General features: G+C 58.1%; 49 protein-coding genes. 19 read left to right on the top strand and 30 right to left on the bottom strand.

Going from position 1 to position 57,671, the window contains the following annotated elements; translation table 11 throughout:
- Positions 1 to 3: 3 nt before the first annotated feature.
- Both EXQ56_04265 and EXQ56_04260 read right to left on the bottom strand, forming a co-directional pair.
- Entirely contained in the window at positions 4 to 1,038 is a 1,035-nt protein-coding gene (locus tag EXQ56_04265; protein MSO19666.1) for a hypothetical protein, read from the bottom strand.
- 150 nt (positions 1,039 to 1,188) lie between these two features.
- Positions 1,189 to 2,697, bottom strand: coding sequence for a hypothetical protein (locus tag EXQ56_04260; protein ID MSO19665.1), 1,509 nt, complete (start codon positions 2,695 to 2,697; stop codon positions 1,189 to 1,191).
- A 321-nt stretch (positions 2,698 to 3,018) separates the two neighbouring features.
- On the opposite strand from EXQ56_04260, the gene EXQ56_04255 reads away from it, so the two are divergent.
- Entirely contained in the window at positions 3,019 to 4,989 is a 1,971-nt protein-coding gene (locus EXQ56_04255; protein MSO19664.1) for a hypothetical protein, read from the top strand.
- A gap of 260 nt (positions 4,990 to 5,249) precedes the next feature.
- On the top strand, positions 5,250 to 6,452 hold the full coding sequence (locus EXQ56_04250; GenBank protein ID MSO19663.1) for an MFS transporter: 1,203 nt from the start codon (positions 5,250 to 5,252) through the stop codon (positions 6,450 to 6,452).
- Between the two features lie 37 nt (positions 6,453 to 6,489).
- On the opposite strand, the gene glgP is transcribed toward EXQ56_04250, so the two are convergent.
- From glgP to EXQ56_04230, 4 genes are all read right to left on the bottom strand, one after another.
- Positions 6,490 to 8,250, bottom strand: a complete 1,761-nt coding sequence (gene glgP, locus EXQ56_04245; GenBank protein MSO19662.1) for an alpha-glucan family phosphorylase — start codon at positions 8,248 to 8,250, stop codon at positions 6,490 to 6,492.
- 216 nt (positions 8,251 to 8,466) lie between these two features.
- Positions 8,467 to 9,297 (bottom strand): hypothetical protein, encoded by an 831-nt coding sequence (locus tag EXQ56_04240; protein MSO19661.1) that lies wholly within the window; start codon positions 9,295 to 9,297, stop codon positions 8,467 to 8,469.
- Positions 9,298 to 10,713 carry a hypothetical protein gene (locus EXQ56_04235; protein ID MSO19660.1) on the bottom strand — a complete coding sequence of 472 codons (1,416 nt, stop codon included), beginning with the start codon at positions 10,711 to 10,713 and terminating at the stop codon, positions 9,298 to 9,300.
- Between the two features lie 127 nt (positions 10,714 to 10,840).
- Entirely contained in the window at positions 10,841 to 14,095 is a 3,255-nt protein-coding gene (locus EXQ56_04230) for a hypothetical protein (protein ID MSO19659.1), read from the bottom strand.
- Positions 14,096 to 14,376: 281 nt separating this feature from the next.
- On the opposite strand from EXQ56_04230, the gene EXQ56_04225 reads away from it, so the two are divergent.
- The 3 genes from EXQ56_04225 to EXQ56_04215 all read left to right on the top strand — a co-directional run bounded on the left by EXQ56_04225 (position 14,377) and on the right by EXQ56_04215 (position 16,659).
- Entirely contained in the window at positions 14,377 to 15,342 is a 966-nt protein-coding gene (locus tag EXQ56_04225; GenBank protein ID MSO19658.1) for a phosphoesterase, read from the top strand.
- 154 nt (positions 15,343 to 15,496) lie between these two features.
- Positions 15,497 to 15,766 carry an integration host factor subunit beta gene (locus tag EXQ56_04220; GenBank protein MSO19657.1) on the top strand — a complete coding sequence of 90 codons (270 nt, stop codon included), beginning with the start codon at positions 15,497 to 15,499 and terminating at the stop codon, positions 15,764 to 15,766.
- A 152-nt stretch (positions 15,767 to 15,918) separates the two neighbouring features.
- Positions 15,919 to 16,659, top strand: coding sequence for an alpha/beta hydrolase (locus EXQ56_04215; protein ID MSO19656.1), 741 nt, complete (start codon positions 15,919 to 15,921; stop codon positions 16,657 to 16,659).
- Here the strand turns inward: EXQ56_04215 and priA are convergent.
- The 9 genes from priA to EXQ56_04170 all read right to left on the bottom strand — a co-directional run bounded on the left by priA (position 16,656) and on the right by EXQ56_04170 (position 27,348).
- A complete protein-coding gene (priA, locus tag EXQ56_04210) occupies positions 16,656 to 18,983 on the bottom strand; it encodes a primosomal protein N' (protein MSO19655.1) in 2,328 nt (775 codons plus the stop codon). The two genes, EXQ56_04215 and priA, sit on opposite strands and share 4 nt — an antisense overlap.
- 100 nt (positions 18,984 to 19,083) lie before the next feature.
- Positions 19,084 to 19,962: a uracil-DNA glycosylase gene (locus EXQ56_04205; protein ID MSO19654.1), complete on the bottom strand. Its 879-nt coding sequence runs from the start codon at positions 19,960 to 19,962 to the stop codon at positions 19,084 to 19,086.
- 146 nt (positions 19,963 to 20,108) lie between these two features.
- On the bottom strand, positions 20,109 to 21,353 hold the full coding sequence (gene coaBC, locus EXQ56_04200; protein ID MSO19653.1) for a bifunctional phosphopantothenoylcysteine decarboxylase/phosphopantothenate--cysteine ligase CoaBC: 1,245 nt from the start codon (positions 21,351 to 21,353) through the stop codon (positions 20,109 to 20,111).
- A gap of 93 nt (positions 21,354 to 21,446) precedes the next feature.
- The gene (rpoZ, locus tag EXQ56_04195; protein MSO19652.1) at positions 21,447 to 21,677 is read right to left on the bottom strand and encodes a DNA-directed RNA polymerase subunit omega; all 231 of its coding nucleotides are present in this window, start codon (positions 21,675 to 21,677) and stop codon (positions 21,447 to 21,449) included.
- A gap of 131 nt (positions 21,678 to 21,808) precedes the next feature.
- Positions 21,809 to 22,564, bottom strand: a complete 756-nt coding sequence (locus EXQ56_04190; GenBank protein MSO19651.1) for a guanylate kinase — start codon at positions 22,562 to 22,564, stop codon at positions 21,809 to 21,811.
- Positions 22,561 to 23,550, bottom strand: coding sequence for a YicC family protein (locus tag EXQ56_04185; GenBank protein ID MSO19650.1), 990 nt, complete (start codon positions 23,548 to 23,550; stop codon positions 22,561 to 22,563). The genes EXQ56_04190 and EXQ56_04185 overlap by 4 nt, the downstream gene beginning before the upstream one ends.
- Before the next feature lie 68 nt (positions 23,551 to 23,618).
- On the bottom strand, positions 23,619 to 25,469 hold the full coding sequence (locus tag EXQ56_04180; GenBank protein MSO19649.1) for an ATP-binding cassette domain-containing protein: 1,851 nt from the start codon (positions 25,467 to 25,469) through the stop codon (positions 23,619 to 23,621).
- Between the two features lie 88 nt (positions 25,470 to 25,557).
- A complete protein-coding gene (locus EXQ56_04175) occupies positions 25,558 to 26,433 on the bottom strand; it encodes a hypothetical protein (protein ID MSO19648.1) in 876 nt (291 codons plus the stop codon).
- A gap of 6 nt (positions 26,434 to 26,439) precedes the next feature.
- Positions 26,440 to 27,348: a hypothetical protein gene (locus EXQ56_04170; GenBank protein MSO19647.1), complete on the bottom strand. Its 909-nt coding sequence runs from the start codon at positions 27,346 to 27,348 to the stop codon at positions 26,440 to 26,442.
- A 344-nt stretch (positions 27,349 to 27,692) separates the two neighbouring features.
- Here EXQ56_04170 and EXQ56_04165 point away from each other — a divergent pair, with 344 nt between their 5' ends.
- The 6 genes from EXQ56_04165 to EXQ56_04140 all read left to right on the top strand — a co-directional run bounded on the left by EXQ56_04165 (position 27,693) and on the right by EXQ56_04140 (position 30,817).
- The gene (locus EXQ56_04165) at positions 27,693 to 28,199 is read left to right on the top strand and encodes a hypothetical protein (protein ID MSO19646.1); all 507 of its coding nucleotides are present in this window, start codon (positions 27,693 to 27,695) and stop codon (positions 28,197 to 28,199) included.
- Between the two features lie 24 nt (positions 28,200 to 28,223).
- Complete coding sequence (locus EXQ56_04160; GenBank protein MSO19645.1) at positions 28,224 to 28,976, top strand: hypothetical protein; 753 nt, start codon at positions 28,224 to 28,226, stop codon at positions 28,974 to 28,976.
- Positions 28,973 to 29,674, top strand: a complete 702-nt coding sequence (locus tag EXQ56_04155; GenBank protein ID MSO19644.1) for a CDP-alcohol phosphatidyltransferase family protein — start codon at positions 28,973 to 28,975, stop codon at positions 29,672 to 29,674. The genes EXQ56_04160 and EXQ56_04155 overlap by 4 nt, the downstream gene beginning before the upstream one ends.
- Positions 29,674 to 29,994: a GtrA family protein gene (locus EXQ56_04150; protein ID MSO19643.1), complete on the top strand. Its 321-nt coding sequence runs from the start codon at positions 29,674 to 29,676 to the stop codon at positions 29,992 to 29,994. Before EXQ56_04155 ends, EXQ56_04150 begins: the two co-directional genes overlap by 1 nt.
- The gene (locus EXQ56_04145; GenBank protein ID MSO19642.1) at positions 29,994 to 30,128 is read left to right on the top strand and encodes a hypothetical protein; all 135 of its coding nucleotides are present in this window, start codon (positions 29,994 to 29,996) and stop codon (positions 30,126 to 30,128) included. Before EXQ56_04150 ends, EXQ56_04145 begins: the two co-directional genes overlap by 1 nt.
- Before the next feature lie 194 nt (positions 30,129 to 30,322).
- The gene (locus EXQ56_04140) at positions 30,323 to 30,817 is read left to right on the top strand and encodes a hypothetical protein (GenBank protein MSO19641.1); all 495 of its coding nucleotides are present in this window, start codon (positions 30,323 to 30,325) and stop codon (positions 30,815 to 30,817) included.
- A 21-nt stretch (positions 30,818 to 30,838) separates the two neighbouring features.
- Here EXQ56_04140 and EXQ56_04135 read toward each other — a convergent pair whose 3' ends face one another.
- The 3 genes from EXQ56_04135 to EXQ56_04125 form a co-directional block, all read right to left on the bottom strand.
- Positions 30,839 to 31,873 carry a tetratricopeptide repeat protein gene (locus tag EXQ56_04135; GenBank protein MSO19640.1) on the bottom strand — a complete coding sequence of 345 codons (1,035 nt, stop codon included), beginning with the start codon at positions 31,871 to 31,873 and terminating at the stop codon, positions 30,839 to 30,841.
- Positions 31,874 to 32,021: 148 nt separating this feature from the next.
- Entirely contained in the window at positions 32,022 to 33,977 is a 1,956-nt protein-coding gene (locus EXQ56_04130) for a hypothetical protein (protein MSO19639.1), read from the bottom strand.
- A gap of 220 nt (positions 33,978 to 34,197) precedes the next feature.
- Positions 34,198 to 34,767: a hypothetical protein gene (locus tag EXQ56_04125; GenBank protein MSO19638.1), complete on the bottom strand. Its 570-nt coding sequence runs from the start codon at positions 34,765 to 34,767 to the stop codon at positions 34,198 to 34,200.
- Positions 34,768 to 35,085: 318 nt separating this feature from the next.
- On the opposite strand from EXQ56_04125, the gene EXQ56_04120 reads away from it, so the two are divergent.
- Positions 35,086 to 36,303: an aspartate aminotransferase family protein gene (locus EXQ56_04120; protein MSO19637.1), complete on the top strand. Its 1,218-nt coding sequence runs from the start codon at positions 35,086 to 35,088 to the stop codon at positions 36,301 to 36,303.
- Between the two features lie 27 nt (positions 36,304 to 36,330).
- Positions 36,331 to 37,518 carry a glycosyltransferase gene (locus tag EXQ56_04115; protein ID MSO19636.1) on the top strand — a complete coding sequence of 396 codons (1,188 nt, stop codon included), beginning with the start codon at positions 36,331 to 36,333 and terminating at the stop codon, positions 37,516 to 37,518.
- Between the two features lie 103 nt (positions 37,519 to 37,621).
- Here the strand turns inward: EXQ56_04115 and EXQ56_04110 are convergent, their stop codons facing one another.
- The 12 genes from EXQ56_04110 to EXQ56_04055 form a co-directional block, all read right to left on the bottom strand.
- Positions 37,622 to 37,933, bottom strand: a complete 312-nt coding sequence (locus EXQ56_04110; GenBank protein ID MSO19635.1) for an ATPase — start codon at positions 37,931 to 37,933, stop codon at positions 37,622 to 37,624.
- A 117-nt stretch (positions 37,934 to 38,050) separates the two neighbouring features.
- On the bottom strand, positions 38,051 to 38,791 hold the full coding sequence (gene atpB / locus EXQ56_04105) for an ATP synthase F0 subunit A (protein MSO19634.1): 741 nt from the start codon (positions 38,789 to 38,791) through the stop codon (positions 38,051 to 38,053).
- 2 nt (positions 38,792 to 38,793) lie between these two features.
- The gene (locus EXQ56_04100; GenBank protein ID MSO19633.1) at positions 38,794 to 39,327 is read right to left on the bottom strand and encodes an ATP synthase subunit I; all 534 of its coding nucleotides are present in this window, start codon (positions 39,325 to 39,327) and stop codon (positions 38,794 to 38,796) included.
- A gap of 3 nt (positions 39,328 to 39,330) precedes the next feature.
- Positions 39,331 to 39,597 (bottom strand): AtpZ/AtpI family protein, encoded by a 267-nt coding sequence (locus EXQ56_04095; GenBank protein MSO19632.1) that lies wholly within the window; start codon positions 39,595 to 39,597, stop codon positions 39,331 to 39,333.
- Positions 39,598 to 39,621: 24 nt separating this feature from the next.
- Entirely contained in the window at positions 39,622 to 41,109 is a 1,488-nt protein-coding gene (locus tag EXQ56_04090; protein ID MSO19631.1) for an NADH-quinone oxidoreductase subunit N, read from the bottom strand.
- Between the two features lie 85 nt (positions 41,110 to 41,194).
- Positions 41,195 to 42,778 (bottom strand): NADH-quinone oxidoreductase subunit M, encoded by a 1,584-nt coding sequence (locus EXQ56_04085; protein ID MSO19630.1) that lies wholly within the window; start codon positions 42,776 to 42,778, stop codon positions 41,195 to 41,197.
- A gap of 58 nt (positions 42,779 to 42,836) precedes the next feature.
- Entirely contained in the window at positions 42,837 to 44,885 is a 2,049-nt protein-coding gene (locus EXQ56_04080) for an NADH-quinone oxidoreductase subunit L (GenBank protein ID MSO19629.1), read from the bottom strand.
- Positions 44,886 to 44,912: 27 nt separating this feature from the next.
- Entirely contained in the window at positions 44,913 to 45,221 is a 309-nt protein-coding gene (gene nuoK / locus EXQ56_04075) for an NADH-quinone oxidoreductase subunit NuoK (protein MSO19628.1), read from the bottom strand.
- A gap of 76 nt (positions 45,222 to 45,297) precedes the next feature.
- Positions 45,298 to 45,813 (bottom strand): NADH-quinone oxidoreductase subunit J, encoded by a 516-nt coding sequence (locus tag EXQ56_04070; protein ID MSO19627.1) that lies wholly within the window; start codon positions 45,811 to 45,813, stop codon positions 45,298 to 45,300.
- Between the two features lie 44 nt (positions 45,814 to 45,857).
- Positions 45,858 to 47,039, bottom strand: a complete 1,182-nt coding sequence (locus EXQ56_04065) for an NADH-quinone oxidoreductase subunit H (GenBank protein ID MSO19626.1) — start codon at positions 47,037 to 47,039, stop codon at positions 45,858 to 45,860.
- 52 nt (positions 47,040 to 47,091) lie between these two features.
- A complete protein-coding gene (locus EXQ56_04060; GenBank protein MSO19625.1) occupies positions 47,092 to 48,237 on the bottom strand; it encodes an NADH-quinone oxidoreductase subunit D in 1,146 nt (381 codons plus the stop codon).
- 90 nt (positions 48,238 to 48,327) lie between these two features.
- The gene (locus tag EXQ56_04055) at positions 48,328 to 48,948 is read right to left on the bottom strand and encodes an NADH-quinone oxidoreductase subunit C (GenBank protein MSO19624.1); all 621 of its coding nucleotides are present in this window, start codon (positions 48,946 to 48,948) and stop codon (positions 48,328 to 48,330) included.
- A gap of 368 nt (positions 48,949 to 49,316) precedes the next feature.
- Between EXQ56_04055 and EXQ56_04050 the strand changes: the two genes are divergently transcribed.
- From EXQ56_04050 to EXQ56_04025, 6 genes are all read left to right on the top strand, one after another.
- Positions 49,317 to 51,047, top strand: coding sequence for an HD domain-containing protein (locus tag EXQ56_04050; GenBank protein ID MSO19623.1), 1,731 nt, complete (start codon positions 49,317 to 49,319; stop codon positions 51,045 to 51,047).
- 210 nt (positions 51,048 to 51,257) lie between these two features.
- Positions 51,258 to 52,508 carry an aminotransferase class I/II-fold pyridoxal phosphate-dependent enzyme gene (locus EXQ56_04045; protein MSO19622.1) on the top strand — a complete coding sequence of 417 codons (1,251 nt, stop codon included), beginning with the start codon at positions 51,258 to 51,260 and terminating at the stop codon, positions 52,506 to 52,508.
- Between the two features lie 187 nt (positions 52,509 to 52,695).
- Entirely contained in the window at positions 52,696 to 53,523 is an 828-nt protein-coding gene (locus EXQ56_04040; GenBank protein ID MSO19621.1) for a MoxR family ATPase, read from the top strand.
- A gap of 48 nt (positions 53,524 to 53,571) precedes the next feature.
- Complete coding sequence (locus EXQ56_04035; protein ID MSO19620.1) at positions 53,572 to 54,903, top strand: hypothetical protein; 1,332 nt, start codon at positions 53,572 to 53,574, stop codon at positions 54,901 to 54,903.
- A gap of 79 nt (positions 54,904 to 54,982) precedes the next feature.
- Positions 54,983 to 56,368, top strand: a complete 1,386-nt coding sequence (locus EXQ56_04030; GenBank protein ID MSO19619.1) for a carboxymuconolactone decarboxylase family protein — start codon at positions 54,983 to 54,985, stop codon at positions 56,366 to 56,368.
- A gap of 59 nt (positions 56,369 to 56,427) precedes the next feature.
- On the top strand, positions 56,428 to 57,671 hold a 1,244-nt coding region (locus tag EXQ56_04025; GenBank protein ID MSO19618.1), incomplete at its 3' end, for an FAD-dependent oxidoreductase.

The raw sequence follows: 57,671 nt of genomic DNA, 5'->3' as shown, positions 1-57,671 counted from the left end.
TGCCTAATAATCAAACACAATTTCGAAGTCCGAGTCGCCGCCCATGTAGAATCGCGCGATGCGTCCAGCGAGCCGGTCGGTTCCGCTGGGCGGACGACCGATCACCTGCGGATACCAGCGCGCCTGATCGCGGTCCAGCAGCTTCACCGGAGCGGACCAGTTGGTGGGAATGCTCAGATCGGGATTGTAGGAAACGTAAACGCCCTCCTGCGGCCAGCCCGGCTCGCAGCAGGTGCGGTTCAGCAGCATGACAAACTGTTGCAGGTGGGTGTTCCAGTGCAGCGATGGTCCCCAGAACGAATCGGTGTCGGTGCGGGTCCAGGAAACGCTGGCGGGCAGGATGGCGGTGAGACGTCCTTTCAGTCCGGGTTCCGTCCAATTGTTTTGGTAGAACTTGCGCACCTGCCCGATGGGTCTGGTGCGGGCGGAGAAGGGCATGCGCGCCACGGCGACGCCCTGGCTGTCGGCGGGTCCGCTGTAGTTGGTGAAGTAGAAGTAGAAGAACTGGCGGGAGCCGTCCAGCAGCACGGTGAAGTCGCCATGCCCGCCCGCGAAGAATCCGTTTTTCGCGCTGCAATCGGTGGGGTAGCTTGAGTCGAGAACAATTCCCAGGTCTTGAAAGGTATTGCCGCCATCGTGCGAAACCAGCGCCCCGATCACTGGAGCGGAAAGTCCGCTGCTGCAAATCCACTGCTCATGGTGATACCAGGCAAATAGTGTCCCGTCGTCATCGGTCCAGACAGATTCAATCCACAGCGGATAATGCGTGAATGAATTGAGCAGAACGGGTCGCGCGCGCAGCGGCCCCGCCTGCGAAGTCCCCTCCACAATGAGCGGCAGCGAGTAGGATTGGAACACCACAAACTTGCCGCCCGCGCGATAGACCGGGCTATTGGAATCCGAGGTTCCGGCAAGGCGGATGGGGCTGGCCGGACGCAGTTCGGCGCGCTGCGCATGGGCCGTTCCGAGGCCTCCGAGCAGAGCTACCGCACACACGAGTATTCGCAACTTGATTCTCGCGATGGTAAATTCCTTCATTCAAAAACTGTCGACGACGGAGGACCATATCCGGGGATTATCCGACTCTATAGATAGGATGCCACTAGAAGGGAGTACGGTTCCAACTATTTTTGCGGAGCAGGCTGGCGTGCGAGGAAACGCAACGCGCCGTTCGCTTCGGGAGGAGGTTTATCGATTGGCGGATATGCGGTCGGGCGCGCTGATCTCCACCAGGCGGCCCTGCTCGGGCATATAGCGGAAGTGATAGAAGGGCTTCTGGTTCAGCAACTGCTCACGCACTTCCGCCGCCACTTCCGCGGGAAAGTAATGAATCTCCGGAAACTCCTGCCGGTAGCGCCGCCGGATGGCAGCCTCCAGTCCGGTGGGAAAAACGTGGGCGTTTTCGTGCATGGTGGGGATATGGTCGAGCAGCAGCGTGGCGCCTTCCGGGAAGGCGGGGTGCATCTCCCGCAACTGAACCAGCAGGGCCTCGGCTTTTTCTCCAGCCGCCACCCACTGCCGCATTCTGCGCCTGGTGCCCCAAGTGTAGTATCCCGAGAACAGCAGGATCAGCGCCAGCGGGATCACCACCACGGCGCGTCTGGAGTTCCAGTAGTGGGTAACGCTGGTGGCGCACAGACCCAGCAGCAGCGCCGCTCCCACCGTGCTCAGCATGGTAAAGCGATCCGCGAACCCGCGCACATGCATGTAAGGAAGATATCCGATCCAGATCAGCGCGATCGAAAACCCCAGCAGCGGCTGCAGCGTCTTCCGCTCGCGCCACAGCCAATAGAAGGCCAGCAGATAGGCCAGCCCCAGCCAATGCTGCACATGGTAAAACAAACGGTAGTGCAGGCGGTAGAAGTTTTCCGCCATGCCCTGCACGGTGATGAGCAGGTCGTAATCGCCCACCGCTCCACGAAACAGGAGCAGCCACCAGGCCAGGTAAATGACCGTCAGCGCCAACATCGGCCACGTAGCTCGCAGGGCAATCCACAGTCTCTTCCGCCAGGGTGCGCCATCGCCGTAAACCATCGCCTCCATGGCCATCAACACCAGGGGAAAGGCGACCGCCCCTTCGTAACTCAGCAGTGCGAATAGAAAGGACGCTACCGAGATGCCGTGCAGCAGACGGTGACTCCGCCGCGTTGTCCCGGCTTTGTCGGCGAGTTCCGCAGGTTCGCGTTCCCGAGCGTGGAGATAGGCGAGCCAGCAGATCGACAGAAAGAACAGGCATACCGCACTGTCGCGCGCAGCGATCCAGAAGACGCGCGAGTGGTGCGCGGGTTGCAAGGCAAACAGCACGCCTGCGACGAAGCCGGGCAGCACCGCCTTAGTGAGCCGAAGGAAGATGAGGAACATCAGCACGCTGTTCGCGGTGTGAATCAGCACATTGGTGAGGTGATACCCGAACGGCTGGTCTCCCCAGATCAGTTGATCGACGGCGTAGCTCAACGGAATCAGCGGGCGAAATTCATTGCGGCCAAAACCGGTGGTACCGTGAAAATACTGGAGTGCGGCGGGAAAGTCGATTAGGCCGACGATGCGGAAGGAATCGGAGAGTAGATAGTCATTCAGCGCGGGCGCGAAGGCCAGCGGGACCAGCAAGGCCAATGCCAACGCGCACAACTGCGTGGCTCTCCGTTCTGAAATGCAGCCTGCCCGCAAGCGGTCGAATCCAACCAACTGAGTTTTCAAGAGACGATTCCCCGTATGCCCGCGTGCCCCGCGTGAATGTCTCGCCGCACCGGGCCCGCTACCCGGAGATAGCGCAAGGGTATTCGTCTTTGGGGGCAATAGCAAGGCAAATCCGGGAGGTACCAGCGAGACGGAACCTGCAAGGAAATGCACTGCTGATTTTCCCGAAGTGCCCTGTCGCGCAACGGGCCGACTTATCGTATAATCCCTTGCAGCCAGACTCCAGCCATACAGGAACGTGGGCGCCATCAGGACTATGCGCCACTGGCTGAACTCTGACACGACTTTTAACTCCATGAGAATTGAGAAAGGGAACAAGTGATGCAATTTAGAGAAATGACGATACGTCGGAAGGCCGTGGGCCTTCGCGGCCTGAAGTCCGGCCTGATGTTCAGCCTGATGTTCAGTTTGATACTGGCCAGCGGCGCGGCACTTGGTTTCGGCGCGCAGCAGACCGCCACCGTGCCGGTGCAGGTGATCTCTTATGCTGACATGGTGATCCACAACGGCAAGGTGGTTACCATGGACGACGCCACCACCAATCAGGTTGTGGGAACCATCGGCCAGGCCATGGCCATGCGCGATGGCAAGATTCTCGCCGTCGGCAGCAACGCTGACATGATGCTTTACGCCGGACCCAAGACCACCAAAATCGATCTGCGCGGACGCACCGTGATCCCCGGCATCATGGACTCGCACACCCACATCCACAACAACGCCGTCTCGGGCTACGCCAAGGAGCATCCCGAGATGCTGGCGGCGGTCTCGCGCCAGTTTTCCGTTGCGGGCAAGGACTATGGGGAACTGCGCAAGGGCATCGAGCTGGTGCTCAAGGAAAACATGGCCAACGCGCCGAAAGACCAGTGGGCCTATATCAATCTGCCCACCGGCGGAAACTCCGGCCTGGGCATCGGCCCGAAGTTTCTTCAGGAGCGCGGCATCACCCGCGCGGACCTGGACAAGCTCGCTCCCGAAAATCCGGTGATGATCCAATCGCATCCCGTCTACACGGTGAATAGCGCGGGCATCAAGATGATCGGCGAACTGTATCAATCCGACCCCGAGGAGGCCCTGGGCCTGCAGGGCATGGACAAGCAGGGCCTCGGCGATCTGACCGAGTACGCTCGCTCGCTGGCCGCCGATCTCTACTTCCACGACAAGATTGACCTGCTGGCCAACGTCATTGAAGAAGACCTGGTGAATAACTCGGCGCTGGGCATCACCACCTACTCATCGCACATGGTGGGCCTGGTCTACATGCACGCGTTCATGAAGCTGCAGCGCGAGAACCGCATGCCCATGCGCTTCGCCTACACCCATTACTTTGGCTTCGAGGGCAATGCGAATCCGTCGGCATTCTATCTGCGCCTCGGCGACATGGCCGGTCTCGGCACGCCGTACTTCTGGCAGAGCGGCGTGGGCTTGCAAAACATCGACGGCGGCCCGCCCACCATCTGCTCCACCATGGAAGCTCCGGCAGCGGTGAAGGCGCGCGAGTGGTGCCGCGTCGAACCCGGCAACAACATGGCCAAGGCCATCTACACCGTCATCCGCTCGCGTCAGCGTCTCACCGTCGGCCACTCCTACGGCGACAAGGGCGTCTCCAACATCATGGACATCATCGACCAGGTGATGAAAGACGAGCCGTCCATCACCAAAGAATACATCCGCTCGCGGCGCTTCAGCTCCGACCACTGCGGCTTCTATCCCAGCCCCGCGCAGATGCCGCGCCTGAAGGACTTCAACTGGATCATCAGTTGCAACGGCGCCTTCATCAACCGCAGCACGCCCTACCTGGATATCTACGGCGAGAAGTACGGCAAGTGGATCTCGCCCGCCAAGGGCCTGATCGACGCCGGCGTGCGCGTGGTCTACGAAAACGAGGAGTCCTGGAGCGGCGACTCCGGAAATCCCAACACCTACTTCGGCTCGGCCGCGCTGCTGATCACGCGCAAGAACGAAGCGGGCAAGGTGATCGCTCCGGAAGAGCGCATCGACCGCATCACACTGATGAAGATGATGACCGTCTGGCAGGGCGAGTTTTTCCAGAAGGAAAAGGAACTAGGAACGCTCGAGCCGGGCAAGTATGCCGACTTCGTGGTGCTCAACAAGGACTACTTCACGGTGCCGGAGGATCAAATCGCCAGCACCTATCCGGAGCTGACCGCAGTCGGCGGCAAGATCATGTTCTGGCGCGAAGCGTTTGCTAAGGAAGCAGGTCAGGCCGCGGTCGGTACGCAGGTGAAGTATATGAACGTGCCGGCAACCGACCCCAACGCCGCAAAGAAATAGCTCTGCGGTCCCTGCAATACATGAAGTATTTTCGGCTGTCATCCTGAGCGGAGCGAAGGACCTGCTTTACCCTGCGGATTGGGGAAAAAGCAGATCCTTCGCTCCGCTCAGGATGACAGCAATTTGATTACGATCCTCACCAACCAACCGCCTGGCCCTCCCTACTCCCCAATCCCCTTGAATCCGGAGTCCGCGTGCGGGTATCATGCAGGGGCTTCTTAATCTTGCAAGGGTTTCTTACTCTTGATACGCGAGGCGCTATGCAAACTGGCAATCGCTGGCTCGTGGTCGTTGGCGGCGTGCTGATGAATCTTTCGCTGGGGGCGTTCTACGGCTGGAGCCTCTATGTGCCCTCGCTCGAAAAGGCGTTGCACGTAACGCGCACCGAAGTCTCGAACATTTTCTCCATCGCGGTGGTGGTCTTCGCCATCACCTTTCTGATTGGAGGGCGTCTCCAGGACAAGAAAGGGCCGTACATCGTCTCCATGCTAGGCAGCATTATTTTCAGCCTGGGATTTTTTCTCACCAGCCATGCCAGCAGCCTGATGGAGATGTACCTGGCGTATGGCGTCGTGGTGGGAATCGGCACCGGCTTCGGATACGTCCCGCCCATCGGGGTAATCTCGAAGTGGTTCCCCGACCGGCGAGGACTGGTGGTGGGAATCGCTGTCGGCGCATTCGGCGCTGGCTCGGCGCTGCTGGGCCCATTCATTCCCGGCTGGATCGCCGCGTATGGCTGGCAGTCTGTGCTGATGTGGCAGGGCATTGTCTACTTCATCGCCACCATGACCGCCGCACAGTTGATGAAGAATCCTCCCACCGGTTACGTGCCCGCTGGATGGACACCGCCAGTCGTCGCCGCCGGCGGCGTGAAGCCTGCCGACTACACACCGTCGGAGATGCTGCGTACCTCGCAGTTCTATCGTCTGCTGATCGGCTACGCCTTCGGCATCAGCGCGGGGTTGCTGGTGATCAGCCAGTTGCTGCCCTTCGCGCAGCTCTCCATCACCGGGATGAGCGCGGCGCTGGCCGGGACGGCCATCACCATCGCGGCCATCAGCAACGCGGCGGGGCGCATTCTTTCCGGATGGCTGTCGGACTCCATCGGACGCATCAGAACCATCTCCATCATGGTGCTGCTATCGGCTGTCACGCTGCCCGTGCTGGGACGCATTGACTCGCTCTGGCTGTTCTGGCCGCTGCTGTTCATCATCTATTACTGCTACGGCACGCAGCTCTCGCTCTACGCCACAACCACCGCCGACTTCTTCGGCGCGAAAAACGTCGGCGCAAACTACGGATTTGTCTTTCTGGCGTTTGGTGTTGCGGGAGTGGTGGGCCCGCGGCTCGGCGGAGTGCTCTTCGATCAGTTCAAGAGTTACACGCGCGCCTTCGACATCGCCGCCGTGCTGCTGGTAATCGCGCTGGTGATCATCGCCACGCTCAAGCCCCCGCGCAAGTGATGCGCGACAGTGCCGCGCGGCACTGGCACGGAATGCGCTAGAACGAAACGCTTTCGCCTTCGGGGAAGTAGGCGTTGGTCAGATACTGTCGCACCATGCGCTGGGTGTTGAAGTACGAGCCGTTCAGCGAGATGGTGTAGCGCATCACGGCGGCGTAGGCGTTGGGCTGGCCGTAGTACATGGGCAGGATGGTGGTCTCGAGTTTGTCGTAAAGTGAATTGGCTTCCTGCACGGCGTCCTCCGGCTCGGCGCTGACTTCGCTGCCGGGCCCATTTCCTGAATTTCCGATGCACCAGCCGGTCTTGCCCTCGACGTGCCCCTCCACCCACCAGCCGTCCAGGACGCTTAAGCTAGGCACGCCGTTGAGCACGGCCTTCATGCCGCTAGTCCCGGAGGCCTCCAGTGGCCGTTGCGGCGTGTTCAGCCACAGGTCGGCACCCGAGGTGAGCGACTTACCCCACTCCATGTCGTAATTTTCGACATACACCAATTGAATGGCGCCCTTCAGCGACTCGGCCACCTCGAACAGGTCGCGGATCAGCGCCTTGCCCGGCGCGTCGTTGGGATGCGCCTTGCCGCCGAAGATAATCTGCAGCGGACCCACCATGCGCGCGATCCAGCGCAGCCTCTGGATATTAGTGAACAGAAGCGCAGCGCGTTTGTAGGCCGTGGCGCGGCGCGCGAACCCGATGGTGAACACGCCTTCCTTCAATTTCACGCCGGTGCGCTTGGCGATCAACTCCAGCATCGACTGCTTCGCCCGCTGGTGCGCCTGCTGAATCTCCTTGAGCGGGATGCCGATGGCGTTGCGCAGATAGCGATTGTCCGTGCGCCACTGCGGGATATGCTGGTCGTACAAAGTCTGGAAGGGCCGCGACGTCCATGTGTGCGCGTGAACGCCGTTGGTGATGGAGCGAATGGGATAGGACGGGTACATGCCCTGCGACACTTCGCCATGGGACATGGCCACGCCGTTGATGTAGCGCGAAAAACGCAGCGCCAGAAAAGTCAGATTCAGCGCGTTGTCGGCGCAGCAGCCGGATTTCGAGAGCAGGTCGGCGCGATCCGCGCCCAACACCTGCTTCACCATTGGCCAGGAAAACTTGTCATGACCGGCGGGCACCGGCGTATGCGTGGTGAAGACACATTGCCTGCGCACGGCTTCGTGGTCGGCATCAGAAAGTTTAGCGGCACGCTTCGCGCCGGACTGGGAGCTGATTTGGCGCTCGGCCAGTGCCAGGGTCAGCAGCGCCGAGTGGCCCTCATTCATGTGATAGCTGCGGATGCCGGTGTGCCCCATCAGGCGCAGCATCTCAACGCCGCCGAGGCCCAGTACCGCTTCCTGACACAGCCGGTAACGCGAATCGCCGCCGTAGAGCGAATCGGTAAGCGCCTGATCGTCCGCCGTGTTGCCCTCCACCGCGGTGTCCAGCAGATACACCGGAATGGCGTGTCCGTGCAGTCCCTGCACCGCGTAGCGCCAGGCCCGGATGCGCACTTCGCGGCCTTCGATGCGCAGGCTGGCGATGGGCCCCATGGCCTCCAGCATCGCTTCCGGCTGCCACTGCTCGGGCTGCTCGCTCTGCTGGCCCAGCAAGTTGAGCTTCTGCCGGAAATATCCCTTGCGATGCACCAGCGTTACCGCCGCCATGGGCACGGCCAAATCCGCCGCCGCGCGCAGCGTGTCGCCGGCCAGCACGCCCAGCCCGCCCGAATACGTGGGCATGGCGGAGTCCAGCGCGATCTCCATTGAGAAATAGGCGATTACAATCTTGCTGCTTCCCGTCGCAGTCAGCATAAACCCATTCTAGCCCACTCGGCGCGCCAACGTGCGCGATGACGCCGCGGACGGGCAAAAGATGTTGGGATGCGCGGAATTTTTTTATTGGCTGGTTGTTGATAATCTGAAGTCGTCCTTCCGAGCGCAGCGAGGAACCTGCTTTTCGTCAAATGAAATCAAAAGCAGGTTCCTCGCTGCGCTCGGAATGTCATACGGAAAGTCTAAATTTACCAATTAGAAAATCTCCGGGACCGAGAAAGTCAGCACCGCGTTCAGGCGCTTGTCGCTGACGATGACTTCCTTGTACTTGGCGTTGACGGCCACGCCGCGGATCATCTCGAAGATGCCGCGCGGTCCGCCGATGGTCCAGTGCGGCGCGACATCGCCCGAGTCGGTCTCGTTCCACACGCCGAGGAAGCTGTCCGGCGCCATCATCTCCGCAGTGGAAATATCCCCGCGAATCGGCACCAAAATTCTTCCCTTCGGCGCGTAGATGGTAAACGGTCCGCCGGTGGTGGTCAGCTTGGTTTTGGGTCCGCCAACCACTCGCAGCGGCTTGGTATTGCCCGCCGCGGTGCGCTCGAACATCAGTATTTGCGTGCCGCGACCAGGCCCTCCTCCGCTGGGATTTCCCACCGCGATCAGCAGATTGTGCATGGCGTCCACGGCCAGCGCGCCTGCGCCAAGCTGTGTGGCGGGGCCTTCCAGAATGCGCGTGGGCGCGATATTGCCGTTGCCCTCGCGCGGGAAGACCAGCACGCGGCTGCCCAGCGGGACATAGATTTCATTGTTGGCCGGATCAACCGCCAGCCGCGACGGGTCGCCGATCTGCGTCTTCGGACCTTGAATCACGCGCAACGGCGCGACTTCGCCGTTCGAGTCGCCTTTGAAAGTCATCACCGCGCCGGCGAATCCCTGCGGCACGGAAATCTCGTCGTGGATGGCATCGTATTCAATCGAATGCACGGTGCGCGCCAGCAGCGTGGACGCGCCTTCGATCTTGCGTTGCGGGAGCTGCGCTCCGTTCGCCAGCCTGGCGAATGCCGCGATCTGCGGGTGGATCACTCAGTTGGGAACGAGAATCTGATCGCGCTTGGTGTCGTAGGCGACGGGATGCGGATTGCCCATCATGGGCGCGGGTGAGCCAATGGGCGCACTGCGAATCACGCGCAGCGGCGCGGTGTCACCGCCGGCGTTGCGGCGGTAAACCGTCGCGGTGTGATTGCCGAAATTGGTTACCCACAACTCGTCGTTGGCCACGTCGGCGTAGACCGCGGTGGGCGACTGGATCATGGTCTTCGGGCCGGCCAGAATACGCTTGGGCGCGGCGTCACCGTTGGCGTTCACATCATAGACCAGCACTTCGCTGGTCATGTCATTGGCGATGAAAATTTCGCCGCGCTCGGAGTCGATGCTGATCCCGGTGCCCCAGTTGAGCTTCGTCTTGGGTCCACGAATGATGCGCACCGGCGCCACATCGCCGACCGCGTCCATGGAGTAGACAGTGATTGACGGCGGCAGGTTGCGGCCCGAGCCGGGCACCACGGTTTCCAGTGGGAAGTTCTGGCGCTGCTCGCCGCGGCCCTTCACTTTGGTTGACGTGGAGCCGTAGTTGGTGACAAAGATCAGCCGGTTCTTGGTGTCAATGGCGATGCCGTGCGGATCGGCCAGCAAGGTCTTGTCGCCCTGGATCAGCCGCTTGGGATTGGTCTCACCCGTGGCATATTTGTCGTACACCACAACGGCGTGATCGTGCTGGATGGTGAGGAACATCTCCTGCTTTTCTTCATCCACGGCGATGCCGAACGTCCCGTGCGGAGTATGCAACATACGGTCGGGCGGGACGTTGCCGCGCGCATTGCGCGAAAAGATGACGAGTTGATCGACGGTGTCATTATTCACGCCGTAGATGTCGCCGTTCTTGGGATCAATGTAGAGGCCGCACTGGAACTCGATCTCAGTTTTCTCGCCGCCCAGAATGCGCTTCGGCTCGGTCATGGCGGCCGACGGCGGCGTGTTGGCTTTGCGGTCATAGACGAGAATTTGGAATAAGTTTTCGTCGGTCAGCACCACTTCGTCATTCTTGTGATCGACGGCCACGGAACTGAACGCGGCGTAGTTGTCACGGATCATGCGGATCGGCTTGCGCTGCGAGAAGTCCACGGTGCCGGAGCTTCCGGCATTCGGCGCGGCGGCCTGCTGCCGCAAGGCCAGGGCCGCGGACAGCGTGAGACTTCCAGCCGCCGGCTGCCACTCGCACTGCATACCCTCCGACGGCGCGGAGGGCATCGCGGAGATTAGGCGCGCTGTCCCGTCAGAACGCCGCAGGGCTGACTGTGCCGCCCGGACTAACTGCTTATCTTCAAATGAGCCGGAAGAAACAAAGAGGATTGCCACGGTCGCCAGCGCGATGAATGAAATGACTATTGTCGCGCGACGCGATGCGGTGCGTACACTTGTCAACGATTGCAGAGACTTCATGGGGCCCTCCAAAAATGAACAAAAGGAATCAGGTATTTCGCGTTCCCACTATAAAACAGAACCGGCTCTCCGACACGGAATTAAAACCGCACAGGAGAGCCGAGGGAGCATTCAATAAGACACCCGGTTAAAACGCCAGCCGCAGTGAAAGCTGAATCTGTCGCGGCTTGGTGCGCGTGGCGGTGATCAGCCCGGCGATGTTGGAATCCACGCTCTCGCTGGGGTTGCCGAAGTTGGCGTGGTTCAGGATGTTGAAGAACTGTGAGTTGAACTCGAGCTTGCCGCTCTCACCCAACACCGTCAGCGCAAAATCCTTGCCCAGCGAAATGTCCACCGTCGCCTGCCCCGGTCCACGCATCACGTTGCGTGCCGCATTGCCGAGGAACCCCAGCTCCGGAAGCGTGAACGCGCAGGGATCATAGAAACGTTCCACCGTGCCGAGCGGCGTGCCTGCGGCGATGGCCGTATTGCCCGAACCGCAGCCCGCGCTGGTGCCGGAGGAAATGTTGTCGGCGGTGCGGTTGGTTACCAGATCAGGCCGATCGGTGGTGCCGCCGAAGGTGCCGGACAATGTGCGCGAGCGCGAGCGATTCGTCCCCAGGCGCGGATTCACCGGGAAGCCGGTGCGCAGCGAGACGATACCGCTGGTCATCCAGCCATTTAGCAAGACCGCCAGCTTGCTGCCGGGATCGAGCAAGTTCGGCAGCTTATAGATGGCGTTCATGGTCAGGTTCTGGTTCACGTCAAACCCCGCTGGCGCGCGATCCAGCTTAATGTTCGACGGGTCCGGCGGGCCGACGCTGCTGTCGCCGATGAGCTGTCCCTGCGTCTCATCGATGGACTTGGCGAAGGTGTAAGAACCCTGCATCTGCAGGCCGCCACTCAAGCGCTTTTGCAAGCCCACCTGCAGCGAATTGTACAGCGAGTTGCTCGAGCCAGTGCGCAACTCGATATTGTCCCAGCCCAGATCGACACCATTGACAGTCCTGAGCGGATTGGTGCGCGGCTCGGTACCCAGCCAGAACTTGCGGCCATCGGGCAGAATCTGCGGGATGGTGGGATTGCCTTCGGTGACCACGATCAAGTTGTACCCGCGTGAGCCGCCGTAGGCCACGGTCAGCGCCATGTTGCCGGGCAACTGCCGCTCGATGGCGAAGTTGTACTGCATGATGTGCGGCTGCTGCGTGTTGAAGTCCATGATGCGCAGCGCGCGACCCACCACCGATGACGGGAACACCAGCGGCACGCTGACTGGCAGGTTCTGCGTGTTGGTGAACGAGCTGGTGCGCGAGAACGGCGGCGTGGTAGTGGAGGCCGAGAGCGAGCCGCCGTACAGGCCGATGTCATAGAGCAGGCCAAAGCCGCCGCGCACGGCCATCTTGCCGTCGCCAAAGGTGTCCCAGGCGAAGCCGAAGCGCGGGCTGAGGTTTTTCTTCGACGGATTCTTGAACGGGATGCCCAGCGTCGGCTCGGAGTCCTTCACCAGATCGCGCACCGACGAGCCCAGCCCGCCGGTCTCCTGAAAGGTGTCGTGGAACTCGTAGCGCAGGCCCAGATTCATGGTCAGCCGGTTGCTGACGCGCCAGTCATCCTGCGCGTAAAAGCCGTAGGTGTTGAAGTCATACGCGCGGTCAAGCCGCGAGCCCGGCTCGATGCGCGCCCAATCGCGGGCCACGCCGGTGAGGAACTGCGCCACGCCGGCAAAGCGCACCTGCCCGCGCAACTGCGAGCTCGATGACTTGTACTGCTCGATGTAGTTCAGCAGCGTGCCGAACTTAAAGTTGTGGCTGCCGTTGCTGAAGGCCACGTCATCGCTCAGGGTGTAGATGTTCTGCTTGGCATCGCTGGGGCCGCCGCCGCCGATGTTGCTGACGCCGGTGATCTGAATGGCCCCAAGGAACTCGCCCGGCACCAGCGAATATTGCGGGCCGATGGTCTCTGACAGATCCAGCCCCAGGTTCCGCGTGCGGCTGTACGACGCGCGCACCGTGTTCAGCAGCACCGGCGAGACGATGTGATTGTCCGAGATAGTGGCAAACTGCGAGCGGGAAATGCGGTGATCGAGAAAGCCCGGGTACGCCGTGGGCAGATCGAGCAGGCCGTCATCCACGGTGTAGCGGCCGAACAGCGTGTTGCTGCCCGAGATGGAGTGGTCGCCGCGCACCTGGCCGTAATGGTCATTGCTTGGCTGGCTGTAGGGGAAGGTGAGCTGGTTGTTCGGCAGATTCGGATTCGGATACAGCGCCAGCAGCGGCGCCATCTGCGGCGCGATGGTGGCCGATGCGGTGTTGCCCAGTTGTGGGCAGGCCGTGTTGGTGATCACGTTGCCTGCGCCGCCCTTGCAGCCCGCGCCGATGGTGTTGGTCCGCAACGTGCGGCCCAGCCGCTCACGCAAATCTTCATAGACCACGAAGAAAAATGTCTTGTCCTGCGTGATCGGCCCGCCCACCGAGCCGCCAAACTGGTTGCGCGTAAATGCCGGCAGGCGCCGTCTCTGTATATCTGTCTTCTGGTCGAAGAAGTCGCGGGCGTCCAGCGCGCTGTCGCGGTGAAACTCAAACAGCGAGCCGTGCCACTGGTTGGTGCCGGCCTTGCTGACGATCATCATCTGGCTGCCCATCCTCATACCGTACTCGGCGCTGAAGGAGTTGGTAACCACGCGAAACTCGCGGATGCCGTCCACGCCCAGCGTGGTGCCGGTGATGGACGCCGAGCTGTTGCCCTGGAAGCTGTCCATCTGCGTGCCGTCCAGCAGATAGTTGTTCGAGCGCGGTGGCGCGCCGTTCGACGAGAACCACGTGCCGGCCATCTGCGGACCGCCGCCGGTGATGTTGTCGCGTTGCACGCCGGGCTGCAGCAATGTCAGATCAATATAGTTGCGGCCATTGAGCGGCAGCTCGGCCACCTTCTCGGCATCCACCAGCCCGCCCAGCGACCCGCTGGTGGTGTTAATGAGAGGCGCCTCGCCGGTAACTGTAATGACATTCTCGACCGCGCCCACTTGCAGTTCGATGTTGATCACGGCCTCCTGACTGACGGAGAGCGTCAGGCCGCTGCGGACTTCGGTCTGGAAGCCGGTATGCTCGACGCGAATCTCATAGGAGCCGACCGGCAGCGAGGAGAAGCGATAAGCGCCTTCGGCGCCGCTCTGCACTTCGCGCATCTGGCCCGTTTCGGTGTTGCGCGCGGAGAGCGCCGCGCCCGGCACCACCGCACCGCTCGAATCGCGCACCGTGCCCAGCACGGTTGCCGTGGGCAACTGCGCCAGTCCAGCCATCGACCACATGCCTAGTGAGATGACGCCCAGCAGCACCATCATCACACGCGCGAAAGTTGCGGACGAGACTTGGCCCGCCTTACAGTGATTCAACTTTTTCATCATCCCATCCTAACCAGACTGACTCGCGGAACGGCGTACCGCTCCTATATTCCGCTTCCAATTTCCTCAACATTTACAAATTGCTGGTAAGCTACACCCTATTGTACTCCGAGTCAACGGCCATCATTGAACGTTATTTATCTTGAAAAGACTCGCCAATTCAGGTATCTCTAAATGTTTGCACTCAAAGTGCAGGCAAACCGTGGCTCGGTGGAGCCGCAGGACATTATCAGACTATCCACTGCCCATTGCCATCGTCCAAAGCCGGGCCAGAAACGAAGACTATGAAGGTTCATGTTTTTTATCATGATCGATGTTTTGACGGCGCCGCCTCAGCGGCGGTGTTTACGCGCCTGTATCAGGATCGCTTCGATGCGAAGGCCGAGTTTCTGTACTCCGGTCTTGCGCATCGCGCTTCCCAGTTGTTTGACGAGGGTATGTTCAACGGCGACGAGAACGCCATCGTCGATTTCAAGTACTCGAATTCGCCGCGGCTGACTTGGTGGTTCGATCATCATCAGAGCGCATTCCTTTCTCCCGAAGATGCCGAGCACTTCCGTCTGGCCAATGGCGGACACAAGTTCTACGATCCCACTTATCGCTCCTGCACCAAGTTCATCGCCGAGGTGGGCGCGAAAAAGTTTGGCTTCTCCGCCCCGGACTTGAAGGATCTGATTCATTGGGCTGACATCATCGACGGAGCCATGTTTCCCGACGCCGCCACCGCGGTGAAAGTGGAGCATCCCGCGCTGCGCATCGCCATGGTGCTGGAGGCGGGCAAGGACAATAACCTCAGCCGCTGGCTGGTGCCGCTGCTTTCGAAACTTTCGTTGGCCGAAATTGCCACACTCCCGGAAATCGCAACACAATTGACGCCTATCATGGAGAGCCACAAGCGCGCCCTTGATCTGATCGAGCAGCACGGACACAACAACAACGGCGTGGTGTTCTTTGACCTCACCGGCCCGGGTGTGGAGGTCTATAATAAGTTCGCGCCCTATTACCTCTTCCCCGATTGCGTCTACTCGGTCAGTATCTGCCCGTCCAGCTTCCGCACCAAGATATCGGTCGGCTCGAACCCGTGGAACAAGACGCCGGTGCTGCACAACCTGGCGACCATCTGCGAACGCTACGGCGGTGGCGGGCATCCGCGCGTCGGCGCCATCTCACTTGAGCCTGGCCGTCTCGAAGACGCCCGCCGCATCGCCAGCGAAATCGTGGAAGAGCTGCAAGGCCCGCCGCGCACCTAAGCCACGTAATCAAGTTACCGGGTTTATTAGCCGCAAGTGTATGGCGCGACTTGACTTCTTGCTTTTTCTCGCCTAACATGTTCTATTGCCCAAGGAATCAATGGCATAGCGGCTCCATCCGCAATTTGGCGTGGACTCCATAGGAGATGACCCGGTGATTAAACTCGATATCGTGAACGAAGTAGTCAACCGCACAGGCATCACCAAGACCAAAGCCGAGATGGCCGTCGAGACGGTCTTTGGAGCCATGAAGAAGGCGCTCGAAGGGGGCGACCGTATCGAGTTGCGCGGCTTCGGCGTCTTCAACGTCAAGCCCCGCAAGACCGGCGTCGGCCGCAACCCGCGCACCGGCGAAGAAGTCTCCATCCAGCCCGGCAAAGCCATCCGCTTCAAACCCGGCAAAGAGCTGCAATCGCTGCCGTAGCAGTCCCGACATAGTTCGATCGCCTTTTTCCAATGTAGATTTGAATCGAACTACTGGGTGTCTTCCCGGAGGTTCAATTGGTTCTCCGCACTTACGGCGTAGCGGGTTCCGAGGTCATCCTCGTGCATGGTGGTCCGGGAGCTCCCGGATACATGGCCCCAGTCGCAAGAGGGCTTGCTGACTCCCTACTCGTCTACGAGCCATTCCAACGGGGCAGCGGGCCAGAACCGCTAACGGTATCCACTCATATCAATGATCTTCACGATTTGGTTCGCTCTATGCCTCAGTCTCAGCCGGCGTTAGCTGGGCATTCCTGGGGAGCGATGCTTGTGTTGGCGTACGCGGCTGCCCATCCACAGTCTGCTGGGCCACTCGTGTTGATTGGATGCGGAACGTTTAGTGTAGCCGCCCGCACACGGATGAAGGAGATTCTGGCAGAACGTATGAATGACACTCTTCGAGACAGTCTTCAGCGGATTGAAAAAGAAACTGGGGATCCCGACATTAGACTGAAGAGAAAGGCTCAACTGGAAACGGGCATTGCCTCATATGCGCTGAAAGAGCCGGAACCAGATGATGTGATCGACAACGTCGATTCCAAGGCAAATCGTGAAACGTGGGCTGACATGATTCGTTTGCAGGAAGCCGGAATTTATCCGCAAGCATTCACCGCCATTGAAAATCCAGTTCTTATGGTTCATGGTGCTGTCGATCCGCATCCGGGCAGAATGATATTTGAAAGCCTCCAGCCCTATCTTCCTCAGATCGAATTTCACGAATGGGAAAGGTGCGGGCACTATCCCTGGCGCGAGCGTTACGTCCGCGAAGAGTTCTTCGCGTTGCTCCGGTCTTGGCTGGCAAGTAAAACAAATCATGGTCGCGATCGTGATTAAAACAGCGATTGCGGGTCCACGTCGATGATCAGCGCGTTGGCGGGGAATTTTTCGCGGCGGGCGAAGTCTTGCGCGGCGATCAACACTTTGCGTAAGAGGCTGCGCTGTTCGGCTTTGATGAGGAAGTGGTAGCGGTAGGCCTTCTTGAGTTTCGGGATCGGCGCGGCCGCCGGGCCCAACATACGCCAGCCGCGTCCCTTCTGTTTGTCTTCCTGTAACGATTCGAAGAATCGCCCTAATCGTCCGGTGAGCTTCAGCACCGTTTCCTGGCTGTCGCTCTTCACGATCACGTTGGCCAGCGCGGCGAACGGCGGGTAGTGCATCAGTTGGCGGAAGCGCTGCTCCTGTTTGTAAAACTGCGCGTAGTCCTGCGCGGCGGCGGCTTTGATGGCGTAATGATCTGGGTAGTAAGTCTGGATGACCACGATACCCTCGCGCTCGCCGCGTCCGGCGCGCCCGGAAACTTGCGTCAGTAATTGGAATGTCCGCTCGGCGGAGCGGAAGTCCGGACGCGCCAGTCCCATGTCGGCGCTGATCACTCCCACCAGCGTTACTCCGTGGATGTCGTGGCCCTTGGCGATCATCTGCGTGCCCACCAGCATGTCCAGCTCATGCGCGTGAAATGATGCGAGTATCGATTCCGCCGATCCGCGGGCGCGCGCCGTGTCGCGGTCCAGCCGCCCGATGCGCGCCTCCGGGAAATGCTTGCCGAGCGCGGCCTCCACTTTCTCCGAGCCTTCGCCCATGAAGTAGATGTGCTCGCTCTGGCACTCCGGGCAGACCTGTGGCACTGGGCGCGCGTAGCCGCAGTAGTGGCACAGCAGCCGCGCCGCGCGCTTGTGATGCGTCAGCGCAATGGAACAGTTGGCACACTCCACCGTCTTGCCGCACGAGCGGCAGATCACAAACGAGGAGAAGCCGCGGCGGTTCATCAGGATCATCACCTGCTCGTGCTGTTGCAGGCGCATCGAGATGGCCTCGACCATTCGCCGCGAGAGAAACGTCTGCTTACCCGTCTCGGCTAACTCCTGACGCATGTCGATGATTTCGGTCTGCGGCAACGGGCGCTCCTGCACGCGGCCCTCAAGTTCGAGTAACTGATACTTGCCCGTCTCGGCGTGATAGCGCGTCTCGACGGAGGGTGTAGCAGAACCAAGCACCACCGTCGCACCCGACTCCTTGGCGCGCACGATGGCCACGTCGCGACCGCTGTAGCGCGGCGCTTCCTCCTGCTTGTAACTGCCGTCATGCTCCTCATCGACGATAATCAGCCCCGGCCGTGCGAGCGGCGCGAACACCGCCGAACGCGTACCGATCAGCACGTCCGACTTCCCCTCTCTCACCCTCTGCCAAACGCGCTCGCGGTCGCGATCGTCGAGGCCGCTGTGCAGCACCGCGATGCGCTCGCCAAAGCGCGCCGCAAACTGACCTGCCATGGCCGGCGTCAAATTAATCTCCGGCACCAGCATCAGCGCGCTGCGTCCGCGCGCCAGCGCCCGTTCAATAGCTCGCATATAGACTTCCGTCTTGCCGCTGCCCGTAACGCCGTGCAACAGCAGCACGCCGAAGTCACCCGTGTCCATCTGATCGTTGATGCGGGTGAGCGCGGTCTGCTGCGGCGGACTTAATTCCCAGCGCGGGAAGACACTCTTGTCAAACGCGGCGTTGCGTTCCGTTGCCGCTTCCACGTGTGGAGACCTGCCAACGGAGTCTTCCACGCTGCGCTCGACCGCTAGCCAGCCGCGTCGCCGCAGCTTTTCCACCAATGCCTCTGAACCACGCAGCGTCCCGCTACTGAGTCCGCCGCGCTTGGCGATGCGTTCGAGCATTTGGCGTTCAGCCGAAGTTACGATCGATTCTTTCCCGGCGCGGACTGGTCCTAACGCCTCGCGGCCTGTCTCCGTAATCACCAGCTTCGTCTTGTTTCTTAGCGACGCGGCGCGTGGCAGAAACGCGGGCAGCACTTCACCGAGCGGCGTCAGGTAGTAGTCGGCCACCCAGCGCGAAAGTGCGATGAACTCCTGCGTCAGCGCGGGGATTTCGTCCAGCACACGTTGTAGCGGACGGATCGTCTTCGGGTTCAGACCGGCAGGCATTTGGCCGCAACCGACCACCACACCCACCAAACGCCGTGCGCCAAACGGAGCGACCACGCGCATCCCCGGCTCGACGGTCATATTCAGCGGAATGGAATAGGTGAAGGTTTGCGGCAGAGGAACAGGCAGCGCGACCTCGCACAGCGTGGAGTTCGGGGCTGGGCTTAGCGGCAGGTTACTTTCGGTCGCGGCACCGGATTTGAGTTTGGCGGTAGAAGATTCGGCCATGCGATGAGAATAGCAGCAACAGAGCCGCGACCGTAAGGGAGCGGGGGTTACTTGGCGCCGCGAGGAAAGCAACCACCGCTCCCTTACGGTCGCGGCTCTGTTATTTCTTCAGCAGGGCCAGCACCATCTTCAGGTCGGCCCAGGTGTCGACTTTGCGTGATGGGTCGCGTAACAGGAACGCCGGGTGGTAGGTTACGATCAGAGGGATGCCAGCGAACTCATACTGCGTGCCGCGCAGGCTGCCCATCGACTGTTTGACGCCGAGCAACGTTTCGGCCGCCGTGGCTCCCATCGCGCAGATGACCTTCGGATTGATGGCCGCAATCTGGCGCTCGACAAACTGGCGGCAGGCGGCGATCTCATCCGGTTCTGGCTTGCGATTCTTCGGCGGGCGGCACTTCACGATATTGCAGATGTACACTTCGGGCCGCGGAATCTTCAGGCCCTTTTCGATCATGTCGGTGAGCAACTGCCCCGCACGGCCCACGAACGGCAACCCCTGCTCATCCTCGTCCGCGCCCGGCCCTTCGCCGACGAACACCAACTCGGCCTTGGCATTTCCCGAGCCGAAGACGATGGTCTTGCGCCCGCCCGCAAGTGCGCAGCGCTGGCAATCTTCTCCGATATCGGCACGGATGGCTTTCAGTGTTTCACGCCGCCCACCGGCGGCGACATTGCTGATTGCGGAAACAGCTACGGTTGAAGTTCCTACGGACAATTTGGGACGCGGCAAAGTTGTTTCCTTTGGGATCGGATTGGAGTGGATGGGTGGTACGAATGATTCTGGAACGACAACGGAGATAGGGGGCAGGACGAGCGCTGCACTGGCAGCCTCTATTCCGGCTGGCTGATCCTCAACATCACGAAGCGGCGCAGGTGAACGGACCAAGCTCGTGAAACCAAGATCGCGGTAATAGCGCAGCCACTTCCGCGCCTCGCGCGCGACATCGTTCACAACTTGGCTGGACAAATCGTTCATGACTTTCCGTGGAGTGCCTGCGATAAGAAATGGGTGCGCATTAGCGAAAATCCCGCGCCATCCAAAACCGGGATGACGCGGCTACCAAGGCTTGTCGGCGCGACCTGGTTTGGTAGCCGCGTCAAGCGCTTTTCTTGGCGCGGCTTTTACGCTCTGGCGTGCGAACGCGCGCGGAGGTGGACCACTTCGTTCAATATCTCGGCGGCAACCTGGCTCTTCGGCAGGCGCGACAGCTCGCGCTTCAATCCTCCTGCACCGAGGATGATTACTGAGTTGAAGTCGGAATCGAGGCCGGTGTCCGCACCACTCACGTCATTGCCGATGATCATATCGAGATGCTTGGCCTGCAACTTGCGTTCCGCGTTCGCCATCAGGTCTTCTGTCTCAGCGGCAAAACCAACCAGCAGGCGGTCGCCCTTCTGCTTACCAATCTCGCACAGAATGTCCTCGGTTGGCTCCAGCGTCAGCGTCAAATCCTGTCCCGACTTGTGAATTTTCTGCTCTGCCTGCTGCCGGGGACGAAAGTCAGCGGGGGCGGCGGCCTTGATGATGATCGAGGCTTCCTTCCAGCGCGCCAGCACCGCATCGCGCATCTCGGCGAGGCTGGTAATGCGAATCGTCTCGACGCCTTCGGGAGCGTTCAAACTGGTGGGCCCGCTGACTAGCAGCACGCGAGCACCGCGAGCGTGGGCGGCTTGGGCGATGGCGTAGCCCATCTTGCCGCTGGAGCGATTGCTGATGTAGCGCACCGGATCAATCGCTTCGCGAGTCGGTCCAGCGGTTACCAGGACGACCTCCCCGGTTAAATCCTGAACGGGCGCGGCGGCCAATGGCGCGGCCAGAACGTCCATTACTCTTGAGAGAATCGCGTCGTTCGATGCCAACCGGCCCGAGCCGGTCATGCCACATGCGAGATATCCGCTCTCAGGCTCCACAATATGCACGCCACGCTTACGCAGACGTGAAATATTTTCCTGCGTCGCCGGATGCTCCCACATATTCACATTCATCGCCGGAACAACAACGACCGGAGCCTTGGTGGCAAGATAAGTAGTGGTGAGAAAATCGTCAGCCAGGCCGCGTGAAAACTTGGCAAGGATGTCGGCAGTGGCGGGAGCGACCAGCAGCAGATCAATCGATTGGGCGACGGCGATGTGCTCGATCGCGCTCTCAATGTTGGGCTCCTGCCCAGCAGCGCCTCCCTCAGGGACAAACATTCCGGTGATGACTTTTTTGCCGGAGAGCGCGGCGAAGGTGAGTGGCCTGACAAACTCCTGGGCGTTGCCGGTCATGATAACCTGCACATCCAGCCCGCGTTGCTGTAGCTCGCGGACGATCTCCGCCGCTTTATACGCAGCGATGCCACCGGAGATTCCAACTGCGACTTTCATGGCGTGATCCCTGAACCCGCTGCGCAGAACAGCCAGCGGAGTAACACTGAACATTTTATTCCAATGGTTATTCCAATCGGTGATTCGGCCTAGCTATTCACCGACCGACTCTTCCGAACTCTCCACGCTGGCATCGGGCGCCACGCTGGCGATAATTTCATAGGGCAGGACGCCAGCACGCAACTCATCCTGGGCCACGCGCGTTGGCTTGCGCGCCTGTGTGAGCACGAGCGGCTTAGCTCCGCCCTGAACTTGGCGGGCGCGCTTGGCGGCCACTAGAATAAGACGAAACTTGCTATCGAAGATGCCTTGCTTACCTGACATTAATTTTCCTCCGAACTCTGACTCCATCCGTTGCCTTGGAAATCCAAAGCGAGCCTAACCGAAGGCTGGGTGACGGAAACGCACTTATCATTCTAACAGGTTGCTGAGTTTTTGGCTTTGGGAACCACGGGCTAACTCTGAAACCCCTCCAGTATGGGGGTTATGCGCTGGTACTGCCGGGCCGTTCGGCAACTCTCCGCAAGATCGCTCATCTCTTTCGTTAACAATATCTTACCAGCTTCAACCAAGCGGCTTTGCTCGCATTGAACGATGGCTCGGAGGCTGGCGGCGGACTGCTCAAGCTGATCGTTAATCAGCACGTAATCGTACTCCCGCACGCCTTTGATCTCGCGTTGGGCGTCGCTTAGCCGTTTGGCGATGACCTCTTCGGAGTCCTGGCCGCGCTTGCGCAAACGTGCCTCCATCTCCACCCGCGATGGGGGGAGAATGAAGATCGAAACCGCTCCGGGCAATCGCTTGCGAATCTTCGCCGCGCCCTGCACATCAATATCCAGCAACAGGTCGTCGCCGCGCTGGCAGGCCTCGATCAAAAAACGTTGGGCGGTTCCATAATAGTTGCCAAAAACTTCGGCCCACTCGAGCAGTTCGTCGCGACCGATCATGGCCTCGAACTCGCCCCGGCTCACAAAAGAATAGTCCCGCCCGTTCTGTTCCGATCCGCGAGGATTTCGCGTGGTGTAGGAGACCGAGAAGCGCAGACGTTCCACTTCACTTATGAGTCGGCCAACCAGCGTGGTCTTGCCCGACCCGGAGGGCGCGGAAACAATGAACACTCCCGGCTCACGCACCTTCCCGGCGGTGTCCGGCTGTTTGGTCGCGGCGCTAAGAATGGCGTCGTCGTTGGCGCTATCTTGATTGGGCGTCATTGAAGGTTCTGAATCTGCTCGCGTATTTTTTCGATCTCGGCCTTGGCTTCGAGTCCATGTCCCGTCATATTGAGGCTGACCTGGCCCAAGCTGGCAATCTTGGCGAGCAGCGTATTGGTCTCGCGGTTCATCTCCTGCAGGAGAAAGTCCAGCTTGCGACCGGCGTCAGGCGCGGACGCGAGTATCTCCTGAAAGTGCTCAACATGCGCTTTCAGCCGGACGACCTCCTCGCTAACGTCGGTACGGTCGGCGAGCAGACTGGCCTCCTGAGCGAGCCGCGTGGGGTCGATGGCAGCAGGGCCAGCGGTCTCGGCAGCCTGCGCAAGCAGTGCCTTCAAGCGATCGATCAGGCGCGTCTGCGCGTGGCGCAGCAGCTCCGGCATGTCGCTTTCCATCCGCACAACCAGCTCGCGCAACGTGGCGAGGCGCTCGCGCATGTCGGTGGCCAGCGCAGTACCTTCCTGAGCGCGCATCTGATCCCAACTTTCCACGGCACGCTCGACGGTACTGAGAAAAATGGCCTCAATGGCGGAGTTCAACTCCACGCCGCCGGAAACGTCCTTGCGCGTAACCACGCCGGGAAGCTGCAGCAGTGTGGCCGCATCGGTCTGCCGGGAGATGCGATACAGTGCCCCCAACCTCTCAAATGTTTCCATGTACCGGGCCACCAGCTCTTCGTCCACGGAGACACCCGTCCCGCCGGTTGATTCCGCGGTAACGCGTAGATCCATATGGCCACGGGCGTTGCGGGCTTGCACCATGCCGCGGACTTTGTTTTCGAGCGGCAGAAGCCATTCCGGCAAGTGTACGCGGAGGTCCATATGCCGGTGGTTCACGCTGCGCAGCATGGCGGTGAGCGAGAGTCCCTCGTGCTGCGTGGTGGCCGAACCGAAGCCGGTCATGGAACGAAGCTGCGACGGCGCATTGTTTTGCCCAGGCTTTTCTCCCTGAATGGGTTCGGCCGGCGATTCAGTATTCTTGATCATTATTGTCCTGTAAAAATTTGTCCTTCAAGCATTATGGTGCCATTGTGCTTTTGATCTGCCTAGTTAATCTACGTAACGCGATGGGCGATTTCATTGGCGTCGCGGAATTGCATGTCATGTAACCGGCGGTAGGAGCCACCGAGCGCCATCAGTTCGCCATGGGTGCCCATCTCGCGGATGCCTCCACCCTCTAACACTACGATCTTATCCGCCCGGCGCACTGTGGACAAGCGATGCGCAATGACAATGACGGTGCGGCCCTGCATCAGATTCGCTAGCGCCTTCTGAACGAGTTGCTCGGATTCCGTGTCGAGCTCGGAGGTCGCCTCGTCCAAAATCAATATCGGAGCGTTCTTCAGCAGCGCACGAGCGATGGCCAAGCGCTGCCGCTGACCGCCGCTTAACCGGTCTCCACGGTCGGCTATGATGGTTTTGAAACCATCGGGCATCTGGCGAATGAAGTCCAGCGCGAGCGCCGCTGCGGACGCCTGCTCCAATTCGTCAGTGGAGACTTCCTTGCGGCCGTAACAAATATTGTTTTGGATGGTGTCGTTGAACAGGATGTTTTCCTGCGTAACCATGCTGATCTGGCCGCGCAGCGAGTCGAGCGTGGCGTTGCGAACATCCACGCCGTCGATGAGCAGCCGGCCGCCGGTAACGTCGAAGAATCTCGGAAGAAGATTCGCCAGCGTGCTTTTCCCCGCGCCGCTGGCGCCGACGATGGCCACCACTTGTCCCGCCTTAACTTCAAGAGAAATGCTGCGCAGCAAGGCCTCGTTCTCCGTCGGCCCAGCCGGGGAATCCTGATACGAAAACGAAACATTGTCGTAGACGATGGACCTTGAAAAGGGCGGCAGCGCAACTGCATTTGTTTGTTCGGTTACTTCCTCCGGCGCGTCGAGCAGTTCGTACACTTTCGAGCTCGCACCAAGAGCTTGTTGGAAGGAGTTGTTGATTCCTGAGATGCGCTTGACCGGCTCGTACATCTTGAAAAGCGCGTAGATGAAGCTGACGAACATGCCCGTCGTAAGGTCATTCATCAGGATGCGATTGCGCGCGTAGAGCAGCAGAAACACGATGGTGATGGCGCCCAGCACCTCCATCAGCGGCGAGGTCGCGGCCTGCGCGGCGGCGTAACGAAGATTGATGCGCAGCAACTCCCGCGCGGCCTGCTTGAAGCGTGCCAGCTCCCACTGCTCCATGCGGAACGCCTTCACGATGCGATTACCGCTGATGGTCTCCTGCAGCAACTGACTCAAGCCGGCGAGATTGTCCTGGCTCTTGCGCGTGGACGAACGAATGCGGCGGCCGATGCGCATCGAGGGAATCATGACGAAGGGAATCAGCGTGAGCGAGACGGTGGCCAGCCGCCAATCAATCAGGATGACTACAATCAGCAGGGCGAGCAGCGTGAAGGTCTGGCGCAGAAAATCGGCGAGCACCTGCGAGACGGCGAGCTGGATGCGCTCAATGTCGCTGAGCACGGTGGACATCAACATGCCGGTGGAGTAGCGATGATAGAAGCTGATCGACTGGCCCAGAATTTTCTCATAGAGCTGATTGCGCAGGTCCATGATGACCGAGTAGCCGACCAGGTTGATGAGGTAGTTGGCCGCGTATTCGCAGACGGCCTTGCCGATACTCACGCCCAAAATGAAGACAGCGACCACGGTCCACACGTTGTGAATCCATGAAGGAAGCAGTTGATCAAGATAGATGGTGAAATCAAGCCAGGGAATTTTGACCAGCGCGACGGTGGAGTCCGCCGCATCGGGCGCGAGCACGCGATCAAATACAGGCCCAATCAGCAGCGCGGCGACAGCCTCGAACAGGCCCACGCCCAGCATCATCACCAGCCCGCCGGCAAGGTGCCAGCGGTAGGAGCGAACCGAGCGTAACAGTCGCATCAACTCCGGCATTCTGGCGTCCGACCCCTTAGCTTGCTGACTGACTTCAGATCGATCCCGGGCACTATCGCGGCCCTCTCGCAAGGCTGATCCATTCATTTTACCTGATTTGCGAGCGGCGCACACCGTCGCGCAGCGGGGTGAGCGTGTTCAGCAGTGATTCGCGCGGCAGTGAGTCGACCAGTCCGCGGATCATCCAGCCCACGCCGAAAGGGATGCCGCGACTCAGACTGATGGACTCACACTCGACGTAAACACCGCCATCGCGCTCCTCGAATCTCCAATAACTATTCAGTCGCCATAGATAGCCGCCGTCCTGGCCGATGGGCAATTCTTTTTCCTGGGAGGTCCCGGCATCCTCCACCTGAGCGATACGCGTTGTGAAACTCTTGCTGACCACGCGCGTGGCGCTTTGCGGAAAATAGGAGGCGGAGTGCTCCGTGTTGTACACCACGGTGATAATCTTCTTGCGCTTGAGCCGCAAGTAAACCTTGTAGGTATCGCCGTCATTCGAGAGTAGGCGGGACCTCTCAATTTCAGGAAAGAACTTTTCGTGCTGGGCGTAATCCTTCACCCACTTGAGCAGCGATTCGAGCTTGATACCGGGAACGAAGGTGGCGCCCATCCAGTGATGGATCATGCCGTCATCCACTGCGATCTCTTGGGTTCGCTCGCGCGTCTGAATCTTCTGGATGTGAATCTCGCCGCGCCGCAGCGTGTCGCGCAGGGCCGTGGCTTTTTCCTCTCCATTGAAGTCGACCACCAAAAAACGTGGGCCGTCGGCCGCACCGCGCAACTCGGATTCAATGCGTTGCTCCGTCAGACGAACATACTTCTCCCACGCGGCAATGGTGTGCGATTGCAGTTCGGCTGCGCTCGCTGAGGGAAGTGCGGAATGCGAACCGAGCGCCAGCAATAGGCACACGATGGAATGTTGAACCATCCATCCGCCGCCCGACTTGGTGATCTTAGCCATTGATCCTTAGCCGTGGGAGCGATCCCGATAAATGCTACGCATGAGGATGCGTTGAGAGAATGGCAAATAGGCCAGCGCCGCCACGCTGGCCAGCGCCAGCCCGATGCCGATTTTTTCGACCAGCAACAGTGGCGATGCGGCCCAGAAGGCATCCAGCAGAAACAGCATGGGGAACATCTGGCGGTACTTTGTTCCCGCATCGGGATGGCGCAAGCCAACCGATGTAAGCAGGTAGAGCCGCACTGCCACGCCGCACACCGCCACGGCAATGATCACCGGCAATGCCGTGCTGGACGGCGTGTTCAGAAAGTTGTCCAGCACCCGCCCCGCATCATCCAGCTTGTAGAGCGTGGTGCAGTACATGACCAAATAGCCGACCTGCGTCAGCAGGAAGAGTCCGCGCGCGGGGCCCACAGGCAGGGCAAATCCGGGATCGCCGTCAGCAACGGGCGGTAATGGTTGAATGTTTGCGACCGTTGGCGATTCGGCTCGCGGAACTACATCCGCTGGTTCCGCGACGGCGGGAGTGAGCGCAACAATGGCCGGCATGACCGGCTCGGTGGCCGCTCGCTCAGCCATCCCTCTTTCGACAATCGCGATGAACCGGTAGCCTTTGCGCGGCAGGGTCTCAATAAAGCGTGGGGACTCCGGACTCTCTCCCCCCGCCTCGCGGATCTTGCGCATGGCGGTGTTGATGCCGTGATCGAAGTCAACGAAATGGTCGTCGCCCCATATCTCCTGCTCGATTTCTTCGCGGGTAACCAACTCGCCGGCGCGAGTTGCGAGCAGGATCAGCAGGCGTACAGGCATATCCTGGAGCTTGATCAGACGGCCCTGCTGGCGCAGTTCGCGGGTGCGCAGATCAATCTCAAACTGGTCAAATCGGAGCAGGTGGAACTGGTCTTCTGAGGCCATCTAGCTATTGTTCTCTCAGTGAGTTGGCGGGGTTGGATTATAACATCATCAGAACGTGTCCCGCTGCAAAGCAAGCAACCATTCTATTTGATTGGCAGCAAAATCCAACGTATTCCGGGCCAGTCGCAGGCAGTTTGGCCGCAGTATACCAGCGGTTCACCCGTTGTTCACCTGCCGCTTCATTTCAAATTATCCATTTATTTTCATGCTATTGCAGGTCCCTTGTGGGCGATTCTCTAACTCATTTTTAATTCAGGCTCAGTGCATTGATGGCCTTCATGACTTCGCCGATTATGGCTCGTGTCGGGAAGTAATTCCGGCGATCACTCACAAAGGAGCATCGTATGAAAAGAACAAATTGGACCGCAATGGCACTGGCAGTAATTCTTGGATTCCTGGCGAGCACAGCGCACGCGCAGGAGGGCCAGGAAGGGAATTTTCGTCATGGTCTCGGCTATGTCTTTGCCGGACCCACCGTTGTTTTCAATGGCAGATCGAATGAGTCCGTCTGGCAGGTCGGGGGCGGCGGGGAATACCAATTCACCAATGGCCTTGGTATCGGAAGCGAGGTGGGCGTCATCTCGAAATATGTGGGGCAATGGTCTGTGAATCCTTATTTCCACTTTCGCAATGCCTACCGTTCCGGAAAATTCATTCCCTTCGTGACCGCCGGGTACACCGGCACGCACAACCTGGAGGATTCCGAGGACTGGTTCAATGTCGGCGGCGGCGTGGATTACTGGATCAAAGAACGCATTGGCATGCGTTTCGAGGTCCGGCACAACGCGGACCTCAATCACTCCGTCCCTCGCCACTACACCGGATTTCGGGTGGGCTTCGCCTGGCGCTAGGGTTGTTAAACAAAGGAGACTCATATGCAACAAATTACGCTCGGAATCTTGATGCTATTTTTTCTGCTGAGCACTGCGATGGGGTGGTGCGAGAACGTGCCGCCACACTCGCCGCAAACGGTCCTCGACCGGATGGAGCAACGGTACGAGAGCCAAATTGCGGAGATCGCGTCCTACCAAGCTCTGCGGCGCTACGAGGCCAGCAACCCGGTATTGGCGCAGCCCGCGCTGCGCGTTCTGGAGGAAGACTACCGGAGCCCGGAGACGCGCACCTTTCATGTTGTCGAGCGCCGCGGTCCGGGCTATATGGACCGGCTGCTGTTCAATCGGCTTATGGAGGTGGAGAGCGAGACCGTCCGTGGCGCGGTTCGCGCGCAAGTGGACTTGTGTCGCCGCAATTACGACTTTTCATTCGAGAGGTATGAATCGGCCACGAACCTCTATCTGTTTCGCGTCTTGCCCCGCACGGCGCACCCCTATCTCTTTAGAGGGAGCGTGTGGATCGACGGAAACGATTTCGCGGTGCGCCGAATCGAGGGATCGCCAGCGAAACGGCCTTCCGTCTGGGTGCGTGAAACCCACTTTGTCCACGAGTTTGGAAAATTTGGGAAATATTGGTTTCCCATTCACCATCACAGCGAGGCCCAATTACGCTTGTTCGGAACAGCCACGCTGGACATCTCCTACAACAACTATCAGTGGCAGACTACGCCGCAGTCAGACGGGGTCAAAAAAGCAGATGGGATACATCTTTCTAGAAAAGGAGAGCTACCATGAGCACAATTTCAGTTCCCGCAGTCGCCGCGCAATTCCGAAACGCCGAGAGGAAGCAACAAAGTTTGCTGGCTCCTCTTGAAAGCAAAGCACTGGCCTGGCTGGCGGCGGGCATGCCCGCTTGCGTAGGCCCGGATCATCTGACCATCCTCGGCTTGTTCGCACTGGCCATGGCCGGAGCATCGTACGCGCTGGCCGCGTGGTGGCCTCCCGCTATACTCCTGGCCAATGTTTGGCTGGCGGTGAATTGGTTTGGCGACAGCCTGGACGGCACCCTGGCCCGCTACCGCCAGCAGCAGCGGCCGCGCTATGGCTTCTATGTTGATCACATCGTCGATTCGTTCGGAGCATTGTTCGTCCTGAGCGGTCTGGCGTGGTCCGGGTTGATGTCGGAGCGAGTGGCCTTTGCGTTGCTGATCGCCTTCCTGCTGCTTTCAATTGATTCGTATCTGGCGGCTTACACGCGGGGAAAGTTCAATCTATCGTTTTGGCTCTTCAGCCCAACGGAGTTGCGCATCCTGCTCGCCGTCGGCAATGCAGTGGTTTTCTGGAAACCCAGTATCGTCTTTCTGGGAGCGCGCCAGAACTTTTTCGATGTTGGTGGCGGCATCGGAGCAATCTGCATGGTCGCCGTCCTGCTGATCAATGTAATTCGCAATACGGCAGGACTCTATCGAGAAGAAAGGATCAAACAAGCCTGATGCTCTGGCTCAAGTTTAATACGGTGGGTGCGCTTGGAGCTGGAGTGCAGGCCGCGGCGCTCTGGCTATTGATGAAGGTGTTCCGAGTTCATTACCTGATCGCCACCCCGATCGCGGTGGAGGCCGCAATCTTGCACAATTTCGCTTGGCATTTCCATTGGACATTCAACAACCAGCGCTGGACTTTTGCCGATCAGGGTTCCGTCCGGATGGATTTCACCAACGTGGCCCCCCTCCTTCTGGAAACAGCGGCTGGGTCCGCGCATTCTGCCGGTTCCAACTTAGCGCGGGCCTTATCTCCATCCCGGAAAATTTGCTGATGATGTGGCTGCTGATTGAGCATCTGCAACTGCAACCGCTATTGGCGAATGTCTTCTCTATCATCCTATGCTCGACTGCCAATTACCTGTTGGCGGACCGGTTTTCATTTCGGCACATCCCCAGTGGTAGCTGAGTCGTGAGGCAAATCGCCAACTATTTAGATGTGTTACGCTGGCCGGGATGAATAGCGCTGACTGGAAATCGAAAATCAAAGGCCTGTCCGCTGGCTGGCCTCCAGGCCCTTTGGTTCTGCTTGCTGCTGCAAGTGCCATCCTCTTACTTTTTGGATATGGGTGGTGGGCCGTCAGGGCAAATCAGCGATCCGAGATGATCGAGTTGCTGCAAAAGTTTACGCCACTCGCCAAACCGCCATTGGAGATCCAGTTTCCCGCCAATTTGTCATCTTCTGAAGAAATACGGGCTCTGCTAACTCCTGGCTATGACGCTGGCTTCTGGGTTGTAAGAGGATCACACAACGGCGGCCAGCTTGAAGTGCGCATTACTCGTGACGGGCAGCGCTACTTCTCAACCGTGGGCCACCGCATCGTGGCCGGATTCGGAGCTGGTACGCGCTCGATCACCAGGATTGACACCATCACGGACACGCCGCCAACAAGACGCATTGAATTCCGGTATGTCTGGATCGAGATACATCCAGCGCTGGCGTTCCTCGGCACGGGAACTCCAATGACTGGCAAGGAATACGCAGGCGATGCGATGCTCGTCCAAACGGGTGATCGCTGGGAGTTGGCGCATTGGACTACACCAGAGTTCGATGCCGCGCAAAAGAAATTTCAGGCTTTAACTTCCGCGGCCCGTTAAGTACGTCGCGCTGAATTTGCATCAACTGCCGGTCTTTTGACTGGAGGCTTGTCTTTCGATGATTTCCAAGGCCCGCTGCCGCAGCTCACGCGCCTTGGCGCTGTCGGGCGAGTCGGGACGCAATTGCAAGAATTCATCAATTTCCTCAATGGCATTCTCGGCCTGCTGAAGCCGCATGAAGATTTGCGCAAGCGTGAGCTGAGGCGAGGTAAAATGCGCCGGATCCAGCTCCTTGGTTCGGTCCAGATACATGATGGAATCGCCGTACTCCCCTTGCAGATAGTAGCTGAATCCGAGCTGCGCCGCCGCCAGCGCATCGTGCGGCAGCGCCTCGATCGCACGCTGATTCACTACGATGGCCTCCTTGCCCTTGCCCTGTGTTAGCAACACTCCGCCCAGATTCACCAGGGGCTCCACCGCATCCTCGTCGATCTCCAGCGCGCGCCGGAAATATCGCTCCGCCTGATCGTATTGCCGCCGCTGGTAATAGATGATCCCCAGCGTATTAATGGCTTCAAGGAACTCCGGAGAGCGTTCCACAGCGCTTTCGAGATGCTGAATCGCGCCGCCGTCGTCCTTGCGCCGCAGCCTGGCCTGAGCCTTTTCAAAATCTCTTCTCGCGCCAAATGAGATTTGCAATTCTCTTACCGAAACCGTGGCCCGGTTTTCAGGGTGCAGCAACAGCGCAAGCTGGTCCGCAGTAAACTCAAACTGGCGTTCAATGCGCCCCTTGGCATCGGCAAAGCTAGGCGTGATCTCGACGGAGCGCGAAACTACCCCCACACGCGGAATGGAGATCAATAGGGTGTAGGAACCGGAGTCGAGGTGCTTAAACCGGAAGCGGCCATCGCGCTGCGCAACGGTGCGCGAATAATACGGTGTGCCGACGGCCAGCAGGTTTACAGTGATCCATCGGCGAGGCGGCACGGTACCGGCGGGAAACAATACTTGTCCACGGAATTCCAGTTGCCGCGGTGAACCCTGCGCCAAAATGTTTGGTGCGATAAATGGGATCACTAGTCCTGCGCCCACTATTACAAAACATAGTGGGCGCATAAATTCGCTGAACAACGGAAGTATTGAATGAATACGGGAAGTGGGAGGAGTCGGCACAGTAAAACTCCGGTCCCGTATCCAATGCTCGGAAAACGGGACGAATCGAATAATCAATGCCGTTGGAATGCGGACACTCCAATGCGCTTGATTAGGGCATCGGCACTGGAGGAGCCCCCAAGGGTGTTCCCATCTGGCTCAGCACATCCTGGTGAATCACCAGATCGCCGCTGTCGGTCAGCCGTTTTTTCAAGCTCTCTTGAAAGGCATTAAATGCCAAATTCTGCTTCTCTACGCGCAGTCGCTGCTCCACGTTTTTTTGCTGCAGGGCCAGGACTGCCTCGGGAGGGGTGGAGCGCGAAGCAAGCTGGTAAACGATCTGTCCCGCACCGGCGACAATCGGACCCGCAACTTCGCCCTGCTTCAGCGTCTTCAGACTGGGCATGAGTATGCCCAGCGAGCCTACTCCGTCGATTGATCCGGTCCGGCTAACTGCGGGGCTGGTCTTCACTGTTAGCTTCAAGCCCTTGGCGGCAGTAGCTATGTCTTTCTTTTCCTGCTTTTCCAGTGCCTGTGCCAAACCCTGGGCCTGGATGAGTGCCAACGACCGCGCCTGCTGATTGAGATAATCCGCACGGACTCTTTCTTTTACTTCACTGAACTGCGCGGGACGGGCTGGCTGAATTTCAACATTCAGCGGCACCGCGACGCCAGTCCCCACGGGAATCGGTCGGCCAACCCAACCCTTCTCGATGCTAAACAATTCCTGCATAACGGGGCCGGAACCAGCAACGCCGGGGACCATCTCCGTGCGCAATGCGCCGGGAATATCGATCACCGTGGCCTCGTACTTGGTCGCGATGCTCCGAGCATCAGCAATATTCTTTCGCCATTCAACGGCTGCCTGCTCGCCTTTGGTGGTAAGCGCCGTTTGTACTCGTTCGGTCATCAAGGCCGCTTGGATTTCTCCACGCACCTCATCCACAGTGCGCAGATGAGCCTGTTGATGTTCACGAACTTTTATCAGGTGGAAACCAAACTCGGTCTGCACGGGTGAGCTCACCGCTCCAGGCTCCAATCCAAAGGTCATCTGCTCAAAGCCCGGCACAGTCTGGCCACGAGTAATATAGCCGAGGTCTCCGCCCTTTACCGCGCTGCCGGCATCCTCTGAATTCTTGGTGGCGAGGGCTGCGAAATCGGCGCCGGCCAGCAGCTGTTTGGCTAAATCTTCCGATTTCTTCCTGGCTGCTTCCAAAACGGCCTTGTCTTTGCCGTCAGCCTTTATCAGAATGTGGCTGACCGCAACGCGCTCCTCTGTGCGATAGCTGTCGATGCGATCCTGGTAATATTTGCGAATGTCCGCATCGGAGATCACCACTGACTTCTCCACCGCGGCGCGATCCAATAGCAAAACTTTGCCGATCCGTTTCTCCCCGACCTGGTAGCTACTCTTATTCTGCCCAAAGTAAGTTTCCACTAGCGGATCCGGCGTGGCTATTTCCTTCTTCACGGTCTCCGGATCGATATATGCATAGCTGAGGACGAAAGTCTCATTCTCCGCAACAACCTCCTTGCGGATCTCTTCCGGGGATACGGAGATCGAATCTGTAACGAGCTTGCGGAATTGTTCCGTAACCAATGAATTCCGGAATCGCCGTTCGAATTCAGCAGGTGAGGTTCCCATACGCTCAAAGACTAGATTTTCATATTGTTCCTTGCCCACAAACTTCCCTTGGGGAAAAAGGTCGGGAATCTGGCGCAGGCGGTCCTGTAACTTAGCCTCGGTAATGTGGATACCCAACCGCTCGGCTTCCTGAAGCGTCGCCTTCTCCAGGACCAGTTCGTCCAGCACCTGGGTGGAGTAGTTCCACACCATCTCGGCGGGAATGCGCGCGCTTCGCGTCAGATTCATCACTCCAGCCTGCAATTCGGTCGAGGTAATCTCCTCGCTACCGACCTCGGCGACAACCTTGCCTACAGTGGGGTCTACGGTGCTCCCGGTCATACCCGGAATTAGAGTAATCACCATCGACAAACAAACAGCTACGAGGAAGGCACCCGAAAGAATGCGAATCAGGAGATCGCGGCGGCGGAAAATATTTAACATGATCAATTCCTATTCCAACTCATAAAATTTCGGCTTCTACCCGCCGGTTGGGTCAACACCGGAAATGCCTCAACCTGGCAATAAAAAGCTCGACATAACCACCTCTGCCTGACGACAGAAAGATCATTCTGTATTATATGCCTTTCACCATCTATCAAGAAATGGGCAATTGCAAATACAGGTACCTTTGTGCCGGTTTGCATCATGCGGAGGTCTTCGACTACGCAGGGGCCTGGCTGCTTTGGCGCTCATCCTGGAGCTGCTTCCCTGCCTGGTAAAACCACCATAGCAACACGATCGCGGCCAGCATTCCCAGCCAACCAACCATGCACACGAATCGTCCGATCCCGGTATCGTAGTACAAGAGTCCAAGAGAGGAAAAAATCGCGAACCAATCGTGCGACCCCATTTCCGGGTCGCCCACCGTAACCAATGGCAAGACCTGCGCCCGTGCATCTGCCATGTATACGGATATGTAAAGAAAGTTCTCGAAGAAGAAAAAAAGGCAAAAAACAACGCCAGTCGCTTCGCGGCGAAGTCCAAAGTGGATCGCGAGGGCCGCGGGCACGATCAATTCAAACAACGTCCCTCCCCACACGCCTGGAGTTTGTCCAAGCCAACCAAACAGCAGATGGCCAGCCTCATGAACAATCAGGTTTACTTGATCCACAACCAGGAAACCATCTCGGTTGGTGGCGGCGTGCAGTAAGAAGAGAGAATAGAAAGCCGTCCAGCCTATGAAGGCCGGTTTGGAAACCGGCTGCCAGCCTTCCTTCCAAGAGTCCATCAAACAGCCCGTCCTGCTAACAAAGTTACTCCAGCCTGATGACAGGCAAGTGCCACTCTATCACTGCTGTTCACCAATATATCCGCGCCCATCCGATTTTCTGTTGACAAGAAAGGACCCGAATCGGAATACTCACTAATTTGAATGAGAGGGCGGCAGCAGACTGATTCGGCACCAACTTCACGCTTGACGCTTCCAACCGAAATGTGTATATATTCATAGACGTGTATAATTATACATTTTGTCGCCAAGCTCGTCACTGCTAGTAAACTGATCGATGGATGGTCTATTTAGAACAAAATAACCAGGGGCGGATGCACCATGGCTCAGGCTAAATTGCGGAAGAAAAAAACAAATGTCGTCGAGAGCGAGCAGCAGCACCTGATACAGACCTACGCCCGCTACAATCTGATTGTGGCGCGCGGAAAGGGCTGCTGGGTCTGGGACACCGATGGGAAAAAGTATCTCGACTTCGTTTCTGGACTGGCGGTTAACGCCCTCGGCTATTCGCATCCGCGTCTGGTCAAGGTGATTCGCGAGCAGGCTACCAAGTTGATTCACACCTCGAATCTCTTCTATCACGAGTATCAGGCGCCTCTGGCGGCGGCGCTCAAAAAGATCACGGGAATGGACCGCGTCTTCTTCTGTAACAGCGGCACTGAGGCTGTGGAGGGCGCACTCAAGATGGCTCGCGCCCATGGCGTAAAGATCAATAAGAACAAGTATGAAGTCGTCGCCCTCGAAAATTCATTTCACGGACGCAGCTTCGGCGCGCTTTCCGCTACCGGCAATGTCAAGTATCGTGAGCCTTTCGAGCCTCTGGTGCCGGGATTCAAATTTGTCCGCATGAACGACATTGCAGCCCTTCAGTCCAGCGTGAATGACCATACCTGCGGCATTCTGCTCGAGCCGATTCAGGGCGAGGGTGGAATCTTTGAGATCACCAGGGAATATCTGCGTGCTGCATCAGCCCTGGCGAAGAAGCATAACGCGCTGCTGATTATCGACGAGATTCAAACTGGCCTTGGGCGCACGGGAGATTATCTGGCAACCCATGCATTCGGTGTTAAGCCGGACATCGTAGTGCTGGCCAAGCCCATCGGCGGCGGACTCCCGCTGGGTTCGTTCCTAGCCCGCGAAGAAGCTGCGGCAAACTTTGTCCCCGGCATGCACGGGTCCACGTTTGGCGGAGGTCCGCTGGCCTGCCGCGTCGCGCTGGAGTTTTTAGCCGTATTGAAGGACGAGAAAATTCTACAGAATACCCGAAAGATGGGAACTTATTTCAAGAAGCGGCTGGAACAGCTTCAGAAGAAGCACGCCATGATCCTCTCGGTGCGCGGGCGGGGCCTCATGCTGGCTGTCGAACTCGACCGTCCCAGCAAGCCAATCGTAATTAGCGGACTCGAGCGCGGCATAATCCTGAATAGCACCCATGAGACCGTCATCCGCTTTCTGCCACCATTGATCGTTGACAAAAAATTGATCGATCAGGCCTGCAAGATATTGGATTCGCTCTTTACAGAGGCCGCGGCTCGGTAATTTTTCTGCCTCCACGCGAGATACTCGGTGAGTATTCTGACTTTCAGCTACTGGATATTGGCCGCGCTCACCTGCGGGTCTCTGGCCTACTGCGCAATCGCCATCTTCGGCGCGATCCGTTTCCTGAATCGCCGCAAGCAGTCTTCCTTGGCGGCTCCGCTGGCGGCTTTTACTCCGCCCGTCTCCTTACTGAAACCCGTATACGGCGCGGACCGCGAGCTCGAAGAGAATCTGCGCAGTTTCTATCAGCAGGATTATCCCTGCTTCGAAATATTGTTCTCCGCCCGTGAGGAATCAGATCCCGCTGTGGAGATTGTGCGCCGGTTGCAGGCCCAGTATCCATTCGTTCCCTCCAGACTGTTGCTCATTGGCTCTCCGAAATATCTCAATGCGAAGGTGCATGGCATGGAGGCGATGATGGAGGCTTCCGCGCACGAGGTCCTGGTCATCAGCGACAGCGACGTGCGCGTTGCGCCCGATTATCTGCGCAGTGTGGTTGCGCCGTTGAGCGATTCTCGCGTGGGCATGACCACCGTACTTTCGCGCGGTGTTCCGGGCACAACGCTGTGGTCGCAGCTTGAAACCTTTGGAATGAACACGCAGTTTATTCCGGGCGTGCTGTCCGCTTGGGTTCTGCTCGGTCTCAAGTTCTCCCTTGGCCCCACGATGACCGTCAGAAAGACTCTTGTCGAACAGATGGGCGGGTTCACAATACTGGGGGATTATCTCGCCGACGATTTTATTCTCGGCGAACAAGTCGCGCGGATGGGGCACCGAGTGGAGATTTCCAACACGATCCCGGAACACCTTGTTTATAACGATTCGTTTGCTCACGCGATCTCACACAGCCTGCGCTGGGAACGCAGCTCCCGCCGTTCGAGGCCCGCCGGGTATGTCGGCCAGGTATTTATGCACACGCTGCCCTTGGCGGGATTAACTTGGCTGGTGTCTCCCCCAGACAGCTTGCTCACAGCAATCCTCGTCATGCTGGGCCTGACGGGCCGCTATTTGCTGGCCGCGATCACCGCGTCGCTCGTCCTGCAGGACCGCACATTTGCGAGATCCAGTTGGTTGCTCCCGGTGCAGGATGCAGTGAGTTTTCTGATCTGGCTGGCGGCATTTTTCGGCAAGCAGGTGGAGTGGCGGGGCGAGCGGTTCACCGTGCTTCCAGGCGGCAAACTACAACGAGTGGACTACGCTGGAAGAAAGCATTAGAAATGCGCTGGTGAAATTTACGGCGAATTCAAAAAGCAATGGGACGCCCGAAAGAATCGGACGTCCCGGATGGATGATTGGTCCACTTCCAGTGCCCTAAAACTTAGGCCACTTTGATGAAAATGATAACGAAGGTGTACAAAGCGAGTGATTCGATGAAAGCCAGTCCGAGAATCAACGCCAGGCGAATGCCGGCGGTGGCTCCCGGATTGCGTGCCATGCCTTCGGCGGCGGCCGCAGCGGCATTGCCCTGCGCCAGCCCGCATAGCCCCGAGGCAATGGCCATGGCGAATCCGGCGGTGATGGCGACCCAGTTGGCCGCGCCCATTCCGCTGCCGGCAGCTTCCTGCGCGAAGGCGGGCGTGGCGCCGGCCAGCATGGCCAGCGATGCCAGTGAATACATCATTTTCTTCATGCGTGCTCCTTATCGATCAATGAATCGCCCTTCAGTGGGTGGTTGCTCCACACCCCTCTTGCTATGGAGCCTCACGCTGCGGGCTGTACGGAAAAAGCCGATTAAAATGAAATTGGTTTAGTGCTCTTCAGCGACTGCGCCGGCCAAATAAACCGTGGTCAGCATGATGAAAACGTACGCCTGCAATAGTCCGACAAACATATGAAGACCCTCGAACATTATAGGCAATCCGAGTGGAACCAAACCTGCGAAGATCAGCGTGATGTTGTGTCCCGCGATCATATTGGCCATAAGGCGCACGGAAAGTGACAGCGCCCGAGCCGCGTGGCTGACCAGTTCAATTGGCAGCATGAGCGGAGCAATCGCCCACATCGGTCCCATGAAAGAAGCTTTGATGTATCCCCACGGGCCATGATGATGAATGCCCCAGTAGTTGTAATAAACAAAAGCCACCATCGCCAATCCCAGCGTCGCGGAAATCTGATCGGTGGGCGTGGCCAGGGTTGGGATGATTCCCAAAACATTGCACAGGAAGATGAACACTGCCAGGGTGAAAAGCAAGGGGATGAATTTCCTGGCCCCGTGGCCCACGATGTCATCCAGCATCCCGTCAATGCCGTCAATAATCAGCTCGAAGAACTGTTGCAGCTTGCCCGGCCGGTCCATGGAGATTCCCGCTCGAACCACCCCAAGGATGACCATGATGACCAAAGCAGCGAACACCTGCATGGCATAGTGGTTGGCGACGGGGTGCGCCGGATCGGCGGCTGGATGGCCCACCGCTGCCATCAACGCGGCGATGGGACCACCCAGAACACTATTGAGCAAAGCGGTGAACCACAACTGCTGATGTTCCATGACTATTTAGTCCTAAAACTTTGATTTAGATCGTGAATCACCTGGTAAGCCGCTTCCGCCATTAATGCCGCAATGGCCAGAAAGAGTCCCGCCAGGAAGGCCGTCAAGCTGACGACCGAACTTAGCAATATAGTATATCCTACTAAGCCAATCAACGCGTACCGGAAGATGAATCGCGCGATCGCGTACCCCTGGCTGGTCTTTGGCGGCGGACTGCCTTCTTGCGCCGTGGCCCGCGCCTGGGAGGTAACGGCATCCGTGATAACATTCACCGCGGATTTTATCCAATGAAAGTTCAATCCGGAAAGAATGGCTCCTGCGGCAAAACCAGCCGCCCAGCTCCATCCACGCCACACCCAAAATGCAGCTATCCCGACCGCACTCAGCCACCACATGGCGCGCCGGATGCGGCGTTCATATCCCTCGATCAGCGCCAATTCCTGCCGAGGGATCGGGGTTCTGCGCGCAATGGCTTCAGCCAAATCACGGGTGGGAGGCTCTCCCGCAAATGGCGAGATGGGATGATCGCGGCGCATCGGCTAGTCCGTGTCCCGGCTGGCCAGCCGGATCATTTCGATGAACCCGGAGACGATGCCGACCAAGACAAAAACAATATTCAGGTATGTCTTCGTGAAGACCCAGTCCAGGAATGTGCCGATCAGCCAACCGGCCACCAGATGCGAAGGAATCGTCATCCCAATCGCCGAGTAGCGGGCAACCTGTCCCCACGCGGAAGTCTTCTTCACCGGCTGTTTATTCGGCGCAGACGGACCAGATGGTCCTGGAATTGAATCGTTGGAAGTCATACCGCCACTAGTGTACAGCAGACCTTAGCGGAGAATGGAGGCGACAGTGTTTCCCGCAATATTAATAATGGGATCAGGATAAAGGCCGATGAACAAGGTCATCGCCAAACTGATGCCCAGCGCCAGACGGATGCCGGGCGCCATTGCCGGCGCGACGTTGTCGGTGGCTTCGCGGGTAAACATGGAAGTGACAATCTGGAAGTAGTAGTAGAGCGAAACGGCAACGTAGAGGACTGCAACAACCGCCAGCCCGTAGTGGCCCGTCTCAATCAGCGATAAGAAGATGAAGTACTTTCCAATAAACCCTGCGGTGGGAGGAATTCCGGCAAGCGACAACAGGAAGATCAGCATCAGCACGGCCGCCGTTGGAGACTTATAGATCAAGCCCGCAAAATCGTCGATCTCATCGCCGATAATATCCTTGCGACGCATGGCCACAATCACCGCCATCGCGCCAAGGTTCATGAAAGTGTAGACCATCAGATAGATCACAATGCCCTTCAACCCGTTCTCATTGCCGGAGATGATGCCGAGCAGCATATAACCTGCGTGCGAGATGGCTGAATAGCCCAGCATGCGCTTGACGTTGGTTTGCGTGATGGCCGCGAGATTTCCGATGGTCATGGTGGCAATGGCCACGCCAATCACCAGGGGGAGCCATACGTCGCGCACCGAGGCCAGCGGGACCAGGAACATGCGAATCAAAAAGGCAAACGATGCGGCCTTGGGGCCCACGGACATGAAGGCGGTAACGCAATGCGGCGCGCCTTCATAGGCATCCGGCAGCCATTGGTGGAATGGGACGGCGCCGATCTTGAAAAACAAGCCGCCGCAGATAGTGATGACAGCGATGAGCACTAGCGGGTCGCCAGCCGGGCGTTGCGAAATGGACGACGCAATAATTCGCAGGTCGGTTGATCCACTCAGTCCATAGAGCAGAGACATGCCGTAAAGCAGAATGCCGGAGGAAAACGCTCCGAGCAATAGATATTTGAGCGCCGCTTCATTCGAGCGGCGGTCACGACGCAGATAGCCGGTGAGAATATAAATCGAAATGACCATCAGCTCGAGGCCCATGAAGAGCGTGATGAGGTCCATGCCGATGGCCAGAAAAATCATTCCCACGGTGGCCATCAGCATGATGGCGTAATACTCCCCGCGATTCTCGCCTTCAATTTCAAGATAGCGGATGGATATAAGAATGGAGAGAGCCGCGGCGATCAGGAACAACCACATGAAGTAGATGCCGAAACTATCCACAATGACCGCGCCGCGGAAAGCCTCCAGGGCGTCCACGCCAGCCATACCCATCTGGTGCTGCAAGCCCAGTGGCCACGGCCCCAAGCTATAGGCGGCAAAGCCCACACCAGCCAGCGCCATGACGGCGTTGAGATACTTCTGCTCTGGTTCCAGCATCAGATCCGTCAGCAGCACGCCGATAGCGAAGAGCGTGAGCAGGATGGCTGGCTTGAGCACCAGAAGATCAACCGAGGAGAAATATTCGTTCAGCATATTTTCGATCTAACGTAGTCCCGTTTTCTAAATGGGGAAACTTTTCGAGCTTCCCCGCCCTATTGCCCGACGTAATGATGGGGAGCTACTGCTCCGCCGGGGCCCCGCCGCCAGCTTCCTCTGCTGCTTCCGGAGCCGCCGGAGGGGGAGGCGTATATACACCGCCTGCGTAATAGTCGGGCCGTACGCGCCGCACGATGCGCTGCACGGGCTTCTCCAGCACATCGAAGAATGGCTTGGGGTACAGGCCAATCCAGAATGCCCAGATGATCAACGGAATCAGCGTTACCGCCTCGCGGAAATTGACGTCTTTGAGTTCTTTGTTCTTGGGATTGTCGAGCGTTCCAAACATGGTCCGCTGATAGAGCCACAGCAGGTAGGCCGCGCCGAGCACAATACCCAGTGTTCCGATGGCAGCCCAGGTTCTATTGGCTTCAAATGCTCCCTGCAAAATCACAAACTCTCCTATGAACCCGTTCAGCGTTGGCAGGCCCAACGAGGACATGGCAACGATGAGGAACATGGTGGCGTAAACCGGCATGATGTGCGACAGGCCGCCAAACTCCGCGATTTCTCGCGTGTGCCGCCTCTCGTAGATAATACCCACTAGCAGGAAGAGCGCGCCGGTCGAGATGCCGTGGTTGATCTGCTGGATAATGCTGCCGGTGATGCCATTGGGGTTCAGCACGAAAATTCCCAGGGTGATGAAGCCCATGTGGCTGACAGAAGAATAGGCGACCAGCTTCTTCCAATCTTTCTGCATGAGAGAAACCAGTGCGCCGTAAACAATACCGATCAACGAAAGCGTAACCATGGCGGTCATAACCCGCGAGTCGCGCGCGGCGTCTGGGAGCATAGGCAGCGAGAAGCGCAGGAAACCGTAAGTGCCCATCTTCAGCAGAACGCCGGCCAGGATCACGGAGCCAGCCGTGGGCGCTTCCACGTGGGCGTCCGGGAGCCAGGTGTGGAAGGGGAACATGGGAACCTTGATGGCAAATCCGACGAAGAAGGCGGCGAAGAGCCACAGTTGCAGGTTGAGCGGCATGCTCAGATTGGAGAGCGTGGGAATATCAAACGTCCAAACTCCGGAGACGCTGTGATTCCAGAAGTAGATGGCCAGAATGCCGAGCAACATCAACACGGAACCGGACAGCGTATAGAGGAAAAACTTAATCGCCGCATAGAGCTTGCGCGGGCCGCCCCAGATGCCGATCAGAAAATACATGGGCACCAGCATGACTTCCCAGAAAACGTAGAACAGGAAGAAGTCCATGGACATAAAGACGCCCATCATGCCCGTCTGCAACAACAGCAGGAAGATGTAATACTCTTTCACTCGATTCTCGATGTAGGTCCAGGAGCACAGCACGCCAATGAAGCCCAGCAAGGTCGCCAGCATGATCAGCAAATAGCTGATGCCATCAATGCCTAGCGCATAGCGCGCACCGATGGAGGGGATCCACTCCGCGCTTTCCATGAACTGAAAGCCGCCGTCACTGTTGTCAAACCAGAAGACCAGCGGGAGCGAGACCAAAAAGCCGAGGAAGGCGATGACGTTCGCCGACCAGCGGATGAGGGTCTTGTTCTCGTTCGGGAGAAACAGCATGAGCAGCGCTCCCGCCAGCGGCAGGAACATCACGATGCTTAAGATATGATCATGGAACCACATTCTTCTATTCCTCGACTAATCTTTGTCTAATCCCCGGTCAATCACAGTCGTTTGCCGATTACTTAAACAGGTAATAACTGAAAAAAATCAGCAATCCGGTCAAAATCGAAAACGCATAAAGCTGCACTCGCCCGGTTTGCAGAATGCGCGCCGGGTAGGAGGTCAGGTTAACAACCAGCGCAGTCAACCGCACTGCGCCGTCCACAATCCACTTATCCCACCACATGGAGACAGTAGAGATGAGGCGCGTAAGCCAGGCCACGCCATTCACACCACCGTCGATGATGCGCGCGTCGAATTTGCTGAGGGCCTCGCCGCCATTCATCACCAGGCCGCGCACCAACACCGCGTTGTAAACCTCGTCCACGTAATACTTGTTTTCCAGAAGTTTTTGCACGCCGCTGAAGTTCTGGGCGATGCTGTCGCCGGCGGCGCGGTTCTTGATGAAGAAATAGTAGGCCAGAGACAGACCGGAAAAGGCGACGATCACCGACAGCGCCATCAGCATGTACTCGGTGGAGTGAGCGTGTTCGCCGTGCGCAGCGTGCTCTTCCAGAATTTTCGCGCCGGGACCCAGCACCGGCTCCAGCCAATGCTCCAGATGGTTGCTGCCACCAAGCACAGTCGGCCAGCCGATCCAGCCGCCAGCGAGCGACAGGACGGCAAGGACCATCAGCGGAATGGTCATGACGGGAGGCGATTCGTGCAAATGATGTGCTGCGTGATGATCCACGCGTGACTCCCCGTAAAATGTCATGAACATCAGCCGCCAAATGTAGAAGGCGGTCAGTCCGGCGGTAATAAGGGCCACGCCGTAAAGCAAAATGCTTGAGCCGACAGGACTAATAAAGGTCCGCCAGAGAATTTCGTCCTTGCTGAAAAATCCTGAAAATAATGGAGTGCCGATGATGGCCAGCGCGGCAACGAGGAAGGTCGCGTGCGTGTAGGGAATTTTTTTCGCAAGCCCGCCCATTTTGCGCATGTCCTGCTCGCCGGACATGGCGTGGATCACGGAGCCTGCGCCAAGGAAGAGCAGAGCCTTGAAGAAAGCGTGGGTCATCAGATGGAACACGCCTGCGCCAAATGCGCCGACGCCGCAGGCCAGCACCATGTAGCCAAGCTGGCTGACGGTGGAGTAGGCCAGCACGCGCTTGATGTCATATTGAGCGATACCGATGGTTGCGGCGAAGATCGCCGTGAATGCTCCGACTCCGGCGACCACGGCCATGGTGTCCGGTGAAAGTACATAGAGAATGTTCGAGCGCACCATGAGGTACACGCCCGCCGTGACCATCGTCGCCGCGTGGATCAGCGCGCTGACCGGCGTGGGGCCTTCCATGGCGTCCGGCAGCCAAACGTAAAGAGGCACCTGCGCTGACTTGCCTGTTACTCCGATGAACAGAAGCAGCGTAATCGCGGTAATTGCGGCGTCGCCGAGGTGATAATTTCCGCTCCCGGCTTGCGCGATCACGTTGGTGTAACGGATCGATCCGAAGGTGGCCAGCATGGTAAACATGCCGAGGACCACTCCGGCATCTCCTACGCGGTTGGCGATGAAAGCCTTCTTGCCGGCATCGGAGGCGGACTTCTTGTGGAAATAGAAACCAATCAGCAGATAGGAGCAGACGCCCACGCCTTCCCATCCGACAAACAACAGGAGATAGTTATTGGCCAGAACCAGCGTAAGCATCGAGAACATGAACAGATTCAAGTAGCCGAAGAAGCGATAGAAGCCGCCTTCATGCGACATGTAACCGGTTGCGTAAACGTGAATCAGGAAGCCGACTCCGGTTACCACAAGAATCATGATGGAAGACAGAGGGTCCAGCAGGAAGCCCCAGTCAGCGCCGAGATTGCTCAACTGGCCGTTGGCCATCTGGAAAGAAGCACCCGGAACCCAGGAGTAGAGAATTTTCTCGAATTGCCGTTCCGGCAGGGACGAAAGCTGATAGACAGCTCCGACTGAAACCAGGAATGACATAAACACCATGCCCGGGCAGATGATGCTGACCAGCCAGTTGGGCAACTTCTTGCCAAACAGCAGCATGGCCACGGCCCCGGCGGCGGGGAACAGCGGAATCATCCAGATGAGTCCAAGAAAGTTCATGTCGTCATTAGCGCTTCCAGTGGCGCATTACCATTTCATCAGATCAATTTCGTCAGCCTGTATCGTTTCTTTGTTGCGGAACAGGGCAATCACAATGCCCAGTCCCACGGCGGCTTCCGCCGCGGCATCCACGATCACGAAGATGGCGAAGGCCTGTCCGTTCACCGATTGCAGTAAATTGGAGAACGCCACCAGGTTAATGTTCACCGCGTTCAGCATCAGTTCGATCGAGATCAGAATGATAACGACATTGCGGCGTGTCAGCACGCCGATCATCCCGATGGTGAACAGTGCCGCGCTCAGAAACACATAATGCGCGGTGGGTACAGGGGGCATTGCGAAACTTCTCCTTCAAACTCTTGGTCCTTCAATCGATCCAGTCCTACCGTGTCCGCATGACTCGGGATAACGCTTACTTCAAATCTTTTTTGGCCAGCACGACCGCGCCGATCATCGCCACCAACAACAACAGTGAGGCCAACTCGAAGGGCAGCAAGTAATCGCGATAAAGCGCCAGCGCGATCAACTGGGTGTTCGGTTGCAGCGATCCGCCGGCGGGTTCAGCGAAATAAAAACCTTCCGCACCCTTGAATATGAAGTAACCCAGCTCGGCCAGCAGTGCGCCAGCGCAGATGACCACGATCTTCCACTGGCCAGAGAACTGCTTTTTCTTCGCCGCCTCGTCCAGATTAACGAGCATGATCACAAACAGGAACAGCACGGTGATGCCGCCGATGTAGACAATCACCTGAACCGCCGCCAGAAACTCGGCGTGCTGGTGCAGAAAGAGTCCCGCGATGCCCAGCAGCGTCGAGATCAGCCAGATCACGGCATGAACCGCGTTGCGGCGGGTAATGGTAACCACCGCGCTGACGAGAATCATCGTCGCCAGGGCATAAAAAAATAAACTAGGCAGTACGCTTTGCATCAGCTTCCCGAATCCTAATCGACTATGTCTCTTTCACCGCTGGCCTATCTCAGGCCAAACGCGGCAAAAATCTGTTCACGCTGCATCACGATACCGGTAACGATCACGTTGGCGATGGCGAGGGGAATCAGCCAGCGCCAACCGATGTTCATCAACTGATCGTAGCGGTAACGAGGCAGCGTAAAGCGAATCCAGATAAAGGTGTAAACTCCCATGAAGACCTTCAGCATAAACCAAAACAAGCCGTGAACGGCTTCCATCACTGGCGGCAACAGGCAGGCCAGTCCTGCCAGAATAAAGGCTCCGCCGAGGCCGACCATGCCCAGTTTCTGTGGCTTGCTGGGCTTGCGGTCCAGACCAATCAGGCAGGCCCCACCTAACCCAAGCAAAACCAGCGCGGGGGCGAAGTTAAGAAATTCAAGCGCCGCAACATTTGGAAACGGACGCAGCCAGCCGCCTAGAAACAGGATCGTCATGATGGAACAGACGATCACGATATTGGCGTATTCAGCCAGAAAGTACAGAGCGAAACGGAAACCGCTGAATTCGGTGTGATAGCCCGCAACAATTTCAGATTCGGCTTCCGGCATATCAAACGGCGCGCGATTGGTCTCGGCGAGTGCGGCGATAAAATAAATGACGAAGGCGACGGGCTGGCAGAAGACAAACCAAATCCCTTGTTCCTTCTGCGCCATCACGATGCCCTGCAAACTTAAAGTTCCAGCCAGCATCAGGCCACCGATCAGCGCGAAACCCAGCGCTATTTCGTAGCTTACCAACTGGGCCGTCGAACGCAGCGCTCCCAACAGCGGGTAGTTGCTATTGGAACTCCATCCACCAAGAATGATCCCAAGAATGCCTACGGAAGTAAGCGAAAGAACCAGGAGCAAACCGATGTTGGTATCGGGGACCGGCAGCTTATCGCTCATCGGAATCAGAAAGACCGCCACCAGAGCCGTAACTACCGAAATAATGGGCGATATCCAAAATATCCATTTGTCGCTCAAGGTCGGGATAATATCTTCCTTGATCAGCAACTTCAGCGCGTCGGCCAAAGGTTGCAGAAGGCCGTGCGGTCCCACGCGCATAGGACCCAGGCGCACCTGAATGTCCGCCATCACCTTGCGTTCCAGCAGCACGATGTAACCCGCCAGCAGCGGGAACACCAGCAGGATGACCGCGCCGTAAACGAACGGCCAGATGAACGGCTCAATTGCGGCAGGAATCTGCAACACTTAAATCCTCTCGATACTTTCTAAATCTCGTTGCCACGTTTCTTTAACGATCCACTTCACCGAGAACAATATCAATGGTTCCAATCACCGCCACCACATCAGCCACCAATAGGCCACGCACCATGCGATCCAGCGCCTGCAAATTGATGAAGGAAGGCGGGCGGACGCGAATGCGATAGGGCTGGGTGCTGCCATCGCTGACCACGTGGTAGCCCAGCTCACCCTTCGGGGCTTCAATGGCGTGGTAAACCTCTCCCACCGGCGGCTTCATGATCTTGGGCACCTTGGCCATCACGGGCCCTTCGGGCAGCTTGTCCAGGCACTGGCGGGCGATGCGGATCGATTGCCGCATCTCTTCCATACGAACCACGTAACGATCAAACGTATCGCCGTTCTCGCCGACCGGAATATCGAAATCAACTTCGGCATAGGCCGCGTAGGGTTGAGCTTTGCGCAGATCAAACTTCACGCCACTGGCGCGCAATAGCGGGCCAGTAACACTGAAATCAATGGCCTCTGCCGCGGTAAGAATACCGACACCCTTGGTGCGCTCCAACCAGATACGGTTGCCGGTCAGCAGCGTTTCATATTCGGCAATCTTCTCCATGAACTGATTGCAGAAAGCCCGGACCTGCTGATCAAACCCGTCGTAGGTCTCATACTGCAGCCCGCCGATGCGGAATGCATGTGTAGTGAGACGCGCGCCGCAATAGTTCTCAAAAATCTTAAGGATCTCCTCGCGCTCGCGGAAACAGTAAAACAGCGGCGTGATGGCTCCCAGATCGATGGCATGCGTGCCCAGCCAAAGCAAGTGACTCGAGATCCGGTTCAGCTCGGTGAGGATGGTGCGCACGAAGCGGGCACGCGGGGGTGCCTCGACGTTCAGGAGCTTCTCGATGGTCTCGCAATAGCCCAGCCCGTTGGAAACGGCGGCGACGTAGTCCATGCGGTCAACGTAGGGGGCAAACTGCGTGTAGGTGCGATTCTCGGCGATCTTCTCCACCCCGCGGTGGAGATAGCCGATCACGCACTCGGTGCCCAATATCCTCTCGCCATCCAGCTTCAGGATCACGCGCAGCACGCCGTGCGTGGACGGATGCTGCGGCCCCATGTTGATGACGAGCTCGTTCGTGTCGAGGAACGTGGCGTTGGGGGCCAGTGGGGGGATGACGGGAGGCGTGGTCGCCATTAAGCGATTCTCCCCGAAAGATGTAATTTGCCAGATCGCATAATTTCTCTATGTGCCCAAACCCTATCTACGTGCCCACACTTAAAATCACTACTGCCCACTCTGAATATGCAGATTCTCCCGCACCCACTTCTCATCCTGCTTCAAAATTCCGTAATCCTTGCGCAGCGGGTGCCCTTCCCATTCATCAGGAAGCAGAATCCGTTTCATGTTCGGGTGATGATCAAAGCGGATACCGAACATATCAAAAACTTCCCGCTCCATCCAATCGGCGCCAATCCAAACGGACATCACGCTCTCGATGGACTCCGTTTCACCAACATAAGCCTTTACGCGCAAACGCTCATTGCGAGTAAATGAGAACAACTGGTAGATGACATCAAAGCGCCGCTCGCGCTTGGGATAATCCGCAGCGGTCAAATCGGCCAACAACGCAAACGATGCTTCGTTCTTCAAATATAAGCAAACCTGGAGAATGGTCTCCCGGGGAACGATCAGACAATTTTGTCCGAGGTATGTCCAAGCCTGAACGTCCTGATCCGGAAAAGCCTGCTTGACGGTCTCGGCCAGCTCACCCGTCCACGGATCGCCACAAGGCGCCGAAGGCTCCTTGGCCACCGGCTTCGGTGGTGGAGTTGGAGTTGCAGCTGCTGCGGCCGGTGCCGGAGCAGGCTTCTCGCCTGTAGGTTCGAGTGTTTTTTCGTCCGCCATCCGGTCCTGTTCGCTGATCCCTATGAATTTGCCGCTACTTGCAGTGGAACCTTAAATTTTTATCACACCGTGGAAATCGGTGTCAACGGTTGATTCCATTCCGGGAACGATATTTTGGTGAAAAGCGAATGTCTGAAACGCGTTTTGGCAGCAGAGTTAGCTATGAATTGAGATAAAATCCTTCGCCGTATGGGATCGAATACCTCAACCGCTGTTCCATGTGTCTAAAAAGGGCCTACCGAAACATCGAACCTTCATTGTTTCCGCTTGATGCCAGGGTTTAGATTGCCTAAAATTCTCGTAGGACCGTTCCGTTTGGATGGTTTAACGCGGGTTGGCATGTAAAGAAATTGGGGCGGCTGGATAAAATGAAACAGATTCGCCTGCTCTACGTTATTTTGGCGGTGATGCTGCTGGCCAGCGTCGGCCCTCTGATTTTCTATGCCTCCAAGACTATGGAAATCAACCGACGGGCTCTGGAGACAAATGAGATTCTCCTGCAGAACACGATCACCCGGTCGATCGCTGAAGAAATCGCTATATATCGAGAAACCTTCAACCAGATGCTGGACAACATGGACGGCATGTTGAATGCTCGCTCCGACCTGGTAAAAGGGCAGAATCAATTTCAGAACCCACAACTGCGGTCCATGCTGGAGCAGGTGGTGGGCTCCTCTACCCAAGTGATCTACGCCACCATGTTGGATGCTCAAGGCAAAGGCATCCAGGCGGGCAACTACAATATTGAAAGCGATCTATTCCTGGTCCGCACATTGGAGCGCGGATTCACGGCAGCCCAGCAACGCCGCCAATTCCAGAGTGATCCTGTCATCGTCAACCGGGGCCAGGAACTATTCCCCGCCATGCTGGTCTCGCGCCCCATCATTCGAGATGATCAGTTTCAAGGCATGACCGCCGTCGTTCTGAACCTTCAGTTTCTGGTGGAACGCCTTCGTTCCAGCAGCACCAGCGGGTTGCACGCCTTCATCGTTGACAACACTGGTCGGCTCGTTCTGACTCCCAACGTCCAGGACCAATCCGTCGGCCAATCCATGGAGAACTCCCCCATCGTCAAGATGTTCCTAAGCTGGAAAGGCAATGTAAAAGGAGCGGAAACCAGCGAATTTAACCTGGGAGAGAATGGCGAAGCAGTTCCCATGGTGGGAACCTACTGGCCGGTGCAATCCGTCGGCTGGGCAGTCATCGCGCAAAAAAAGCGGGACGACGCCTATTCCGCCGTTCGTGAAGTCATATCCGCCACCACTTCCTGGGCCGTAGTCGCGCTGCTCATGTGCATCGGCCTATCCTACGGTTTGAGCCTCTGGGTGGTCAGACCCATCCGTGTTTTAACCGAAGCCAGCCGTGCCATCGCCCAAGGAGACTTCTCCAAGCGCATCGAATTGCGTAACCGCACAGAGATTGGCGAAATGGCCGCCACCTTCAATCACATGACAGCCGATCTGGAGCTTTACGTCGACAGATTGAAGACGTCAGCGGAGCAAAATCGGCAGCTCTTCATGGAATCGATCCGCATGATCGCCGCGGCAGTCGACGAAAAGGACCCCTACACGCACGGACACTCCGAACGCGTCTCGCGCTACTCCGTGTTAATCGCCAGGCATCTAGAGATGCCCGAAGAAGAAGTGGATCGCGTTCGTATTTCCGCTTTGCTGCACGATATCGGCAAGATCGGCATTGAGGATAAAATCCTGAAGAAACCGGGCATGCTGACCCCCGAGGAGTTCGCCATTATGAAGCAGCATCCGCAGAAAGGTGCCGCCATCGCCAACCGAGTCGCACAGTTGCGGGAGATGGTGCCTGGAATCGAGCTGCACCATGAGTGGCTGGATGGCCGCGGCTATCCCTACGGACTCAAAGGCGATGATATTCCGTTGATGGCGTGCATTATTTCCGTGGCCGACACATTCGACGCCATGACCACCCACCGGCCCTACCAAACGGCAATGGAGCCTTCCGTGGCCATTGAATACATCCGTTCCTGCGCCGGGCAGAAGTTCAATGCCGATGCCACCGCCGCACTCGAAACTGTCTATGGAAGCGGGCTGTTGAAAGTTCAACGAGCCGCGGCACTGGTCTAGCTTTACGTTAGTCTAGTTGCTTTTGGCCCTACCTTTCGCCGTGCACAATGCATTCCTCATGCGCAATCCCACATGAGGCAATTCTGCTAAACTAAATCTAGCTGGGTTTTCAACTGAAATTTGGGGGCCATTTCATTTGGCTGGACTGGAAAGGAACAATCTCCCGGACATGCCGCTCCGCATAATGGCAGCCTCCGGATGGGTAACAACATGAGCGCACTCGTATCTTCGACCCATGGAATCAGGCCCTCGAAACGCACTGAGCAGATCCGTTACGCCATCCGCGACGTGATGCTCATTGCCGAGCAGGCCCGCGCCGCCGGGAAGAAGTTGCTCAGCCTGAATATCGGCGACCCGCGCCTCTACGATTTCCCCACACCGCCGCACATCATTGCAGCCGCTCACCGCGCCATGCTCGACGGTCGCAATGGATATGCGCCATCGGCTGGTGTCCCCGAGGCTCTGGAGGCCATTCGCGCCGAGGCCGAGCGCGATGGCATTCGCAACGTTCAGGATGTGTTCACCAACTCCGGTGTCAGCGAAGGCATCGAGCTGGCCATCGCCGCGCTCACCGATCCGGGCGAAAACATCCTGCTCCCCTCGCCCGGCTACCCGCTATACGACGCCGCACTGGTATCGGTCGGCGCGGAGGGAGTCCCTTACCGGCTGGATGAATCAAACGGCTGGCAGCCCGACCTGGTTGACATGGCCCGCCAGATCAATCCCAAGACGCGCGCCATCGTGGTGATCAATCCCAACAACCCCACCGGCGCGGTCTATAGCGTGGCCACGCTGCGCGGCATCCTGGAACTGGCCGCGCGCCACGGTCTGGTTGTCTTCGCCGATGAAATCTACAGCAAAATGGTCCTGGATGGCCAGCCCGGCGACCAGCCTTTCGTGCCAATGGCCTCGCTTACCTCCGACCTGCCGATCATTACGTTTAACGGACTATCCAAAGGCTACCTGGTTCCTGGATTTAGAATTGGATGGGGCATCGTCAGCGGCCCGAAGCAGGAAGTCGCCCACTACTGCGAAGCAATTCAGAAACTGATGAGGGCGCGGCTCTGCGCAAGTCACCCGATGCAATTTGCCATTAAGCCCGCGCTCGAAGGCGACCAGAGCCACATCCAGGTGGTAAAGGAAAAGCTGCGCCGCCGCCGCGACCTGACCGTTTCCGTGCTGAATTCGTTCCCTAATATCAGTTGCGTCGCCCCCCAGGCAGCCTTCTACGCCTTCCCTCGACTGAAGACCAAGAAGAGTGATACCGAGTTTGTGCGCAATTTGATTCTCGAAACCGGCGTGATAGTCGTCCCCGGCTCGGGCTTCGGCCCAGCCAATGCGGAGGCTTACCCGGCGGCTTACCACGCCGCAGCGGACCACTTCCGCGTGGTGTTTCTTCCCCAGGACGATGTACTCGAGAAGGCCCTCCGCTTGATTGGGGATTTCGCCGGACAGGGTTAGACAAGGTTAGACAGGGCCAGGACAGGGCCAGAGCGGCAGCAACCGCCCAGGTCAGCTATACAAACTACTATTGATGGAATAGACGGAGTGACTTGCTGTGCAATTGAAGACTGACTTTCAAGGGAATGATCGCTACCTGCTCGACCCGGAACTTGCTGAATCCGTCGCCATCGCCCGCACCCTGGGTATGCCCTTGCTGCTCGAGGGCGAGCCGGGAACGGGGAAGACGCGCCTCGCTCAGGCGATTGCGGCATCCTTGAATACCACGCTCTACGAATTCCCAGTCACTTCGGAAAGTAAGATCGATCAGTTAATCGTCGATTTCGACAACATACAACGACTCACAGACGCGCAAGCCGCCATCCTGAACGCTCAGTTGAAGCAGGCTGGCGAGCAGCAACGCATTGACCTCGGCGGGCGCTCGGTGGATAACCTGAGTCACTATGTTCGCCTGGGCCCGCTCGCCCGCGCCTATCAGCACCCCGGCTCCGTGCTGCTGATCGATGAAATTGACAAGGGCAAGCGCGAATTTTCAAACAGCCTGCTCTATATTTTTAGCGAGCGAAAGATTCAGGTGCCCCATACCGGCGAAGTCATTGAAGCCGCCGCCGGGCAGATGCCCACCATCATCATCACCAGCAACCGCGAGCAGGCGCTCCCGGCCGCGTTCCTGCGCCGCTGCATCTACCATTACATCAATTTTCCAAGCGCCGAACGGCTGGAGGCCATCGTCCGCCTGCATCATCCTGCTGCCGACAAACAGTTGATGAAAGCGGCGGTTACCATCTTCTACCAACTGCGCGCCCTGAAACTGGAAAAGGCTCCGGCAACCGCCGAGATGCTCGACTGGTTCGCCTATTTGGCGGCAAAAAATCATTTGCCTGACGACCTCGATCGCCTGCCCGGCTCCTCCACGCTCATCAAGAGCCAGGGTGACCTGCGGCGTCTCTCTGAGATTCAACAGCACGGAGTCACTCAGTTATTCGAGCGTCGCTCTTCGGGACAGTATAACTAACTCTACTTGAGTCACATTAACTAACTCCTATAAGACTATCTCAATATTATGTTCAGTGGGTTTCCAGCCGTACTAAAGCAGCATGGCCTCTCCGCGGATGTGAGAACCATCCTGCAACTCTATCAGCTCATGAGTCATGGGCTGATACGCAATCTAGGCGGGCTATACTCTTTCGCGGAGCGGCTGGTCGTCAAGCAACCCCGCCAGAAAGGCCCCTATACGGTGGCCTTCTTCGGCCACTTCCTTGATATCCACATCCCGCAGGGACAGGCGCTCGACGAAGCCGTCATCCTCTCTGATGTTTTCTATAACTGGCGCATCGAGCAGGCGCCGGGCCAGTTGCCCACTCCACAATTAGTAAACGAGTTTCTGGATCATGTCCTCAACCAAAGCCCAGATTTGCAGGCTCTGGCGAATGCACTGGAAGAACTGCGAACCGACCTGTCCAAGGCGGATATCCCCTTCTTGGACGCCGGTGATGAGCAGGACGGGGTTGATTCCGATCATTCCGACAAGGACCTCGACGAGATCATCCGGCGCATGAAGGAGATCGCAGAGCAGCAGAAAGAAGCCCACAGCGGCGGGAAAAAGTACATCGGCAATCGAGGCACCAGCCCTTACGGACACAATGGGCGCGCCTCCACCGGCATCCGCGTCGGCGGTGAAGCCACTCACATGACTGCCCGCATGGTACTGAGTGACCCGAGATACTTTCCGCTCAACATGAATGAGATACTGAGTGACAGTAATACGGATGCCGCGCTGGCTGCGCTGAAAGGCATCGCTGAGAGTAGCTCGCGAGTGAGTCTGGATATCGACGAGACTATCCGTCGGGGCGCCCGCCGTGCCGGATTGTTTCTTCCTTACCTGAAAACCGATGACGAAGACCAGCTCAACGTAATGCTGTTCATCGACAACGGCGGCTACTCGATGGACCCGTATGTTCCGAATGTCCGCGCGCTCTTCCAGAAGATGAACACACGCTACGGCCATGACCTGCGGATTTTCTATTTCCACAACATCATCGGCGCGACAGTGTATAAGGACCAGAGCCGCACGCAGCACCCGGTGATGACCGAGAGACTGCTCAAGGAAGGCCGGCACCATAGTGTATTCATAGTTGGCGACGCCAGCATGTCCCCTAACGAGTTGCATGGCTACGGCGCGCGCATCTCGGGCTTTGAATACCTGCTGGAATTCGCCCTGGCATTCCCCCGGCTGGCATGGCTAAACCCTGTGCGCGAAGGCGCATGGCCGCATACGGAAACCGTTCAGGACATTCGCAGCGTCGCCCGCATGTTCCCCCTCACACCCCGCGGCATCGAGCGTGCCGTCGCTCATATGAATCAGTTCTCGCCCCGCAAGACCACAGAGGTCTGACCTTCCGCAATTCACCACACAAAATTGCTTGACTCGGTATGGCTTTGGACAAATACTCTGAGGCGTGGTCGTCTCCCATATGAGTGTGCTGGCAATGCTGATGCCGGAGAAACTGGTGAAAGCCACTCTGAGCGCGAATCAGGAGCCTTCAAAAATGATTTTTTTTAGAACCACGGCATTCATCGCGCTCTTGTCCGCAGGAGTGCTGGCAGGATGCTCTCAAAGTGTTTCCCCCAAGGAGCAAACCCCGGCGCGACCACTCACGCTGGAGCAATACAACTCTTCGCTTCCTAAAGATGTTTTCCCGGACTCACGCAGCCGCATTCCCCTCGCCCGCCGTGAATATCTCGACGATGTCGGAAAGAAAGCCTACGACGAGCGCGTCTCACCCGACTCAACATCTTTGGCTGGCATGAAAGGTCCGGGTGGGATTCGCCTTCACGCCAGCAGCAATCTCTCCGAGACGCAGGTAGATCGCCGCACACAGGAACTGGCTCGCTTAGTGGTCGCGCGCGAAATGGATCAGGTCTTCGAATGGGGCATGCACGAGCCCGTGGCGCTGAAGGAAGGGCTCGACCCGGCGATCATTGATGTGATTCGGCATGACCGGCCTCTCTCTTCGAACATCCCACCGAAAGACGCCTCCGTCATTCAACTGGGCCGCGAGTTCTTTCAGAACCACCGAGTCAGTTCAAAGACGTTTGCCGAGGCACTGAAGCACATGGGCCGCAGAAATCTGATCGACCTATGCGACCTGATGGGCGGCTACGCGACCACCGCGATCCTGCTGAACATGGTGGACGTGCATCTGCCTTATAACCGCCCACCGCTGCTACCGATGCCAGGCAAACCCACTGGCCCAGAGGTTCCGGCAAAGCAACTCACGCTCGCACAATACGACAAGACACTGCCGCCCGATGTCTTCCCTGACTCGCGCAGCCGCATCCCGCTCATTCGCCGTGATGATCTGGACGAGGAAGGCAAACGAGACTACGATGAACGGGTCTCGCCGAAAACCACGTCGCTCGCCGGACTGCAATGCCCCGGCGGGCTGGGCCTGCACGGAAGTCGCGACTTGGCTAAGACCGAAGTCGACCGCCGTCTCCAGGAACTGGCGCGGCTGGTGGTCGCGCGCGAGTTCGATCAGGTCTTCGAGTGGGGAATGCACGAGCCGGTCGCGTTGCAGGAAGGATTGGAGCCCGCCATTATCGACGTGATCCGCAATCGCAAACCGCTTGGCGGTGTCTTCGCCAAGGAAGCCGCCATCATCCGGCTTGGCCGCGAAGTTCTGCAAACCAACAGGATCAGCTCTGAAACGTTCGCGGCGGCGTTGCAACATCTGGGCAGGAAGAACTTGATCGATCTGGCCCGACTGATGGGGAACTACATACGCTCGGCAATTCTGTTGCACACAATGGACGTGCATTTGCCGTATAATCTGGAACCACGCCTACCCGTCTCTTGATTGGGCTCCGGTGTGTCTGCAACACGCGCAACTAATCGGACTACGTGAGGTACATGAAGATGAGCGAAAAAGACAAAAAGCAAGTCAGCCGCAGAGAATTTGTCCGCAGTGCAGGCACGGGAGCCGCAGCGCTGGCTGGAGCGGCGGCGATATCGGCCGTTCCAGCGCAGACCCAGCAATCCACTGCGACGGCCACCCCCACTCGATGGGATTTGGAGGCCGACGTGGTGATCATTGGCGCGGGCGCCACAGGACTGCCTGCCGCCATCCGCGCGCGCGATCAGGGCGCCACGGTGCTGGTGATCGAAGCCAATTATGAGATCGGTGGCCACGGCATTCTGAACGGCGGCCAGGTCCCTCTTGGCGGCGGCACCAGCGCGCAGAAGAAGTTTAACGTCGTAGACTCGCCCGACATCCTCTTCAAGGACCTCACCGACTGGTCGGTGTTGGAAACGAATGGCATGCCCGACTATCGCTTCAACGACCGCAGCGTGCAACGCGCGCTGGCGGACAATGAAGCGCAGACTTTTGAATTTCTCATCGAGAACGGCGTCGTCTTCGATGACATCAAGCCGGCCGTTGCGGGCGGACACGCCATCGGGAACTCCGCGCCGCGCGAGAATTACGCCCGCTGGACCAAGGGACAAAGCTGGGAGAGTCCGCGCGGCGGCGGCGGCACCACCATCTATCGCGCGCTTGAAAACAGCGCCAAGAAAAAAGGCGTGCAGTTTCTGCTGAACTACCACATGGACGTCATCTACCGCGAGAAGCCCACCGAGGGCCGCGTCGTGGGCATCAAGGCCAGCTACACGCCGAAGTTTCTTCCGGGCAGCACCACGCCGATGAAGCCGTTTCGCTCCGACGGGCTGATCGCGCGGACCACGCCCACCGTTACCGTCAGAGCGAAGAAGAGCATTATCGTTACCACGGGCGGCAACTCGGGCAATGTGAATTTCCGGCGCATCTTCGACCCTCGCCTCACCGAGGAATTCCAACTCGCCGGCGAGCCGTTCTCATCGCAGGATGGCAGCGGCGAGATGGCCGCCATGGCCCTGGGCGCTTCGTTGTGGGGCACTGCGAACCAAACGCTGGAGCGCAACGGAGCGATTCGCAAACGCGACTTGATCGGCGCGCAATATCTCTATGTCGGCTGGACGCCGGACAGCCCCATCTTCCCACTGGCCCGCGCCACGGGGCTGCGCGTCAGCAACTGGTCCACGCTAATCATGGTGAACCAGATGGGCAAGCGATTCTACAATGAGGACTCCGATGGCTGGCCTTACGGCACGCACTACGGCGATAT

The organism is Acidobacteriota bacterium, assembly GCA_009691245.1.
Taxonomy (GTDB): Bacteria; Acidobacteriota; Terriglobia; order 2-12-FULL-54-10; family 2-12-FULL-54-10; genus SHUM01.
Note: the sequence above shows the minus strand (reverse complement) of the source record. Positions and strands in the feature narration are given on the sequence as shown.

Excerpts from the sequence above, each read along its gene's own strand:
- EXQ56_04070 (MSO19627.1), bottom strand. The coding sequence starts at position 45,813 with ATGCAAAGCGTACTGCCTAGTTTATTTTTTTATGCCCTGGCGACGATG.
- atpB (MSO19634.1), bottom strand. The coding sequence starts at position 38,791 with ATGGAACATCAGCAGTTGTGGTTCACCGCTTTGCTCAATAGTGTTCTG.
- EXQ56_04235 (MSO19660.1), bottom strand. The coding sequence starts at position 10,713 with ATGAAGTCTCTGCAATCGTTGACAAGTGTACGCACCGCATCGCGTCGC.
- EXQ56_04130 (MSO19639.1), bottom strand. The coding sequence starts at position 33,977 with ATGTTAAATATTTTCCGCCGCCGCGATCTCCTGATTCGCATTCTTTCG.
- coaBC (MSO19653.1), bottom strand. The coding sequence starts at position 21,353 with ATGAAAGTCGCAGTTGGAATCTCCGGTGGCATCGCTGCGTATAAAGCG.
- EXQ56_04205 (MSO19654.1), bottom strand. The coding sequence starts at position 19,962 with ATGAACGATTTGTCCAGCCAAGTTGTGAACGATGTCGCGCGCGAGGCG.
- glgP (MSO19662.1), bottom strand. The coding sequence starts at position 8,250 with ATGCTGACTGCGACGGGAAGCAGCAAGATTGTAATCGCCTATTTCTCA.
- EXQ56_04085 (MSO19630.1), bottom strand. The coding sequence starts at position 42,778 with ATGTGGTTCCATGATCATATCTTAAGCATCGTGATGTTCCTGCCGCTG.
- EXQ56_04095 (MSO19632.1), bottom strand. The coding sequence starts at position 39,597 with ATGACTTCCAACGATTCAATTCCAGGACCATCTGGTCCGTCTGCGCCG.
- EXQ56_04250 (MSO19663.1), top strand. The coding sequence starts at position 5,250 with ATGCAAACTGGCAATCGCTGGCTCGTGGTCGTTGGCGGCGTGCTGATG.
- EXQ56_04030 (MSO19619.1), top strand. The coding sequence starts at position 54,983 with ATGAGTGTGCTGGCAATGCTGATGCCGGAGAAACTGGTGAAAGCCACT.
- EXQ56_04100 (MSO19633.1), bottom strand. The coding sequence starts at position 39,327 with ATGCGCCGCGATCATCCCATCTCGCCATTTGCGGGAGAGCCTCCCACC.
- EXQ56_04150 (MSO19643.1), top strand. The coding sequence starts at position 29,674 with ATGCTCTGGCTCAAGTTTAATACGGTGGGTGCGCTTGGAGCTGGAGTG.
- EXQ56_04165 (MSO19646.1), top strand. The coding sequence starts at position 27,693 with ATGAAAAGAACAAATTGGACCGCAATGGCACTGGCAGTAATTCTTGGA.
- priA (MSO19655.1), bottom strand. The coding sequence starts at position 18,983 with ATGGCCGAATCTTCTACCGCCAAACTCAAATCCGGTGCCGCGACCGAA.
- EXQ56_04180 (MSO19649.1), bottom strand. The coding sequence starts at position 25,469 with ATGCCGGAGTTGATGCGACTGTTACGCTCGGTTCGCTCCTACCGCTGG.
- EXQ56_04185 (MSO19650.1), bottom strand. The coding sequence starts at position 23,550 with ATGATCAAGAATACTGAATCGCCGGCCGAACCCATTCAGGGAGAAAAG.
- EXQ56_04035 (MSO19620.1), top strand. The coding sequence starts at position 53,572 with ATGTTCAGTGGGTTTCCAGCCGTACTAAAGCAGCATGGCCTCTCCGCG.
- rpoZ (MSO19652.1), bottom strand. The coding sequence starts at position 21,677 with ATGTCAGGTAAGCAAGGCATCTTCGATAGCAAGTTTCGTCTTATTCTA.
- EXQ56_04170 (MSO19647.1), bottom strand. The coding sequence starts at position 27,348 with ATGGCCTCAGAAGACCAGTTCCACCTGCTCCGATTTGACCAGTTTGAG.
- nuoK (MSO19628.1), bottom strand. The coding sequence starts at position 45,221 with ATGCCCCCTGTACCCACCGCGCATTATGTGTTTCTGAGCGCGGCACTG.
- EXQ56_04265 (MSO19666.1), bottom strand. The coding sequence starts at position 1,038 with ATGAAGGAATTTACCATCGCGAGAATCAAGTTGCGAATACTCGTGTGT.
- EXQ56_04080 (MSO19629.1), bottom strand. The coding sequence starts at position 44,885 with ATGAACTTTCTTGGACTCATCTGGATGATTCCGCTGTTCCCCGCCGCC.
- EXQ56_04050 (MSO19623.1), top strand. The coding sequence starts at position 49,317 with ATGAAACAGATTCGCCTGCTCTACGTTATTTTGGCGGTGATGCTGCTG.
- EXQ56_04135 (MSO19640.1), bottom strand. The coding sequence starts at position 31,873 with ATGCGCCCACTATGTTTTGTAATAGTGGGCGCAGGACTAGTGATCCCA.
- EXQ56_04140 (MSO19641.1), top strand. The coding sequence starts at position 30,323 with ATGATCGAGTTGCTGCAAAAGTTTACGCCACTCGCCAAACCGCCATTG.
- EXQ56_04230 (MSO19659.1), bottom strand. The coding sequence starts at position 14,095 with ATGATGAAAAAGTTGAATCACTGTAAGGCGGGCCAAGTCTCGTCCGCA.
- EXQ56_04155 (MSO19644.1), top strand. The coding sequence starts at position 28,973 with ATGAGCACAATTTCAGTTCCCGCAGTCGCCGCGCAATTCCGAAACGCC.
- EXQ56_04060 (MSO19625.1), bottom strand. The coding sequence starts at position 48,237 with ATGGCGACCACGCCTCCCGTCATCCCCCCACTGGCCCCCAACGCCACG.
- EXQ56_04055 (MSO19624.1), bottom strand. The coding sequence starts at position 48,948 with ATGGCGGACGAAAAAACACTCGAACCTACAGGCGAGAAGCCTGCTCCG.
- EXQ56_04255 (MSO19664.1), top strand. The coding sequence starts at position 3,019 with ATGCAATTTAGAGAAATGACGATACGTCGGAAGGCCGTGGGCCTTCGC.
- EXQ56_04145 (MSO19642.1), top strand. The coding sequence starts at position 29,994 with ATGATGTGGCTGCTGATTGAGCATCTGCAACTGCAACCGCTATTGGCG.
- EXQ56_04225 (MSO19658.1), top strand. The coding sequence starts at position 14,377 with ATGAAGGTTCATGTTTTTTATCATGATCGATGTTTTGACGGCGCCGCC.
- EXQ56_04190 (MSO19651.1), bottom strand. The coding sequence starts at position 22,564 with ATGACGCCCAATCAAGATAGCGCCAACGACGACGCCATTCTTAGCGCC.
- EXQ56_04160 (MSO19645.1), top strand. The coding sequence starts at position 28,224 with ATGCAACAAATTACGCTCGGAATCTTGATGCTATTTTTTCTGCTGAGC.
- EXQ56_04215 (MSO19656.1), top strand. The coding sequence starts at position 15,919 with ATGGCCCCAGTCGCAAGAGGGCTTGCTGACTCCCTACTCGTCTACGAG.
- EXQ56_04110 (MSO19635.1), bottom strand. The coding sequence starts at position 37,933 with ATGAAGAAAATGATGTATTCACTGGCATCGCTGGCCATGCTGGCCGGC.
- EXQ56_04040 (MSO19621.1), top strand. The coding sequence starts at position 52,696 with ATGCCCTTGCTGCTCGAGGGCGAGCCGGGAACGGGGAAGACGCGCCTC.
- EXQ56_04120 (MSO19637.1), top strand. The coding sequence starts at position 35,086 with ATGGCTCAGGCTAAATTGCGGAAGAAAAAAACAAATGTCGTCGAGAGC.
- EXQ56_04175 (MSO19648.1), bottom strand. The coding sequence starts at position 26,433 with ATGGCTAAGATCACCAAGTCGGGCGGCGGATGGATGGTTCAACATTCC.
- EXQ56_04045 (MSO19622.1), top strand. The coding sequence starts at position 51,258 with ATGAGCGCACTCGTATCTTCGACCCATGGAATCAGGCCCTCGAAACGC.
- EXQ56_04090 (MSO19631.1), bottom strand. The coding sequence starts at position 41,109 with ATGCTGAACGAATATTTCTCCTCGGTTGATCTTCTGGTGCTCAAGCCA.